This is a genomic window from Stenotrophomonas sp. STK17_22 (assembly GCF_051983905.1).
Taxonomy (GTDB): Bacteria; Pseudomonadota; Gammaproteobacteria; order Xanthomonadales; family Xanthomonadaceae; genus Stenotrophomonas; species Stenotrophomonas maltophilia_A.
In genome coordinates this window covers 4,673,165-4,727,652 of the sequence record NZ_CP197010.1, presented here as the reverse complement: position 1 = coordinate 4,727,652, position 54,488 = coordinate 4,673,165, and the positions used below count along the sequence as shown (strand labels likewise).

The following is a 54,488-nucleotide window of genomic DNA, read 5'->3' as shown; positions in this document are numbered from 1 at the left end:
CTGGTCGAGCCAGGCACGTTCCCAGTCTTCATCCTCGACCGCGCGGAAGCTGCCGCTGCTCCAGTCCAGCTCCGGATCGAAGGATTCCAGTGCGGCCAGCAGCAACAGCGCGTTGCTGTCGGCGGGGAACAGTGCGCTCAGCACCAGCGTGTCCCACAGCGGGGTCTCGCCCACGCCCGGTTCGAGAATGGCCTGTTCGTTGCTGGTATCGGCCTCGGCATCGAGCAGGGTCACGGCCAGTGCACCAACGTCCTCCAGCGCATTTTCATAGCGGGGCTGGGTGGCTTCGGTGCAGCGCAGGGTCAGTTCCAGGAACGGCATGGTGGTGGGGGCAATCGCGGGAAAGGGGGCCATGCTAGACCATCGGGGCGTCTCCGTATTGCCTGAGATGCCGCTCCGAGATGAACGAAGCCCGTTCAGACAGGCCCGTCGGGCCTTGCTAAACTTCGTGCTTTCCTATGCGCCGCATCGCCTACCGCCGCCGATGGCCTTCGCTCCGACCCTGAAAACCTGGTTGCTCGTACTGCCGGCTGTGGCCGTGCTGGGCGTGGCCGGTTATCGGGCCAGCGGCCATGCTGCGACGTCTTCGGTAGCGTCGGCGGATCTGGCAGGTGCGGTCGCGGCCGCTGACAGTGCGGCGCCGCTGCCGGTGATGCCGGAGGCGCTCGCGCGCCGCCTGGCACCCTTCGAGCGTGGCAACGCATTGCCGTCCGGGCTGCCCCTGGATCTCCGCGCCGATATCGAAGACGCCACCGACCTGTATGCCTATGCTCAGCGGTTGCGTGCCCAGGCGGACGAAGGCAACCACGAGGCGCGCTGGATGCTCAGCCGTGTCTATGACTACTGCGCGCAGTACGCGGTCGATCCGGGTGGCTACCGCTTGGACAACAACGTGCTGGCCGGGCTGGGCCTGACCGCCGCACCGGCGATGGTGCAGGCGCGCGAACGCGTCGCGCAGCGTTGTGGTGGTTTCGTGCCGGGCGACAAGCTGGGCACGGCCTTGGTGCTGTCCGAACGTCGCAAGGCGGCCGCACAAGGCAATCTGGCTGCTGAGGCTGCGTTGTTCGCCGAGGGCGAACCGCTGCAGGACAGCCCCGAGTACCGCCGTGACCTGGTTGAACGGGTGCGCACCTCGCGCGACCCGGAGGCCTTCATGGCGATCGCACCGGGCATGGGCGTGCGCGCCTCGGGTGACCGCGCGCTCAACGGCCTGGTGGCGGGCGAGCAGCTCAGTGAACTCGCATGGCGGCTTGCGGCCTGCGAACTCGGTCTACCGTGTGGGGCAGACAGTGTGCTGGTCAACAGTTTTTGTGCGAACGGAGGGATCTGTTCGCAGGATGGTACGCAGGATTTCCGGGATTTCGTGTATGACGCTGCGGTATCGCGGCAGGGCGCTGGGAAGATGAAGGAATGGATCAAGCGATTGGTTGGAAAGAGGAACGAGCAATGAACTACCGCCGATTCCTGCACGGGGCCAAGTTCTGGTTCTGGGTGGCCCTGTTCGTGGCCTACTCGGCCGGCGCGGTTGGCCTGTTGATGATCGATACCTATGAAGATCGCTACCGGCATCTGTCGAAGGTGGAACTGACCACGGTGAAGGCGCAGGAAGACGTGCGCCGTGCCGGTGCCAGCCAGGTGGCCGCGGTCTATCGCGCGCAGAGCGGCATGCCGTTCGCGTCGCTGCCGGCGGGCAGCACCTTCCAGGTGGTGTGGCCGGATGGTTCGACCGAGACCATGGTGATCGTCGACCCGACGTCGCCCAATGGCGTGCGTCCGCTGGCGAACTCGCAGATTCCGGCCGAAGCTGCCGACAAGCGCTGATGCGCCTGCTGTAGCGCCAAGCCCACGCTCGGCTGAGCTTTCCGGCAAGCCGAGCATGGGCTCGGCGCTGCAGCAACAGAAAAGGGCGGGGATATCCCCGCCCTTTTCATGTCCAGCACGTGGCGCCGATCAGGTCAGCGCGATCGGCTTGTTCTTGCGTTCGGCCAGGCGCTTTTCCAGGTAGTGGATGTTCTGGCCACCGGCCTGGAAGCCCTTGTCGCGCATGATCCGCTGCTGCAGGGCGACGTTGGTCTTGATGCCATCGACCACCATTTCGCTCAGTGCCACGCGCATGCGGGCAATGGCGGTTTCGCGGTCCGGGCCGTGCACGATCAGCTTGCCGATCATCGAGTCGTAGTTCGACGGCACGCGGTAGCCACTGTAGATGTGGGTGTCCACGCGCACGCCGGGGCCGCCCGGCGGATGGAAGCCGGTGATGGTGCCCGGGCTCGGCACGAAGGTCTCCGCATCTTCGGCGTTGATGCGGCACTCGATGGCATGGCCGGTCAGCACCACGTCGCTCTGCTTGATCGACAGCTTCTGGCCGGCGGCGATCTTCAGCTGCTCGGCCACCAGGTCGATGCCGGTGACCATTTCGGTGACCGGATGTTCCACCTGGATGCGGGTGTTCATTTCGATGAAGTAGAAGCGGCCGTCCTCGTACAGGAACTCGAACGTGCCGGCACCACGGTAGCCGATGCGTACGCAGGCTTCGGTGCAGACCTTGCCGATCTGCTCGCGCTGCTCGGCAGTGATGCCCGGTGCCGGCGCTTCTTCCACCACCTTCTGGTGGCGGCGCTGCATCGAGCAGTCACGCTCGCCCAGGTGGATGGCGTTGCCCTGGCCGTCGGCCAGTACCTGGATTTCCACGTGGCGCGGGTTCTCCAGGAACTTCTCCATGTAGACCTCGCCATTGCCGAACGCGGCCTTGGCCTCGCTCTTGGTGGTTTCGATCGAGGTCTTCAGCGAGGCTTCGGCGTGCACCACGCGCATGCCGCGGCCACCGCCACCACCGGCCGCCTTGATGATGACCGGGTAGCCGATCTCACGGGCGATCTTGGTGTTGGCGACGATGTCTTCGCCCAGCGGGCCGCCCGAGCCGGGCACGCACGGCACGCCGGCGGACTTCATCGCGCGGATGGCTTCGACCTTGTCACCCATCATGCGGATGGTGTCGGCCTTGGGGCCGATGAAGATGAAACCGGACTCTTCCACGCGCTCGGCGAAGTCGGCGTTCTCCGACAGGAAGCCGTAGCCCGGGTGGATGGCCTGGGCGTCGGTGACTTCCGCCGCGGCGATCAGTGCCGGGATGTTGAGGTAGCTCTGCGGCGACGGCGCCGGACCGATGCAGACCGACTCGTCGGCCATGGCCACGTGCTTGAGGTTGCGGTCGACCGTGGAATGCACGGCCACCGTGCGGATGCCGAGGGTGTGGCACGCGCGCAGGATGCGCAGCGCGATTTCCCCTCGGTTGGCGATGACGACTTTGTCGAGCATGGCGTGCCCCTCAGCCGATCACGAACAGCGGCTGGTCGAATTCGACCGGCTGGCCGTTCTCGCCGAGGATGGCGACGATGGTGCCGGACTTGTCGGCTTCGATCGGGTTGAACATCTTCATCGCTTCGATGATGGCCAGGGTCTCGCCTTCCTTGACCTGCTGGCCAACGCTGACGAACGCAGGCTTGTCCGGGGCGGACGACGCGTAGAAGGTGCCGACCATCGGCGAGCGCAGCACGTGGCCTTCCGGCAGCGCCGGGCCCGGCTTGGCGGTGCCACCGGTGGAGGCTTCGGTCGGCGACTGCATCGGCATCGCCTGCGGCGCCGGAGCGGCCGGAGCGGCGTACACCGGGGCGGCGACCGGGGCGGCATAGCCGGCCACCGGGGCGCGCGACAGGCGCACCGACTCTTCGCCTTCCTTGATTTCGATTTCAGCCAGGTTCGACTCTTCCAGCAGGTCGATCAGCTTCTTGATTTTGCGGAGATCCATGGTGGCCTCTTTGCTCTTGATGTCAGTGTGGTGGGAAGCGCATCGCGCTCGGGTCAAAGCAGTTCGTAGAACTCGCGCAGCTGCCGCGTACGGTCGCGCGTCTGGGTGATCAGGCACTGCATCTTCGCAGGGTTGCGCGAGGTGCCGTCTGCATTGAAGGCGTAGACTGCCTCGCAGTCTGCATCGCGCAGGGTTATCCAGATGCGCTGGGCCTTCACCAGCTGCTGTTCGGCCGCTGCGCAGCGGCTGCAGCTGCCATCGGCGGCCTGCGCCTTCAGTTCGCCGCGCGCCTGGACGTAAACGGCGTTCAATGCGCTGTCGGCGTCATCCAGGCGATCGGAATCGCACATGTCGCGCTCGTAGCCGCCGGTCGCCTGCGCGCAGTCAATGCCAGCGGCCGCGCGCTCGGCGGCGATGCTGGCGCCGCACACGCCGGCCCACAGCACGATGCAGGCAAGCACTCTTGGGAGCATCTTCACGCGCGGGCCGCCTGCACGCGCAGCAGCGCCGCGTCCATCGCGTAGCGGTAGCTGTCGGCGCCGAAACCGCAGACCACGCCCACGGCCTTGTCACTGAAGTAGCTGTGCTGGCGGAACGGTTCGCGGGTATGCGGGTTGGACAGGTGGATCTCGATGAACGGCACCGCCACCGCCGCCAGCGCATCGCGCAGGGCGACCGAGGTGTGGGTGAAGGCGGCGGGGTTGATCAGGATGAAAGCGGTTCCGTCGTCGCGTGCGGCCTGCACGCGGTCCACCAGCACGTGCTCGGCATTGGACTGCAGGCTCTCCACCGCGTGCCCGGCAGCCGAGGCCTGGGCGGCCAGCGCCTGGTCGATGTCGGCCAGCGTGGTGTGGCCGTAGACCTCCGGCTCGCGGGTGCCGAGCAGGTTGAGGTTGGGGCCGTGCAGGACCAGCAGCTTCGCCATGGGATCCGGAAGACGGGAAAGGGCGGCAGTCTGGCGGAACCGGCGGATGCTGTCCAGTTCGGCGAAGTTTGCAGCGTTTCAATCGATTGTTTGAAATTCCCCGGAGGGCTTGCGGCCGTATGGCGGGCGCTGGATCAAGGCGCGCTGAACGCCGTGCAGCTGGGGATGCGTGCACGTAGGCCGACGATGGCGGCAGGCCGGGCGATGACCGATGCCGCAACGGGCTGTGATGCGGTAGATCCACGCCATGCGTGGATGAAGGAAGTTCGGTGCGCAGCAGGCTACGCACCCACCGAGGGGCAGCCCAAGGTGCGCTGCACGCCACCCACCGCCCCCGCCACGCACCCGCTCACGTCTCCAGCGGCACCGTCGGCACCACGTTCGGGAACACCTCCTCCAAGGGCTCCCGTTCCCCCGGCTTCGGTGCCGGCCAGTTGTAGGCGTTCACCGGCTGCGCGCGGTTCACCCACAACGCGTAATACAGATGGTCGGCGCGGCCATCACCGGTATTGGGGTGGATCAGGATGGTCAGGCCCAGGCTGTTGAGCTGCAGCCATGGCACCAGCACCGGCAGCAGGTCGTTGGTGAAGCCGAAATAGAACGACGGGGTGACGTGCGGTCCGCGTGGTTCCAGGTTCCAGTTGCCCAGCTCCACCGGGAAGCGCTCGGCCGCCCAGCGCCGCAGCAGCGCAGCTTTCTCGAAGCTGTCCTCGTCGAAGTAGATATGCGCGTGATAGCTCTTGATGTCGGTGTAGGCACGTGGGGTCGCGGGCAGGGTGGCCTCCCCGGGACGCACGCTGGCTGGACGCGGGGTCGGTTCGCTGGCGGTGACCTGGCCCCAGGGGCTGCTGCCCTTCACCGGCGGCGGGACGATGGCACGGAAGCCGGGGCGCCCGGGTTCGGTGGTGTTCACCGTGCTTTCGCCGCGCGGGGCTGCGGCGGCGGTCGACGCACTGGCCAGGCCGCCGGCGGCCAGACCGGCCGATGCGATCAGGCGGCGGCGTGTGGGCGAAAGCAGGTCGGCCCAGTGGGCGTCATCGTCGCCGGCGTCGATCAAGGTCAGCGGGTCCGGGTGCATGAAGGGCTCCGTGGCGGCATCGTGTGGGCAGGCAAGCACGCTCGGGCACCTGCATCCACAGCGTCCAATAAGCAGGTGGCATCACCTCATGCAGGTTTGCGCCGTCGTCGTTGAGCCCGGCTGCAGGGCGGGCTAGGGTGCAGGTCTGCCGCCCCGGAGCCCGCCATGACCTCGCCCGATGCCGATACCCAACGCAAGCGCGCGGCCTTCCGCCAGCTGCATGCAGCAGGGTGCTTCGTACTGCCCAATCCATGGGACGTGGGCAGTGCGCGCTACCTGCAGCGGCAGGGCTTCCAGGCACTGGCCACGACCAGTGCCGGCTGTGCCTGGAGCGAAGGGCGGCCGGACGGAGCGGTTTCGCTACAGGCCACGCTGGACCATCTGCGCCTGATGGCGGCAGCGACGCCGCTGCCGTTGAACGCCGATTTCGGCGATGGTTTCGGTGATACGCCGCAGAAGGTGCAGGAGGCGGTGGCCGCGGCGATCGACACCGGCATCGCGGCATTGTCGATCGAGGATGCCAGCGGCGTCGCCGATGCACCGCTGCGTCCGATCGATCAGGCGGTGGAGCGTCTGCGCGCTGCCCGTGCAGCCATCGACCGCGCGGGCGGCGACGTGCTGCTGGTTGGCCGTGCCGAGAACTTCTTCGTCGGCGTGCCGGATCTGCCGGACACCCTGCAGCGCCTGCGCGCCTATGCCGAGGCCGGCGCCGATGTGCTGTATGCACCGGGCATCAGCACGCGCGAGCAGATCAGCGCGGTGGTTGCCGCCGCAGGGTCGAAGCCGGTGAACCTGCTGGTCGGTGGGCCGACACCGCTGCGCCTGCAGGACATCGCTGCTCTCGGCGTACGCCGGATCAGCCTGGGCGGCGCACTGGCCCGTGCTGCATGGGGCGGACTGATGCAGGCGACACAGCCGATCGTGCAGGACGGACGCTTCGACGGCCTGCAGCAGGCGGCTTCCGGGGCCGCGTTGAACGCGCTGTTCCGTTGAGCGAAATCCCGGTGCAGTCCCAGACCAGCAGGGATAGTAGATCCACGCCATGCGTGGATGGATGCGCCTGCGATTACAGCGCTTCCATCCCACCCTTGGGCAGCGTCACCCCAGACTCCAACGCTGGCAGCAGTTGCCGCAGCAGCGCGGGATTGTCCAGCAACGCAGCACCGTCAATGAAACTCCATTGGGCTGTGCCGACGCGGCGCACGGCGAGCATGAACGAGGTGCTGCGCATCGGCGCCTCGCGCACGCGCAGCAGCGACTGGCGTGGCACGAAGCAGACTTCCTCATCACCGGCTGCATAGGTGTGGCCCGGCACGCCGGCCTCGTCGCTGATGATGGTGACCCCGGTCCTGCGCAGCTCTCTCAGGGTGTCGCGAGTCATACGCGCATAGGCCTCATCGCCCCCGGCCAGGCGCTTCAGGCTGGGATGGGTTCGGGCGATGATCAACTCGGCATCGCCGCGGGCGAATGCGCCCATCATCGCCTGCACGTCCTGGCGCAATGCGGCCGAGTCTTCCGGACTGAGCTCACCGGCCAGCGCTGGCGCAACGGCCATTGCCATCGGCAGGGCCAGCAGAAGGGCGAGCAGGTATCGGTGCATCGTCGGGTATCTCAGCGGGAACCGCCGCACTATACGGCGGATGCGGAAACAGCGTCCCACGCATGGCGCTGGTGTCCCGGGCGCCATTATCTACTATTGGTAGGTAGTGAATTCCGGACATCCCCCATGCACACCCTCATCGTTACCGCCCATCCTGAATCCGCCGCGTTGACCCATGCCATCGCCAGGCGCATCGGCGAAGCCATCACCGCAACGGATACCGCCAATACCGTGACCCATGCCGATCTGATGGCCGAAGGCTTCGATCCGCGCTTCAACACGCACGACCAGGCGCCGTTCCGTGGCACCGGCGCACCTCCAGCCGACGTCGCCGCCGAGCAGGCGCGGCTGGATGCTGCCGACACGCTGGTACTGGTCTACCCGCTGTACTGGTGGTCGTTCCCCGCACTGCTGAAGGGCTGGATCGATCGCGTGTTCACCCAGGGCTGGGCCTACCAGGACGGTGCCGACGGCAAGGTGCAGAAGAAGCTGCAGCGGCTGCGCGTGCACCTGGTCGGCATCGGTGGGGCCGGCGCGGACATGATCGAACGGCGCGGCTACGGCGCGGCGATGAAGACCCAGATCGACATGGGCATCTTCGACTACTGCGGCGCGCGCGTGCTGACGTCAGACCTGCTGCTGGATGCCGATACCGGTGCGGCCGAAACGCATCTGCAGACCGCACTGGCGATCGGCCGTAAAATCGGAACTCCGATGCGCTGACCGCCGTGCCCTGCCGATGCCTGCCAATGCCGCTCCCACGCGCCGCCGATTGACCCGTGAGCAACGCGGCCGCCAGTTGCTGGATGTGGCCTGGGCGCTGGTCGGCGACGAAGGCACCGACGCGCTGACGCTGGGGCGGTTGGCCGAGGCTGCGGGCGTGACCAAGCCGGTGGCCTACGATCACTTCGTGACCCGCAATGGGCTGCTGGCCGCGCTCTACGATGACTACGACGGCCGCCAGACGCAGGTCTTCAACGAGCGCATCGGCCGCGCCCGGGCGCAGTTGGCCGATCGTGCGGCGGCCATCGCCTCCGGCTACATCGACTGCATCCTCAGCCAAGGCAGTGAAGTGCAGGGCATCCTTGCCGCGCTGGTCGGTGCACCTGAACTGCGCGAGGTGCGGCGGCGCTACCAGCAGGATTTCATCGACAACTGCGACACCTGGCTGGGCCCGTTTGCTGCCGACGGCACGGTGCCACTGGCCGGGTGCTGGGCGATTCTCGGTGCGGCCGAAGCCCTGTCCGAAGCCGTAGCAGCAGGCGCGCTGGACAAGGCCGCAGCCGAAGCCGAGCTGCAGCGGCTGATCGTGGCAACGGTCAAGCGACGCTGAGCCCTTCAGGCGTCGGCGGTGCTGTCGGCCAGCGCCGCAAACCCGGCGGCCAGCCGTTCGCGCACAAGGGCATCGCGTGCGTCGCGGCTTTCAGAACCCAGCACCACGGTGATCAGGCGTACCGGCTGATCCCGCCCGGGCACTGCCCGGCATGCGGTGGCGGCCAGGCAGAAGCCTGCGGCCTGGGTGTAGCCGGTCTTCAAGCCATCCACGCCGTCATCGCCGAGCAGGGCGTTCTGGTTGCTGCGGCTGAGGCTGCCATGCGCGAACGTGCGCTGCGCGGTGATTGCCAGTATCTGCGGATGGTCATTCAGCAGGCAGGCGGCGAGTACTGCCATGTCGCGCGCGCTGGACGCATGGTGCGGGGTGGTGATGCCGGACACGCTGGCGAACCAGCTGCTGCGCAGGCCAAGCTGGCGCGCGTGCCGGTTCATGCGGTCCAGGAACGCAGGCTGTGATCCGTCCAGATGGCGCGCGATGGCCAGCGCCGCGTCATTGCCGGAGACGATCATCAGTCCTTCCAGCAGGCGCGCGAGGGTGACTGTTTCACCGGGCACCAGGCCCATGCGCGTTTCATCATCGGCCACCGCGTGCACATCCCCGGCGGCGATGGTGACCGCTTCGTCCCACGCGCCTCCGTTCTCTTCGACGCATTCGTATGCCGCATAGGCGGTCATCAGCTTGGTCAGCGAGGCCGGTTGCCTGGCGATGTCCGCGTTGTGCTGGTGAATCACCGCGAACGTTGCCGCATCGAGGGTGATGAAGGACAGCGGTGCACGCGCAGGAGCAGGAGACGGCATGGAAGCGACGATGGCAGTGGGGGCCCAGGAGGATAGTGTGCGGCGGCTGCACGAATCTGAAATATTGCAACGATATAACGTATCGTCATTGTGGGCCGCCGATGGCCCGACGGGACACCCGATGACTGCACGCATTCCACGCCGCTGGCTTCATTCTTCGTTGCTGCTCGCGCTGGCCGCACTTGGCGGCTGCCAGCCCAATCTGCGCGCCGAGGCTGTTGCTTCCGGCCCAGCGCGCCCGCACAACGTGATCGTGATGATCAACGACGGCGCCGGTTGGGGCACCTGGGACGCCGCCGCCTACTGGCAATACGGCGGCCGCGAAGGGGCCCCGTATGCGGATTTCCCGCAGCGCCTGGCGGTAACCACCTTCCCGTTGAATGCCAGCAGCCAGCCGACCCGCGACAACGCACAGACCCTGGGTTACGACGCGGGCAAGGCCTGGGATGACACACCGGTTCCTGCGCAGGACCTGCCGTTTGCGGGCTACCAGTACCTGGCTGCGGTGGCTACCGACAGTGCGGCGGCGGGTACCGCGTTGTCCTCGGGCATCAAGACCTACAACAACGCCATCAACTTCAACAACGATGGCAATCCGGTCGAGTTCAATACGCTGCGCGCCAAGCGGCTGGGCATGGCCACCGGCGTGGTGACTTCGGTACCGTTCGCGCATGCCACGCCGGCCGCGTTCGCGGCGCAGAACGAATCGCGCAACAACTATCACGCCATCGCCCATCAGATGCTGGCGCAGGGGCATATGGATCTGGTGATGGGCACCGGAGGCCCTGGCTACAGCGTTGATGGTCGCGCCTGTGACGAGAGTGCCGGCGCGGCCAAGGCCGAGGGCTGCGCGAACCCGTGGGAATGGGTGGCGCAGCAGGATTGGCAGCAGCTGGAAGCGGGCAGCACCATCGGCGGCAATCCGTCGGGGCCGTGGCGCCTGATCCGCAGCAAGGAAGCGTTCGCCGCGCTGGCGCAGGGACGGTTGCCGGCCGACCGGCCGCTGATCGGTGTACCGCGCGTGGCCAACACGCTGCAGCAGGCGCGGCAGCTGCAGGTGCTGGGCAAGGATGCGGCCACGCCTTCCGGTGTGAGGAAGATCGACAGCGTGCCGGATCTTGCGACCATGACCCGTGGTGCGCTGCAATTCCTGCAGCAGCGTTCGTCCAACGGCCTGTTCCTGATGGTGGAAGGTGGCGCCACCGACTGGGCCGCCCATACCAGTGCCTGCGGCACTGAATGGCACTACGGCCAGTGCAGCGACCAGCCGCAGTACGGCCGGCTGATCGAGGAAACCGTGGAGTTCAACGACGCGGTGACAGCAGTGATCGAGTGGATCGAACGCAACGGTGGCTGGGAGCGCAACCTGCTGATCGTCACCACCGACCACGACAACAGCATGCCGATGGGCCCGGATGCACAGAACGTCGCCTTCGAGCCGGTGCGCAACAACGGCCGTGGGCGCATGCCCGGGATCAGCTTCCGTCCCACCGGCAACCATTCCAACGCGCTGGTGCCGTTGTGGGCCAAGGGCGCGGGCGCGGAGCTGCTGGGCCAGCGCGTGCGGGGCGTTGATGCCGGCTACCGTCAGCACGTGCACTGGAACGACGGCAGTTACATCGACAACACCGACGTGGCTGCCGCGGTGCAGGAGGCACTGCAGCGTTAGGGGTGCGCGGGGCGCTGGCTGGCAGCTGCAGGTTTCCCGGTCGACGAGGTTGCCGGCCAGCGGCCGGCACTACCGGGGATGGTGCTGGGCGGCGGCGACGGGCTGGCCAGCTGGCGTGCCAGCTCGGCGCTGGCCACGTGGCCGTGCAGGAACAACAAGCCGCTGAAGATGTTCATGAGCGTGCCTCCACTTGAGTGGATTGCACGATACGGGCAGCATGGACGGGCAAAAAGCGACATTTCCGCAAGCATGCCTTGAGAGGAATTCAAGCCTGATGTCCCGCCCTCCGCTCCATGCCCTGCAGGGCTTCGTGGCTGCTGCCCGGCTCGGCAACCTGTCGCGTGCCGCCGCGTCGATGAATGTGACCGTCAGTGCGCTCAGCCATCAGATGCGGCAGCTGGAAGAACGGCTCGGGCAGCCGCTGCTGATCCGCCAGCCGCGTGGTGTCACCCTCACCCTTGAGGGGCAGCGCCTGCTCGACCAGGTCGGACCGCATTTGGATGCGATCAACGAAGCCTTCCAGCCCTATGCCGCACGTGCCGAGCACGTATTGACGATCAGCGCGGTGCCGTCGATGGCGTCGGCCTGGCTGGTGCCGCGCCTGGGTCACTTCGTGGCCGAGCATCCACAGATCGAGATCAACCTGCAGTCGAGTGAACGCCTGATCGATTTCGAGCGGCAGCGCCAGTTCGACGCCGCGCTGCGTCTGGGCAGCGGGCAATGGCCGGGCCTGGTGGTGGAACCGCTGTTCGACGAGTGGCTGGTGCCGATGGCGAGCCCGGCACTGATCGAACGCATGGGCGGCATTGACCGTGTGCCGCTGACCCGGTGGCCGCTGCTCGGCGATCCGGACGGCGCGTGGGGCGCCTGGTTCGCGTTGAGCGGGCAGAGCCCGCCGTCGCGTTTCGTGGCGGTGCTGGATGATTCGGAGGCGCACCATCGCGCCGCTCTGGATGGCGTGGGCGTAGCGCTCGGGCGGGTGACGCGGGCGCGGCTGCTGCTGGATTCAGGCCAGCTGGTCGCACTGTCCAGCCAGCGCCTGAAGACCGACTGGCCGCATTGGCTGGTGTACCCGCAGCGCTCGGCCAGCCATCGCGGTTTCCTTGCGTTCCGCGACTGGCTGCACGCGCAGGCCGCCGAGCACGTGCGGCACATGGCAGACGCACATCTGTAGCGTCGAGCCATGCTCGACCATTGCATCTGGATCTGCAGCATCGAGCCATGCTTGTATGTTCCTCCCGGCTCCTACGAGGTATGTAGGAGCCAGGGTGGAGGGACCGTCAAGCATGCATCTGCGGATACTAGCCGACAGACGAGTCGAGCGATCCCCATCCCGCACACGAACGTCGATAAAGGATCGTACGGCCCCCAAAGGGGATCGTCGATGTAGGCAAGCTAACGTCGGTGCGGTACCACCCCAGCCCCTTAAAGATAGCTGGGAGCCGTACAAATGTCTGATTCTCTCGATATTGGCGTGGACGTGGACTCCAAGGAGTTCGTACCGGCAGTGGCCGACCGCAAGGCCGGCGACAGGATCGCCAACACCCGGGCCGGCATAGCCCAGTGGCTCAACACCTTGCCCCAGCGATGCCGGATTGGCATGGAGGCGACGGGGCGATACTACGAGTTGTTGGCTCGGATGGCTGGCCAGGCAGGCCACGTTGTCTATGTGATCAATCCACGTCTGATCAAGCACTACGGCCGGGCGACGGGCTCGCGTGGCAAGACGGACGCCATGGACGCCGAAGCGATCGCCCGGTACGTGAAGAAGGAGAACGATCGCCTGCGTGAATACGTACCGCGTACCGATGAGCAGCAGCAGATGCACGATTTGCTGCGCAAGCGGCAGACGCTGGTAAAGACACGCGCGCGCCTGGAGCAATCCTTCGGGGTAAGCAAAAGTGCCCCCGGGGAGCTGTCAGATCTGTTCTGCGCTCTGGCTGGGACGCTGTCCGAGCTGGAAAGCGAACTGCAGCGCTTGGGTCGCGATGGAGAGCATGGCACGCTCTACAAGCGCCTGTTGACCATCCCTGGTATCGGCCCCGCCGTCGCCGCTCACCTGATCTACTACATGACGCGCTGGCCGTTGGCCAACGCCAACGCGTGGATCGCCTGCACGGGCCTGGATCCCCGGCCCAACGAGTCTGGCGGCAGAACGGGACGGCGTCGGCTGTCCAAACAGGGCGCGCCAGTGCTGCGCCAGATGCTCTACATGGCCGCCATGGGGCTCAAGCGGTGTCGCCAGGGGCAACCGCTCTACGACGAGCTGTCAAAACGCGGTCACCCCAGCACCGCCGTCTTCAACATCCTGGCCAGAAAGCTGGCCAGGATCGCCTGGGGTGTCTTCAAAAGCGGCCGGGACTTCGATCCGGCCATGCTGAAGGTGGGTCAAGCCTGCTTCCAGCAGGCTTGACCACGAACATAGGATCTCGACTGCTGGTGCTCGACTCTACAGTCATCGCACCAGCGTGACCGCCTGCCCGGCACGCGCGAACGCTGCCTCAAGCAACGGGCCGGCCTTGATCGCCTCCACTTCCTCGAACAACGCCCGCAATGCATCGGCCGGGCGTGAGGCCGGCGCCGCCACTGCCTGCTGGATCGCGGTGAAACGGCCGGCCAGCACACGGTGGCCGGGATGCACCTGCGCCCATGCTTCCAGCGGCTGGCGTACACCGGCGGCGGCATCCAGGCGCTGCTGATCGAACAACGTGATGGCCGCCGCCGAGGTCTCTGCCCGCTCGATCGTGGCATGGCGCAGTTCGCGACTGAGGAACAGGTCATAGGCCGCGCCACGCCCCACCGCGATGCGCAGCCCCTCGCGATCCAGGTCGGCTACCTGCTGCGCAGGGCTGTCCGCGCGAACCAGATAGGTACCTTCGATCTCCAGGTACGGAGCACTGAAGGCAATGCGGTCGGCGCGTGCCGGATCGATGGCCAGGAAGGCCAGATCCCAGCCGTCTTCGCCTGCTGCCTCGACCACCGAGGCTGCGGCATCGTGGCAGGTGAAGCGAGCCTGCACCCCCATCCGTTGCGCCAATGCGGTAGCCAGTTCCAGCGAGGGGCCGCGCGGTGAGCGCGCATCGCCCTGTGCCAGCACCGGGTTGCCCAGGTTGATCGCCACGCGCAGGAAACCGTGCGGTGCCAGCGTACTTCGGTGGTCGGCCAGGGACATGCGGGACTCCACGGGGCAGGGGAGACCCAGCATGCCAATAACGGTGTCCGCGTGGCGTGGAATCAGCCGCGCGCGGCGAAGGTGCCGTGGAAGCCCAGTGGTACCGCATAGGGCAGCCAGGCCTGTGCCAGCGGACCGTCGTCCAGGTGGCGGGCATCGAGCACCGCCAGGCCGCTGCGCTTGTTCACCGGGTCAAGCAGGGTGCCGATCAGCCAGCCATCATCGGCGTTGCGGCTGCCCGGGCGCGGTACGAACACATGCTCTTCGGCCATGATGTCCGGGCCATAGTTCCACAGCTGGCGGCGCCCGTGCTCGATCTCGAACGCGGCCACGGCGTTGAAGTACGGCGCATTGGCCGTGCCGTCGATGGTCGGCGCATACAGCCGTGCGCCACGTGTGTTCGCCGAGCGCGGGTCGAACAACGGGAACTCCACTGCGCTGATGCCCAACATCTGCCAGCGGGCCTGGCCACGACGCAGGTCCAGATGCAGCTCGACCAGGCTGGCGCCACTGTTGGCAGCGTGTGCGCCATCACCGGCCATCGCTTCCTTCATCGGCGAGCGCGCCTCATTGATGTCGTCGTGGCGCACTGCGCGCAGCACGATGCCGCCATCGCGGGTGAACGCGTCGCCGAAGTGGTAGATCGCCGCGAACGGGGCTTCGAACCACTGCGCCTTGTCCGGCGCATCCTTGGCGACCACCGCGATGCGTACGGGACGCTGCGGTGCGAACTGCATGCGCTCGAAGAAGCTGCCGCCTGCGCCTGTGAAATCGAACGGCATCATCACGAACACCAGGTGCTGGTCGGTCATCGCGAAGGCATGCAGGTAGCCATGCTCGGGTGTTTCGATCACATTGGCGCTGCGCAGCTGGCCGTTCGCACCGATGTGCCAGACCAGCAGGCCATGGCCCCCCATCAGGCTGATCGAGCCGAAGTTCCAGAGGCTGCCGTCGCGGTCGCGCAGCGGGTGCGCCGAGAACGGCAGTGCAGCGAGGTCCGGACGCCAGGTCACCGGACCCAGTGTCTGCAGCGAATCGGGATCTACTTCGAACGCCGAACCGGACTCGCACAGCGCGAACAGGCGGCCATTGATCATGGTTACCGAAGTGTTCGCCACGTTGGCATCGTCGTTGTTTCGAACTGCCAGCGCACCGGGAACGCTGGTGCCGGCAGCCGGATACTGGAAGCGGCCGGCCTTCTGTTCACGGGTGAATTTCGGCGTGGCGACCATGCGCCCGTGATGGGTCAGGCTGCCATCACCATTGAAGCGCCAGCCATGCACCATGCCGTCGCCGTCGAACCAGTGGTCATAGCGGAAGCCATCGCGCTCGGTCCACGCCGGGCCGTTGCGGTACAGCGTACCGGCCAGGCCTGACGGCAGCTTTCCCTGCAACTGCACGGTGGTCGGGCCGAGGCTTTCGCTGCCGACGCTGCGCCAGCCAAGCAGCCACGGGTGTTCCTGCATGCCCTGCGCGAACCGCGCCGGGTCGCCGGCGAAGGCGGGAGCGCTGCGCAGCGCGGTGGCGCCCAGGGCCAGACAGGCACTGCTGCTGAGCAGGGTACGAAGGAAGCGGCGACGGTCCATGGTGGCCTCGGGTATGGATGCGGAATCAGCGCAGGGTGATGTCGATGGCGGTGCCGGCGGCCGGCACGTCGACGCGCGCCTCGTCGAAGGTCGGCTTGCGCATCACCTGCGGGTTGTTGCTGAAGCCGTAGCCTTCCACCGGCATCCCGACCAGGTTGGTGTCGAGCTTGCCGTTGTCGTTCTCGTCGTGGGTGAGCAGCACGGCATAGCTGCCGGCCGGCACGCCCTTGAACGTGAAGTGGGCACTGTCGCCGCTGGGCGCCGCCTGCTGGGCCTGCACGGGCTTGGCCTTGCCGTCCCAGGCGGCGGCGTTGTCGACCAGCGCAACGCGCAGGGTGCCGGTCTGCGCGCGGACGTCGTGCACGGTCACGGCCAGGTCGGCGGCGTGGGCACTGCCGACCAGGGCCAGGGCAGTCAAGGCAGTGCTGAGCAGGGCGGTGCGGATCATGGCAGTGGCTCCGGAGGTGTGTGTGGCGGTGTGGAGCCAGTCTGCGTGGGGCGCTGCACCGGGTTCAGGGCCAGTGGTCATCGATTCGACGTGCCAGAAGTCACTTTCTGCGCCGGACCCATTGCCGCCGGCGTGCGCGGCCGTCAGCATCTGGCCATGCCCAGCCTGTTCCGCCATCTGTTGCGTCCGCTCAGCCTTGCCGGCCTGATCACCGTGCTGGTGGTCGGCCTGTCGTTCGCAGTGCAGCGCAGTGGCGCCGGGCTGAGCCTGCTGTTGCTTGCTGTGTTCCTGCTGCTGTTCGTGGTGCACGGCTGGGCGTCGATGCCATCCCGCGTGCGCGCCGCCGCTGCGGTGTTGCAGGCGCTGCTGGCAGTTGTGCTGGTTGCGCTGCAGCCGCGTACCGGTACCGCCCCGGTGCTGCTGGTGGTGCTGGTTGCACAGCTGGCCGAACACTGGCCGCCGCGCTTCGTGCTGGGCGTTGCGCTGCTGGCCAACCTGGCGGTGTACGCCGTGCTGCGCCACAGCGGCTTCAGCCAGCCGCTGCTGGTGGTGCTGCTGTATGGCGGTTTCCAGGCCTTCGCCGCGCTGACCGCGCACTATGCGCGCAGCACGGCGCTGGCCCGCGATGACCTGGCCCGGGTCAACGCCGACCTGCTGGCCACCCGCGCGCTGCTGGCCGACAGCGCACGCGATGCCGAGCGCCTGCGCCTGGCGCGCGAGCTGCACGATGTGGCCGGGCACAAGCTCACCGCGATGCGGCTCAACCTGCGCGCCCTGGCCGCAGACCCTGCGCTGGCCGGCCGCGAAGGGCTGGTGCTGGCCGAACAGTTGTCCGGCGAGTTGCTGGCCGACATCCGCCAGGTGGTGCAGTCGATGCGCGATGATCGCGGCCTCGATCTGGCCACCGCGCTGCATGCGCTGGCCGCACCCTTCCCACGACCGAAGCTGCGGCTGCAGATCGGCGACGGGGTGCGCGTGGCTGACCTATTGATGGCCGAGACCGTGCTGCGGCTGGTACAGGAAGCCCTGACCAACGCCGCCCGCCACGGCAATGCGGACACCGTGTGGCTGACGATCAGTGAAGAGGATTCCCAGTTGCGTATCGATATCCGCGATGACGGCCAGCGCGCCGAACGCATCCGCGAGGGCAATGGCATCGCCGGCATGCGCGAGCGTCTGGCGGCCGTACAGGGGCGGCTGGAGTTGGCCCGAACGGCGCAGGGCGGCATGCATCTGACCGCGCGGTTGCCGGCATGAGTGCCGCCATGATCAGGGTGGCGCTGGCCGATGACCAGGCGCTGGTCCGCGCCGGCCTGCGCGCCCTGTTACAGGGGCTGGGCGTGGACGTGGTGCTGGAGGCCGAGGATGGCCAGGCCCTGCTGGATGCGCTGGATACGCAGCGCGTGGACGTGGTGCTCAGTGACATCCGCATGCCCGGGCTGGATGGGATCGAGGCACTGCGCCAGCTGCGCACGCGCGGCGATGCCACGCCGTGGCTGCTGCTGACCACCTTCGATGAAAGTGATCTGCTGCTGCGCGCCAGCGAGGCCGGCGCACAGGGCTTCCTGCTCAAGGATGCCGCGCCGGCCGACCTGCGCGAGGCCATCGAACGCGTTGCCGCTGGCGAGACCCTGCTGCTGCCGGTCAGTACCGATCCGGTGCGCGCGCGTTACCGCTTCCACGATGAAGCGCCGCCCACCGATACCTTCGGCGAACGTGAAGTGGCAATCCTGCGCCTGCTGGCCGGGGGCTACAGCAACAAGGAGATCGCGCGCAGCCTGTTCCTGGCCGAGGGCACGGTGAAGAACTACGTGTCCGCCATCCTGGACAAGCTCGGCACCCGCGACCGTACCCGCGCGGTCCTGAAGGCGATTACCCTGCGCATCATCTGAGTGGAGGTGGCAAGGAGTGTCAGTGAACCCGATCCTGCATGTGGAAATCCCGGCGACTGACCTGGACCGGGCCATCACGTTCTACCAGCGATGGCTGCAGGTTGCGGTGGACAAACCTGTCGTGCTGCACGACTGCCGGATGGCCTATCTGCCGTTCTCCGATGAGGCCGCCGGTGCCAGCATTGCGCTGGTGCACGGCGCGGACTATCTGCCTTCCGAGCAGGGCGCGCGCATCTACATCGGCGTCGATGATCTGGATGCCAGCCTTGAGCGTGCGCTGCAGGCCGGAGCCGAGCTGCGCTTCGGCCCGGCCGATGCCGGCGATTGGCGCGTGGCCGAGATCCGCGACAGCGAAGGCAACCGTATCGCACTGCAGGCGCGCACAGCGCCGTAACGTCAACGCTGCGGTGCGCGCATCTGTAGAGTCGAGCTTGCTCGACTGATTTTGGCGTCGCCGTAGATGCATCAGTCGAGCAAGCTCGACTCTACAGCGTCGGGGCACGCGAGCGCTGCAGCCAGTCGTTGATCGCGGGATCCAGCCGCGGGTCGTCCGGCAGCTGGATGCCGAAGCGCTGCTCCAGCACGTCGCGCACATCACCCACATCATGCAGCGGGCGCTTGTCCGGTGCCTGTCCGGGGCGGTACTCGGTGTAGTTGCCGCTGCCGATGGTGCGGCGCCAGTCCGGCCCGGTCAGCGATGCGCGCAGCTGGCCGGGGAAACTGGAATCGGGATGGGTGCACACGTACCAGTTGCCCACCACGTTGTCGATCGGCGCCGGCGCCTGCAGATCGAAGCGGTACATCACCCGCCAGCCGTCGCTGGATTCGGCCGACAGCATGAAATCACCGCCGTCTTCCAACCGCTGCAACAGATAGCGTTCGTGCGGGGTGGCCTGCGGCTGCGGGTCATGCAGGCGCAGCGGTACGGTCGGGGTCAGGCTGCCAAAACCGGCATCCACCAGCCAGTCATCGCCGTCCACGTGCACGCGCAGCAGCAGATGGGTACGCGCGGTCAGTTCGCCGTCCTGGGCGGCCAGCAGTACGCGCGCGCTCAATGGCTGGGCATCGAAGCCCAAGGCCTGCAGCAGCGCCAGCAACCCACCATTGAGCTCGAAGCAGTAGCCACCGCGGCGCTCGTCAAGCAGCTTGCGCTGCACGCTGTCCAGGTCGATCGGCACCGCATCGCGCAGCAGGCAGCTGAGGGTTTCGAAGGGCAGCAGTGCGTTGTGGCGCTGCTGCAGCAGGGTCAGGCCGGCCAGGGTCCGTGGTGGCGGCGCATCCAGCTGCAGGCGCTGCAGGTAGCGGGGGACATCGAGCGTCGTCATGGGGGCACCGGGCGGGGAAGGGAGGTCCACTGTGCTCCCCCAACCGGGGTTGAGGTCAAGCACGGCGGCCGTGTCATGTCCCCGTCGCCTGCACCCGGTACAAAGACCGCGTCCGCCAGCGACGGGGGGACGCAGACGAAACAGGGCCTAAAGCTGCTCTGAATCCGGCCGATACAGGTGCGTCCTTCCGCCTGGAGTCTGTCATGTCGGCCGTTGTTCCCCACCTCCGGTCCCTGCGCACGCGTCTTGCCACGTTGCGCTCGGCGTCCCCCGGCCTGCTGCTGTGGCTGCAACCACACCGGCTCAGCGTGGCCAACAAGCTCAAGGCGACCCTGTGGGTCTGTGGCCTGGGGCTGGTGGCGATCGCCGCCGTCTACGCCTGGACTGGCCATGCCAACGCCCTGGCCGCGCGCAGCCAGGCCAGCTACCAGCGCGGCAGCGACCTGGCTGCCAGCCTGTCCACGCGGGTGGCCGAAGCGCGCCGCCTGCAGACCCAGTATGCACGCAGTTTCGATGATGCTGACCGCAGCCAGTTGCTGGCAACACAGAAGGCCCTGCAGGCTGACCTGCAGGCGCTTCGCGCGATGCCGATGGACGCCGGCCGGCGCAAGGCGCTGCAGGTGCTGACCGAATCGGCCGACGCGTTCTCGCAGGGTGTCGCCGCCCTGTTTGAACGGGTCGACGAGATGGGCCGCGGTGAGGCCGGCCTCGCCGCGCAGCTGCAGCAGGCCGCCGATACCCTGCAGGCGCAGGTGGATGCGCTGCAGCGGCCCTCGTTGGCGCTGTCCCTGCAGAAGATGCGCCGACAGGAGGCGCTGCTGCTGCTCGATGGCGATTCCACCCATGCCGACCGTGCGAGCGAAGAGAAACTGCCGTTCGATCTCGCGCTGGTGGGCCTGCCGACCGATGCGCAGGATGCCCTTCGCAACAGCATGGAGGCCTATCAGGTCGCGTTGCTGGGCTATACCGCCGCCCGCGTTGGCCTGGATGTGGAGGCGCAATCGCTGCTGGATACCGCTGCTGGCGTGGCGCCTGCGCTGGCCGCCTTCCAGCAGGCCCAGGTGGCGGCGCTGGCCAAGGCACAGGCGCGCCAGCAGGCCGGCGCACGCACCATGAGCGTGCTGTTTGCAGTGACCCTGCTGCTGGTCGCCGGCGTGCTGATCACCAGCCTGGTGCTGGTGCTGCGTGCGGTGCGCCAGCCGATCCAGGACACCCTGCGCTTCGCCAGCGACATCGCCGACGATCGCCTCGACACTACCCTGCGCGTCTACAACGCCAACGACGAGATCGGCCAGCTGGCACAGCGCCTGGTCGACATGCAGCAGCGCCTGCGCGCGCGCATCGGGACCGAGCGTGCCGTCGCGCGCGGCAACACCCGCGTGCGCCAGGCGCTGGACAGCGCGCAGACCGGGCTGATGGTGGTCGATGCCGAAGGCCTGGTGGCGTACGCCAATCCGGCGCTGCTGGAGCAGTTTGAACTCCAGGTTGAAGATCTGGTGGGGAGCGATGCGGTGCGCCTGCATCCGGCACTGGTAAGCCTGGCCGGCGTGCGACAACGCGAAGAACGCGAGATCGGCCATTGCGGTGTGCGCTATCAGCTGATCGCCAATCCCATTGTCGACGAGGGGCATTTCCTCGGCGTGGCGGTGGAATGGCGCAGTCGCGCGCTGGAAACCCTGCTGGAAACCGAAGTGGCAGCCCTGGTCGACGCGGCCGCGCACGGTGACCTGCACGGTCGCATCGCGCTGGAGGGGAAGCAGGGCTTTGTGCGTACGCTGTCGACCAGCATCAATCGCCTGTTGACCACCTTCGAGACCAACCTTGGCGATCTGCAGGCGCTTCTGGCCGCGCTGGCCCGCGGTGACCTCAGCGTGCGCATGGAAGGTGAACTGCAGGGCGTGTTTGCGCGCATGCGCGATGATGCCAACGCCACCGTCGCGCAACTGGGCCGCATCGTCACCCGCATCCAGCAGGCCACGTCCAGCCTCGACACCGGTGTCGGCGAGATCGTTGCCGGTCACCATGATCTGTCGCAGCGCACCGAGCAGCAGGCGGCCAACCTGGAAGAGACGGCAGCGTCGATGCACGAGCTGACCGACACTGTGGGCCGCAATGCCGATGCCGCGGGTCGTGCGGATGCGCTGGTCAAGGGCGCGGCGGCAGTGGCCCAGCGTGGCGGCGAGGCGGTCGGCCAGGTGGTGGCAACCATGCATGGCATCAGCGAAGCCTCACGGCGGATCGGTGACATCACCCAGCTGATTGATGGCATCGCCTTCCAGACCAACATTCTCGCGCTCAACGCAGCAGTGGAAGCGGCGCGCGCTGGAGAGCAGGGCCGCAGCTTCGCCGTCGTGGCTGCCGAAGTGCGCCTGCTGGCTCAGCGCAGCGCGGAGGCGGCCAAGCAGATCAAGGGATTGATCGAGGATTCGGTGGCGCGTGTGGGCCAGGGCAACCAGCAGGCCGAACAGGCCGGCACCACGATGGGCGAGATTGTCGGCAGCGTGCAGCAGCTGGCGGATCTGCTGGCCGGGATCCGCAGCGCGTCGCAGGACCAGCATGCCGGCATCGCCCAGGTGAACCAGACCATCGTGCAGATGGAGGCCAGTACACAGCGCAACGCCAGTCTGGTGGAAGAGGCGGGGGCCTCGACCGCGCAGATGCAGGCGCAGGTGCATGCCCTGGCAGAAGCCGTGGGCGCGTTCCGTCTGCAGTCGATGCCACAGGCGCGCGCTGCGGCCTGATCCCGCTCCAGTAGTGCCGGCCGCTGGCCGGCACCGTCGATGATCCTGCCGGCCAGCGGCCGGCACTACCCTTGTGGCTCAGTACACGTCGCGCCGGTAGCGCCCGGTCTCCAGCAGCGTTTCCACAACCTCATCGCCCAGCGCAGCGCGCAGCACCTGGTCCACGCCTTCGGCCATGCCCTGCAGCGAGCCGCAGACATGAATCACCGCGCCACGCTGCATCCATTCGCGCAGCGCATCGGTGGCGGCATGCAGGCAATCCTGCACGTAACCACCTTCGCCATCGCGCGAGAACGCCAGGTCCACCCGCGCGAGATGGCCATCGGCCTGCCACGCTTCGATCTCGTCGGCGAACAGGAAGTCGTGCGCGCGCTGGCGCTCACCGAACAGCAGCCAGTGCCCGTGCTCGCCTGCATGGGCAGCTTCGCGCAACAAGCTGCGCAGACCCGCGATGCCGGTGCCATTGCCGACCAGCACCATCGGCACACCGCCAATGCGATGGAAACCGGGGTTGCGATGCACACGGGCCACGATGCTGGCACCGACCGGGGCATGCAGCGCCAGCCAGCCCGAGCCCAGCCCGGCTCGACCCGACAGGTCATGCACCAGGCGCACCACCAGTTCCACCACTTCATCACTCGTGGAGGAGGCGATGGAGTATTCGCGTCCGGGCAGCGTTGGCAATCCGGACAGCCACAGGCAGGCATCCTGCACTGCCAGCGCGGCGTCGGCCTCGGGCAGCTCGCGTTCACTGGCCAGCGCCAGCAGGGTGCGTGGGTGGCCGTCCACCAGCAGCGGCTGCAGCGGATCCAACCCCTGTGCCTTCAACACGGCGCTGGCGTGCCGTGCGTTGTGCCGGGGCGCGATATGCAGGATGTCGCCCGCCTGCCACTGCACGTCGGCCGGTGGCGCAAGACGGATGCGCCAGATGGCACCACCGATGCTGCCCGGATTGAGCCGGTCGCGGCCGAGCAGCCGCCACTCATGCATCTGCGTGGCCGCCGGCAGTACGCTGTCATCGGTGACGATGCCGGTCAGCGCGCCCAGCTGCAGCTGCCATTGGCGCAAGGCCGCTACCGAGGCGGCATCGACTTCGACGCGGTCGAACAACGGGCGCGCGCCGTTGCCGAGCAGCCAGCCATCAACCTGGCGACCGAAGCCGCAGTAGTGCGGGTACTGTCGGTCACCCAGCGCCAGCAATCCAAACTGCAGGCCTGACAGGTCGAGTGTCTGTGCCATCAGCCGTCGTGCAGCGCCTCGCGCCGCATCCGGTGGCTCGCCGTCGCCGAAGGTGCTCAGTACCCACAGCACCTGCGCGGTGCGTGCCAGCTGCGCGGCATCGACGCGAGCCAGTGGCAGCACCTGCACCGCATGACCGGACGCCTGCAGCTGCGCGGCGGCGCGCCATGCCAGTTGTTCTCCCAGTCCACTCTGGCTGGCATGCACCACCAGCCACGGCGTACCACCGCCATCGGCAGGCGTTGCTGGCAGCGACTGGCGCAGGTCACGCGCGGCGCGCTGGCTGCGGCGGCGGTCCAGGTAGAGCATCCAGCCGGTGATGAAGAACAGGCTCATGCCCAGGCTGCTGAGCATCACCACGACACGCCCGGGCGCGCCGAAGTAGCTGCCCGAGTGCAGCGCGAACACGCTGGTGGCCAGCTGCGCGCCGGCGCCCTGGCGCGCATAGGGGCGGGCATCGAGCGTGGCCCCCGTGCCTGGGTCCAGCTGCAGCAGATCATGCGCGCGGTCATGCTGGCCGCCGCGCTGCGACGGATCACCGGCCATCACCCGCACGTTCAGTGCCTGCCCCGGCTTCTCCGGCAGGCGCAGGTCGATGTAGCCGGTGCGCACGCCGGGCAGTGCGTACAGCGTGGCTTCGATGCGTTCCAGGTTCAGGGCGGCGTCGGTGGCGACCTTGTGCTTGGCGGCCGGTGCGACGCCCAGCAGGGTGTTGGCGGCACTGCGATACCAGTCGAACGACCACCACAGGCCGGTCAGCGCACTCATCAGGTAGATCAGCAGCACCCAGGTGCCGACCACCGAGTGCAGGCTCCACAGGAAGCCACGGCCGCTGCGTTTCCATTCCACCGCCAGCCAGCTGCGCCAGTGCCACCAGCGCCGCGGCCAGCGCAGGTAGAGCCCGGACAGGGTGAAGAACAGCAGCGCGATGGCACAACTGCCGGTGATCCATTTGCCGCGCTCGCCGGCGGCGAGGTGGCGATGCAGATCCTCGACGAAATCGAAGAACGCCTGCCCGCGCAGGGCGCTGAAGCGCTCGCCGGTGTACGGATCGAAGTAGACCCAGTGTTCCTTGCCGCCAGCGAAGCGCGCCACCGAGGGCCGTTGACCGGTGGCATCCACGCGCAGGCGTTGCAGGGGGCGATCACTGCCGGCCTGCAGCAGCGGCACCAGTTCGCTGAGTTCAAGCGGAAGCTGGCCGTCGGCATGGTGCTCGGCGATCTCGGCGAAGCCGGGATTGGCCGCCCGCAGCAGTTCATCCTCGAAGGACAGCGCGGCGCCGCTGAGGCCCATCACGGCCAGCACGGCACCGGCGGTGATGCCCAGCAGCCAGTGCAGTTGGAACAGGACGTTCTTGAACATCGAAGGAGGAGGGCCTGGAAGGCTGCCGCCCGCATCCTGCGCAACAGCAAATGAGAATTAGTCGCGGAATTCTCCGTGGCGCCCCGGCTGCGGTCAAGCAGGGGATATCGGCCGGGCGGCGCCCGGCACCCGCGGTAGTGCCGGCCGCTGGCCGGCAACCTCAGAAGCAACAGCCGAAGCAACAGCGGGTTTCCTGTGAGGAGGCGGGGTGGGTCCGGTTGCGGGGGACGGCGTGAATACGTCCATGTAGCCTCGGTCGCGCCATCCATGGCGCTCACGCCCCCTCAACCGGACCCACCCCGCCTTCGACAGTTTCCTGCGATCTGTCGGAAATACTTTTGGGGTCAGATCCGTTTTCCGCAGGAAAACGGATCTGACCCCGGAATTTCATTCGATATCTGACAGATGTGTCGACCAAGGTCGACACCTACCAACAGCCGCGAAGATCTGTCAGAGGTGGGGCGGTGTCGGAGTGCGGGGTGTCAGCCGCATGGATGCGGCTGCCAAGCTTACAGGGATGTACTTGCAGCGTCCCCGCACTCCGATACCGTCCCGCCATCCCACGGAATGCCCGCTTTGGCTTTGGCTGTTGCCGTTGCCGTTGCATTGAGCAGGGTGCAGGGCTGCAAGCCCTGCAAAAAACACCCTCACTTCACCCAGCTGTCGATCTCGCCGTGGGCGAACGGTCCCAGCTTCGCCTTCACCAGCCGGCCCTGTGCATCGAACAGCACGCTGTAGGGCAGCAGGCCCTGCGTATTGCCCAGCTGCACGCTGGCATCGCGCGGCCCCGGGGTCTCGATCACGATCGGGTAGTCCACCGGTACCTGCTGCAGGAAGCGGCGCACGTCTTCCGGCGTATCCAGCGCCAGGCCAAGAACCTGCACACCGTTATCGCCCTGGGTGTGGGCAAAGCGCGCCAGTTCAGGCATTTCTTCAACGCAGGGCGCGCACCAGCTGGCCCAGACATTGATCAACAGCGGGCGGCCGGTAGCGTGCTGGCGCAGGTCCAGCGGTCGGCCTTCAAGATCGGGCAGCGACAGCGCGGGCAGGCTGTCGCCGACCTGCAGGGCGGGTGCCACCGCCGCCACCGCAGGCGCCGCTGGCATGGCCTCAGGCGCAGCCGGCGCGGGAGCCAATCGATGCCCGGCCCACAGGCCGAGGCCGGCGGCCAGCACCGCTGTCCACAGCAGCGCTGGCCGTTGCCATTTCATCGTGCGGTGCGCAGCAGCGCTTCCTCGACCACCGCCTGGGTCAGCAGGGTCGGCAGCACGGTCGGCGGTGCGCCGGGGCCGTACACCACGTACAGCGGCACGCCCACGGCCTTGTGCTCTTCCAGGAACGTGGTGATCTGCGGATCGACGTTGGTGTAGTCACCGCGCATGTACACCGCGTTGGTGCGCTTGAGCAGTTCCTTGAACTCTGGGCGCGACAGCACGGCGCGCTCGTTGGCCTTGCAGCTCACGCACCAGTCGGCGGTCATGTTCACGAACACCACGCGGTTGTCGGCGCGCAGGCGATCCAGCAGCTGCGGCGAGTATTCGACCACGTTGTCAGTGGCCGCCTGTGCGGCACGCGCCGGCGCTGCCAGCTGGGTCACGCCCCAGGCCGGAACCAGTGCACCGATCGCCAGCAGCACGCCGAGCAGGGTGACGGCGCGCGAGCCGGTCCAGCGGTTGCGTTCAAACAGCCACAGACCGAAGGCCAGCAGCAGCAGGCCACCCAGCACCAGCGCCATGCCGTCCACGCCGCGCTGCTTGCCCAGCACCCACAGCAGCCACAGCACGGTGGCATACATCGGGAAGGCCAGCACGTGCTTGAGCGTTTCCATCCACGGGCCCGGCTTGGGCAGGCGGCGCGCCAGCGCCGGCACGAAGCCGATCAGCAGGAACGGCAGGGCCAGGCCCAGGCCGAGGAACAGGAACACGGTCATCGCCTTCAGCGGCGGGGCAATGAACGCGTAGGCAATCGCGCCGCCCATGAACGGGCCGACGCAGGCACTGCCGACCACGCAGGCCAGCGCACCGGTGAAGAAATCACCGGCCGGGCCACTGCGGCTGGCCAGCGACTGGCCGAGGTTGCCGATGCCGCCGCCCAGTGTGAACACGCCGGACAGGCTCAGGCCCACCGCGAACATGATGTAGGCCAGCGCCGCCACCACGCCCGGGTGCTGCAGCTGGAAGCCGATGCCGACGGCGTTGCCGATCGCGCGCAGGCCAACCATCAACGCACCGATCACCGCGAACGCGACCAAGACGCCCAGCGTGTACCAGAGGGCATGGCTGCGCGCGCGCTGCGGGCTTTCGCCACTCTGCGCCAGGCTCAGGACCTTCAGCGACAGGATCGGCAGCACGCAGGGCATCAGGTTCAGTACCAGGCCACCGGCCAGCGCCAGCAGCAGGACCCATACGAACGAACGGTCCGGATTCGGCGTGGTCACCGGCGGTCGCGTGCGCAGCGCGTTGTCACCCTGTGCATCGGCGGCGAACTCACTGCTGGCGGTGCCGTCACCTGCAGCAGGGGTCGTTGCATCCGTATTGGGCACGGTTGGCAGCAGGCGCAGCGGTGCGCCGTTGGCGGCTTCGCGTGGTGCGCCGTTGGCAGCGGGCAGCGGGCTGATCACCTCATTGCGCGGTGGCGCCTGGTCGGCACTGCTGCTGACCTTGCCGGCCGGAATGGACAGCTTCACCCGGCGGGTCATCGGCGGGTAGCAGATGCCATCGGTCTGGCAACCCTGGAAGGTCACCACCAGAGTGCTGTCGACCGCATCGGCGATGGAGCGGCGCAGCGGCAGCGGCACTTCCACCTGGTTGAAGTACACCGAGACATCGCCGAAGTGTTCGTCGCGATGCGACTGTGCGGCAGGCCAGCGCAGCTTGTCGGCCAGCACCCCGGTGCTGCCGTCCAGCTTCACCGAAGTGCGGTCGCGATACAGGTAGTAGCCCGGTGCCGGGCTGAAGCGCAGCAGCAGGGTATTGCCGTCGCTGGCGATGGCGTCGAAGCCGAACGCCTGCTCCGACGGCAGCGGCAGCGCCTGGCTGTTGCTGGCCGCCCCCGGCAGGCGCAGGCCACCGCTGTTGCCGGCACCGGCCAGCGGGTTGTTGAACGGGCTTGCGGCACCGGCACGCGCGGCAGGCCCCGCGGCCGCCGCACCGGCGCCCGGCAGGGTGACCTGCACCACGCGCTTCTGCGGCGGGTAGCAGACACCGGCATCGGCGCAGCCCTGGTAACGCACTTCCAGGCTGATGGTGCCGGCGGCGTCGGTCGGCGTGCCGGGCAGGGTGGCCTGCAGGCGTTCGCGATAGGTTTCGACTTCGCCGAAGAAATCGTCGTGGTGCTTGTCGCCCTTGGGCATCTGCAGCGCGCCGGCATTGAAGGCCGGGTCGGCCTTGACGCTGGTGCGGTGGCGATACAGGTAATAGCCCGGTGCGATCTTGAACTGCAGTTGCACCTGGCCCCGTTCGGGGGCGCTGGCGGTCAGCGCGAACGCCTGGTCCACCGGCAGCAGGTCCTTCTCATCCAGCGCGAAGGCCGGCAGCGAGAGCCACAACAGGGCGCACAAGGCGGCGCCACGCGCAAACAGAGTCTTCAATCAGTGTCCTCCCGGGTCTGTGCCCGGATCCAGTCCAGATACGCCGGCAGGCCGGCCCGGGTTTCGACCGCAATGCACTCCGGGAGTTCATACGGATGCAGTTCGACGATCCGGGCAATCGCGTCATCGACGCGACTCGCGGTGGTTTTCACCAGCAGCTGCAGCTCGGCGTCGGTGGTCACCTCGCCCTGCCAGCGGTAGGTCGACTGCGCGCCATCGAGGCGGGTCACGCACGCGGCCAGGCGCTCGCCGACCAGCGCGTGCGCGATGCGCTCGGCACTGGCCCGGTCCGGGCAGGTGGTCAACAGCAGCAGGACGGGATCGACGGTCGACATGACCGTCGAGTATAGGGCCGCCGCCGGGTCAGGGCCCGGCGGCGGCAGCGGACCGCTGCGTTGCGCGGTCAGTTGGCCAGCTGGCAGGAGGCCGGCTTGGCCGAGGTGAACAGGCCCGGGGTCGCCCACTCGGGGTGGTCGATGAACGGGTTGCGGTTGCCTTGGAAGCTGTAGATCACGTCGTTGCGGGCACGCTCGGCATCATCCGGCGGATCGGACAGGTGCCAGTCGATCAGCGTCGAGAGCAGGCCCATGTAGGCCGGCGAACTGCTGGTCTTGACGATCCTGCTGCGGTCGTCGGTCAGCTCCAGGTCCGGCTCGGACTGGCCGGTGGCCGCATCCTTGCCGCCCTCGTAGCGGATCGCCATGTACATCACCGCACGCGCCATGTCGCCCTTGCGCTTGCCCCACACCTCGAAGGTGCCGGTGTTGCCGTCCGGCGTGCGCACCCAGTTGGAGTTGCCCGGGTAGCCGCCGCTGCCGCCGCCCTGGCCGTTGTTGGCCTCGGTGGCACGTTCGCCGCAGTTGGCGTCGCATTTGCCGAACGGCTTGTTGCCGCGATCGGCGTTCCACTGCGCGTCGGTCAGGTACAGCATGTGGGTGTCGGTGTACGGCGCGTACGGCAGGCCCTTGTCGCCGGTGGTGCTGGCAAAGCCCAGCGAGTTCGGCCAGGTGTGCTCGCGGTTGTACTTCAGGCCGCCGCCGCTGCCGGCGCGGTCGGTCACCTTGGCGTAGCTGCGGTTGCGATACGCATCCAGGATCCTGCCGCTGTTGTTTGGATCCTCGTCGGCGATTTCCAGGATGGTCCAGGTGCTGGTGCCCGAGCCGCTGTACGGGTAGGCGGTGTGGCCCTTGATGGTGGCGTGCAGCGAGCAGCGCAGCTGGCTGGGGCTGCTGGTATTGACCTTGGAGTAGTAACCGGCCGGCACGCCCGGGTTGCCCGGGTCCGGATTGCCGCCGGTGCTGGCCACGGTGAAGGCGATGCGGCTGTCGGCGGCGGGGTGCGCCCCCTGCAGGTCGGTGATGCGCGCGGCGCGGATGTCGAAGCGGCAGGCTTCACCGGCCACCAGCGCGGTGTTGGTGGACAGCTTCACGCTGCGGCCGCTGGCCGGGTAGGTCAGCGGCACGCTGCCGGAGGTGCCGCAGCTCAGGGCGAAGGCGCCGCTGGCCAGGTTCACCGTCTCGCTGAACACCACTTCCAGGTCGGCGGCGGCCGGGAAGGTGCTGCTGCCCTGCGCCGGGGTGGTGGTGGAGACCGACGGCGGCGTGTTCGGGCCCGGGGTGCCACCCCCGCTGAAGGTCTGGCCGTTGTTGCAGCTGCCAAACGTCTGCCTGGCCGATTCGGCCCAGGTGAAGTGGGCGTACTGGCTGCCGCTGCCGGTAAGCTGAAGCGAGGTGCCCGGGGCCGTGCTGTTGGTCTCGGCCACCGGAATGTTCTGGCTGGTCATGCCGGCGGCAGGGCCACCGGAGGCGGTGATGGCGCCCTCGTAGCTGAGGAACTGGACCACCTTGCCGCTGGCATCGACCAGGGCGATGCCGTCGTTCGGGCCGTTCTGCAGGCCGTTGGTCGGGTAGCTGACCACGGCCAGGGTGGCGCTGCCGCAACCCGCGGCGGTGCCGGCCGGGACCGGATTGTTGGCGTAGACCGTGGCGGCCGAAGGATTGCTGCCGTTGTAGAGATAGAGGCGGTAGCCGGACAGGTCCTCGCCCGCGGTAGCGACCACTTCGATGGCTTCGCCGACGTCACCGGCGGCGGTGCTGTCGTCGTAGTGCAGTTCGTTGATGAAGACCTCGGCCTGGGCCGGCGCGGCGGCCAGCGCCAGCAGGCAGGCGGCGGCAAGCGGGGACAGCAATCGCATCGACTACTCCTTGTGATTGGGAATGCGCGGCCGAGCCTAAGGCCGATCCAGTGACACTTTGTCGTAAATGAACGTCAGATATCTGACAGTGCGACGCGAGTCACCAAAAGTCGAGGATTCCAGAGACAGGGTTGCCGCGTTGCACCGGCATCCAGGCCTTCACATGGGCGCAGATCGAGTGGGCCCGGGGCAGTGAAATTTTTTCCGCGAGCGGCCTTGAAAGGTCCGGGGCCAGCTCCATCTCTGTCCTGCTCCCGATTCATCGGGCTTTTTCGCGAGCAATGCTGGCAGTCACCTGGGGTGAGTGCTAACATCGCCAGACTTTTTCAGACCAATCAATAACTTAAGAGGTCTCTCATGAGCATCAAGCCGCTGCACGACCGCGTTGTGGTCAAGCCGATCGAAGCCGACGAAATCTCCGCCGGTGGCATCGTCATTCCGGATTCGGCCAAGGAAAAGTCCACCAAGGGTGAAGTCGTGGCCGTCGGCCCGGGCAAGCCGCTGGACAACGGCAGCGTGCGCGCGCCGTCGCTGAAGGTCGGCGACAAGGTCATCTACGGCCAGTACGCCGGCAGCTCGTACAAGAGCGAAGGCGTCGAGTACAAGGTCCTGCGCGAAGACGACGTGCTCGCCGTCATCGGCTGAGCCTCGGCGCGACCTGTTTCAACCTGATTCCCAAATCCCAGCCGCCGGGCATGGTCCGGCGCTACCAATGAGGTAATTGCAATGGCTGCCAAGGATATTCGTTTCGGTGAAGACGCCCGTTCGCGCATGGTGCGCGGCGTCAACGTTCTCGCCAATGCCGTCAAGGCCACCCTGGGCCCGAAGGGCCGCAACGTCGTGCTGGAAAAGAGCTTCGGTGCTCCGACCATCACCAAGGACGGCGTTTCCGTCGCCAAGGAAATCGAACTGGCTGACAAGTTCGAGAACATGGGCGCGCAGATGGTGAAGGAAGTTGCTTCGCGCACCAACGACGACGCGGGCGACGGCACCACCACCGCCACCGTGCTGGCCCAGGCCCTGATCCGCGAAGGCGCCAAGGCTGTTGCCGCCGGCATGAACCCGATGGACCTGAAGCGTGGTATCGACAAGGCCGTCGTGGCCGCCGTTGCCGAGCTGAAGACCATCTCCAAGCCGACCGCCGACGACAAGGCGATTGCCCAGGTCGGTACCATCTCGGCCAACTCGGACGAGTCGATCGGCCAGATCATCGCTGACGCGATGAAGGAAGTCGGCAAGGAAGGCGTGATCACCGTTGAAGAAGGCTCGGGCCTGGACAACGAGCTGGACGTGGTCAAGGGCATGCAGTTCGACCGCGGCTACCTGTCCCCGTACTTCATCAACAACCAGCAGTCGCAGACCGCTGACCTGGATGACCCGTTCATCCTGCTGCACGACAAGAAGATCTCCAATGTCCGTGACCTGCTGCCGGTGCTGGAAGGCGTCGCCAAGGCCGGCAAGCCGCTGCTGATCGTTGCCGAAGAAGTTGAAGGCGAAGCGCTGGCCACCCTGGTGGTCAACACCATCCGTGGCATCGTCAAGGTCGTGGCCGTCAAGGCGCCGGGCTTCGGCGACCGTCGCAAGGCGATGCTGGAAGACATGGCCGTGCTGACCGGCGGCACCGTGATCTCCGAAGAAGTGGGCCTGTCGCTGGAAAAGGCCACCATCAAGGACCTGGGCCGCGCCAAGAAGGTGCAGGTCTCCAAGGAAAACACCACCATCATCGATGGCGTGGGTGACAAGGCTGCCGTCGACGCACGCGTCGGCCAGATCAAGACCCAGATCCAGGACACCTCCTCGGATTACGACCGCGAGAAGCTGCAGGAACGCGTGGCCAAGCTGGCCGGTGGCGTTGCCGTGATCAAGGTCGGCGCTTCGACCGAAATCGAAATGAAGGAAAAGAAGGATCGCGTCGACGACGCCCTGCACGCCACCCGTGCAGCCGTTGAAGAAGGCGTGGTCCCGGGCGGCGGCGTTGCCCTGGTCCGTGCGGTCACCGCGCTGGCCGGCCTGAAGGGCGCCAACGAAGACCAGAACCACGGCATCCAGATCGCCCTGCGCGCGATGGAAGCCCCGCTGCGCGAAATCGTGGCCAACGCCGGCGACGAGCCGTCGGTCATCATCAACAAGGTCAAGGAAGGCACCGGCAGCTTCGGCTACAACGCCGCCACCGGCGAGTTCGGCGACATGCTGCAGTTCGGCATCCTGGACCCGACCAAGGTGACCCGTTCGGCGCTGCAGAACGCGGCCTCGATCGCTGGCCTGATGATCACCACCGAAGCCATGGTTGCCGAAGCTCCGAAGAAGGACGAGCCGGCCATGGGCGGCGCCGGTGGCATGGGCGGCATGGGTGGCATGGGCGGCATGGACTTCTAAGTCCCCCGCGTTCACCCCGCAATGAAAAACCCCGCCGCAAGGCGGGGTTTTTTTGTGGCCGGTTGGAATCGAAATAGTAGATCCACGCCATGCATGGATGCCGCTGCCAGGTGCAAATCTACCCGCGGCCCTCGCGCCGCTGCAGCCACAGGTGGGCCACCAGCAGGGCCAGCGCGCCGCCAGCGATCATGCCCTGTACCCACGGCAGACCCGTGATCGGCGCAAGCAGCAGGCCCGCCACCATGCCGATCAGACTGGCGCCGACGGCCACCCGCTGACGTCGCTGCCGATGTGCGGCCTGGCGATGGCGTGCAGCGATGCGCAGACGCCGTGCATCCGGCCGCATTACGGCCTCGGCAATGGCATCGATCTCTGGGCGATTCATCCTGCGTCCTGCTTGGGGAGTGTGCCTGCATCCTGGGTCATCATCAGTGCCGCGCGCAACCAGGCCATGAATGCGGGTACTGCCGCGTTGGATTCGCCGTCCGAATGGGTCACCGCGTAGTAGGCGAAGGCCTGGGGCCAGGGCTGGTCGATCACCACCTGCAGCCGGCCACTGGCCAGCTCTTCGGCGGCATGGATGTCGCGCACCAGGGCGACGCCTTGCCCGGCCACCGCCGCGCGGATCAACAACAGGTCGTCATCGAAGGCAGGGCCGCGCTCCAGTCGTTCATCGACGGGCAGATCCAGTGCCTGGAACCACAGCCGCCAGTCGCTGCGGTCGGCGTCCTGCAACAGGGGCAGCTGCAGGCAATCCTGCACCGAGCTCACCGTCGGTGCGCCGGCCAACAATGCCGGACTGGCCACCGGCAGCAGCACCGGTGCCATCAGGTGCTCAGCATGCAGCCCCGGGTAACGCCCGAGACCGTGGCGGATGGCGATGTCCACCCCCTTGCGGCGCAGGTCGACCAGCGCCGCGCTCGAGTCCAGCTGCACGTCCACCTGCGGATGCAACGCACTGAACGCACCCAATCGCGGTGCCAACCACTGTGCGGCGAAGCTCGGTGCCGCACTGATGCGCAGCGTGCGTCGCGTTTCCCAGCGCTCCAGGGTCTGCAGGCTGTGCGAGATCTGCTCGAAGGCCTGCAGCAGTTCCGGGTATACGCGAGCGCCTGCGACGCTGAGCACCACGCCATGCCGGGTGCGGTCGAACAGGTTCACACCCAGCCGTTCCTGCAGCTGCCGCAATTGCTGGCTGATCGCACCAGGTGTCACCCCCATCGCTTCGGCGGCAGCGGTCAGGCTGCCATGGCGGCCGGTTTCAACGAAGGCCCGCAGGCCCAGCAGCGGCAGCACCGCACCCATGTCCATTCTCCTGTAGCCGCGTCGGCACGCGCCGCGCTGCGACAGCATATCGAGCGTGCCGCAGGCTGTCGCGCGCCTGCCGCTCACGTTGAGCTGCGCTCAACTTCCCATGCAGGAGACATCGTTTCCTTCCCGCGCCAGCGCTTCCTAGACTGGTTGCACGGCTGCTGCAGCGCCCGTTCCCGCATCGCCCGGCCACCTTCAACGGCCGGTGCATGCCGTCGCTCCCTGCGTCCAGGATTCCCATGAACGAACCTTCGCTGCACCTGTACTCCGACAGTTCTCCCAATGGCTTCAAGGCCACCATCGCACTGGAAGAACTGGGTCTTCCCTATCGCCTTCACCACGTCCACATCGCCGATGGTGAACATCGCCATCCCGACTTCCTGCGGCTCAACCCGCATGGTCGCATTCCCGTGCTGGAAGATCGCGCGCGCGGCATCGTTGTCTTCGAGTCGGCGGCGATCCTGATGTATTTGGCCGAACAGGGCAATGCGTTGCTGCCTTCCGAACCGGTTGCGCGCTGGGAGACGCTGACCTGGCTGATGTTCCATGCCGCCAGCGTCGGCCCGATCCTCGGCCAGCGCGTGCACTTCGAGCATTTCGCACAACAGCCCGATTCCGCGGCAATCGAACGCTACCGCCGCCTGAGCGACGAGCTGTTCGGCGTACTCGACCAGCGCCTGCAGGGACGCGAGTGGTTGGCTGGCGATCACTACTCGATTGCCGACATCGCCCACTTCGGCTGGCTGCACATCGCCCGCATCATCGACATCGATTTTTCGCGGCATCGCCATCTGGATGCGTGGTACGCACGGGTTGCCGCACGCCCTGCGGTACAGCGCGGCGTGCAGCTGCCCGAGCCGGCCACCGGACCGTAAGGAGGCGATGCTGATGAATGATTCCCTTGCGATGCCGGGCGCATCGGCGCCCGCCTTTGCCACGCACCCGGGCTACCAGCGCATGTTCCGCGCCGACGCGCTGACCCTGGGCATCTACCTGCCGCTGCGTTTCTACCAGGGCGACATGGCCGTGCTGCAGGGCCAGGCGCGGCTGGTGGAGGAGATCGACCGCTACGGCTTCGCTGCGGTGTGGGTGCGTGACGTACCGCTGTTCGATCCGTTGTTCGGCGATGCGGGGCAGCTGTTCGATCCATTCACCTACCTTGCGTGGCTGGCAGCGCGCACACAGCGCGTGGCCCTGGCCACCGGCAGCGTGGTGCTGCCACTGCGCCATCCGATCGATCTGGCCAAGGCCGCGGCGTCGATCGATCAGCTGTCCGGTGGGCGGCTGGTGATGGGTGTGGCGTCCGGTGATCGACCGCTGGAGTTCCCTGCCTATGGACTGGAGCACGCGGCGCGCGGAGAGCGTTTCGCCACCGCAATGAACGAGATGCGCCGTTGGCTGCAACCGGGCACGGATGGGCGGATGACACATGCCGGTGCCGGGCAGGGCGTGCAGTTGCTGCCGCCCACGGTCAGTGGCCGCGTTCCGCTGATCGTCACCGGTGGCGCACGCCAGCCACTGGAATGGATCGGCCAGCATGCCGATGGCTGGCTGACCTACCCAGAGGCCACCCATGACAACGCTGGTCCGCAGCGGCTGGCCGCGAAGATCGGCGCTTGGCGCGCGCTGATTCCGGACGGCGGTTTCCGTCCGCACATGACCAACGAATGGATCGACCTGGTGGACGATCCGGATCATCCACGCATGCCGTTGCGGGGTGGCTTCACCCTGCGCACCGGCCGCAAGGGTCTGATCGATCTGCTGCAGGCCTGGCAGCGGGCCGGCGTCAACCATGCCGCACTGGGGATCCAGTTCGCCGAGCGGCCTGCCGGCGAGGTGCTGCAGGAGCTGGCCGAGGAGGTACTGCCGTTGTTCCCGTCGCATCCCGGGCCGGCGGCGAAGGTGATGGACTGGTAGCCACGCCGAAGGGGATGGCATATGATTAGGCGCCTAATCATATCGGTATGGATGATGATCGAAGCCAAGCACCATGCCCTGATGGATGAGGCGCAGCGACGCGGCCACGCCAACGTCGCGCAGCTGCGCCTGTGCTTCCAGCTGCTGTCGTTGTCGTCGTCCATCGACCACGATTGCGCCACCCGGCTGGCGCCACACGGGCTCAGTGAGGGTCGCTTCATCGTGCTGTTCCTGCTGCATGGGGCCGGTGGCACGCTACCGCCCCACGAGCTGGCCGAACGCGCAGGCGTCACCCGCGCCACCATCAGCGGCCTGCTCGATGGCCTGCAGCGCGAAGAACTGCTGCAGCGTCGCAGCGATGCTGAGGATGGCCGTCGCCTGCAGATCGTATTGACCGCACGGGGAAAACGCTTGACCGAGACACTGTTTGACCAGCACACACAGTGGATCAGTGGTCTGTTCAATGGTCTGGATACCGATGAACAGCAGCAGCTGTCGCGGTTGCTGCACAAGGTCTGGCAGCACACCGATGCTGGACGAGAGTCTGCAGCATGAGTCCGGCGATTGCGGCGCAACGCCTGCATGAACTCAACACCGGCCGCGTTGCCACCACCCATCTGGCCGAATGCCTGGCGGTGGATTTCGCCGCACTGCTGCAGGTTGTGGCGCCCGCGCTTGCACCGGAAGCGCTGCAACGCATGCAGGATGCCTCAGGCAAGGGCATCACGCTGCGCATGGCCCTGGCCGCGCAACTGCTGCGTGAGGCGGGGCAGGGTGCGCCCGCACTCTGGCAGCATCACCGCTCCGATACCGTGCGCGGCTGGGCCTGCTACCTGATCGGCAGCGATGCCCGCGCAACGTTGGCAGAGAAGCTGCAGCAGATGCGCACGCTGGCCGATGACCCACACTTCGGCGTACGCGAATGGGCGTGGTTGGCGTTACGCACGGACATCGTTGCCGCGCCGATGCAGGCGCTTGAGTACCTGCAACCATGGGCACAGGAAACATCGCCGTACCTGCGCCGCTTCGCCTGCGAAGCGCTGCGCCCACGCGGTGTCTGGGCCACGCATATCGCACTGTTCAAGCAGCATCCGGACCTTGTGTTACCCATGTTGGAAGCACTGGCTGACGACCCGGAACGCTATGTGCAGGATTCGGTCGGCAACTGGCTCAATGACGCCGGCAAGACTCAGCCGCAGTGGCTGCGCGCGCTGTGCACGCGTTGGCAGCACGAGCGCCACAGCGACGCCAACGCCTACATCCGCAAACGCGCATTGCGCTCGTTCCGGTAGTGCCGGCCGCTGGCCGGCAACCCCGCAACCTCGTAAACCTCAAGGAAGAACCACCATGTCGCACACCTTCATCGAGCTCTACACCGCCACACCTGCCTGGACCGCACTCCCACCCGAGCAGCGGAATGCCTTCTTCGCCCGTATTGGCGCCGGCATGCAGCAGTTCGATCCAGCCCGCATCACGCCGCTGGCGATGGGCCGCATTGCCACGGACGTACCGCACGGCAGCGATGAGCAGTTCTATGCGGTCTGGCGCTGTGCAAGCCGCGAGGAGGTCGATGCGCTGGTGGCCGGCATCGCCGCGACCGGCTGGCATGCGTACTTCACCACCACCCATGCGGTAGGCGCGATGGACAGCATGGCCCAGCACCTGGCCGACCTGGCCGCCCTGTAGCGGGGCGGCAGACGCCGGCAGATCCCGGGCCTCGGCATGGGAGGCACATGCGCCTGTCACCCAGACACGGTAAACAGTGCATTGCCATGTCCATCCGCAGGGAAGTCGATCATGCAGAGCACGCTCCAGGTCACGCTGTTCGGCCCTCTTGGCGACAGCCCGGCGTTGCAGTTGCCGGGCCTGGAGGGGCCGTCGGTGGCCATTCCGGAATCGGTCCTGCGGCGGTTGGTTTCCGACCTCTACACCGCGCGTTCCCTGCTCAACCCCGAGCAGCTGGACGAAGCCAGGCAGGAGCTGGACCGCGTGCTGGAGCGCTGGGCCGACATCCATGAGGGCCTGCTGCTGGATGTGGAAGTGCATGGTAAATGAGCAACTTCGCGTGGCTGCCGCCGCGTAGGCATGGCTGGTGCGCACCTCGCTGAACCGCGCCCCCAGTTGCGGATGAAACATTTTGCACTGCGCAAAAGCTGTGCTATCAATAGATCCCATGAACGCAGCCCCCACCAGCTTTTACTGGTATTACTTTCCGAAGCCACTGGCGGAGGAAGGACTGCGCTCACCCTGAAGAAAGCTTCAGACGCATTCCCGAAAGCCGCCAGCGAACCTGGCGGCTTTTTTCATGCCGCCACGCTGGGGACCCCCAACGTTCCGGAGATCTCCCGCAATGCCCCCGCACACCGACGACCTGCGTATCCGCACCATCGAACCGCTGACACCGCCTGCCCAGCTGCTGGCGATGCTGCCCTGTGACGATGAAGCCTCCGACACCGTCAGCGCCTCGCGCGCGGCCCTGCACCAGATCCTGCATGGCCGTGACGACCGCCTGGCGGTGGTGGTTGGCCCGTGCTCGATCCACGACCCGAAGGCCGCCATCGAGTACGCCCAGCGCCTGAAGCCGCTGCGCGACGCACTGGCCGGCGAACTGGAAATCGTCATGCGCGTGTACTTCGAGAAGCCGCGCACCACGGTGGGCTGGAAGGGCCTGATCAACGATCCGGACCTGGACGGCAGCTTCAAGATCGACAAGGGCCTGCGCATCGCCCGCGGCCTGCTGCGCGACATCAACAAGCTGGGCCTGCCGGCCGGTGTCGAGTTCCTCGACGTGATCTCGCCGCAGTACATCGCCGACCTGGTGGCATGGGGTGCGATCGGCGCACGCACTACCGAAAGCCAGGTGCATCGCGAGCTGGCCTCGGGGCTGTCGTGCCCGGTCGGCTTCAAGAACGGCACCGATGGCAACGTGAAGATTGCGGCCGATGCCGTGGGTGCGGCATCCAACCCGCATCACTTCCTCTCGGTCACCAAGCAGGGTGGCACCGCCATCGTGTCGACCACCGGCAACCCGGACTGCCATGTGATCCTGCGCGGCGGCAAGCAGCCGAACTACGACGCCGGCAGTGTCGCCGAGGCCTGCCAGGTGCTGGCCAAGGCCAAGCTGCCGACGCGCCTGATGATCGACGCAAGCCATGCCAACAGCCTGAAGAACCCGGAGAACCAGCCGAAGGTGATCGACGACATCGCCGTTCAGCTGGAAGACGGCGAACAGCGCATCGTTGGCGTGATGATCGAGAGCCATCTGGTCGGTGGCCGCCAGGAACTGGTGGAAGGCCAGCCGCTGGTCTATGGGCAGAGCATCACCGATGGCTGCATCGACTGGGACACCACCGTGACGGTGCTGGAGCGACTGGCTGCGGCCGTGCGCGCCCGTCGCGACGTGAAGGTGTCCGAAGCAGCTTGATGGAAGCCGCCTGAGTGCGGCACGTGTGTGGATGGCGGCCAGCGCCTGCGGGGGTGCGGCCGCGATCAGGGCCGGTCGGAGTTGGAGACCGGCCCATCTGCACCGGCGATGCGCCTGGCGCTGCGCATGAGCGACAGCGCCAGGTACATCGCCGGGGTGGCAGTAGATCCACGCCATGCGTGGACGATTCGCCGTCCCCGGCAATGACGGCTACGACCCGCCGGAGGCCACATTTGTCGCGGGCCCGTCGGGTCGCACCCGGCACGCCAAGTGGTCCAGTCCGCACAGTGCGATGATCCGCCTTGGACACGTAGAGTCGAGCTTGCTCGACTGCGGAAAAACGTGCACCAACGGCAGTCGAGCAAGCTCGACTCTACTCAAGGTCCGCAGTAGATCCACGCCATGCATGGATGTGGGCCACAATGCGATCACTTCTCCCTGCGGCTGCCGCCATGAAAGAACTGATCATCCCTGAAGCTGCCCAACGCGACGAATCTTCGGTCGAGATGATTCGCGTGTGGATCGCTGAGCGCGGGCTGCATGCATCATTGAAAGTGGGGCTGTACGAGGATCGCCCCGACATCCGCGAAGAACGTGCCTGGGGGCGAATTCTTGCCGACGTTGCCCAGCACGTTGCCGACGCGCTGGTGACCAGTGAGGGCATGGACCGTGACGTGGTGGTCGAGGCCATCAAGGCAGCCTTCAACGAGGAGCTGCAGGCGCCATCCAGCGGCCGGTCCGGCGGGTTCGTCGTGCGGCGTTGACGGTAGATCCACGCCACGCGTGGATGAATTCCCCGCCCCACGTTCACCGCTTCGCCCGAATCCTCGCCAAGGCCAGATACATCGCCGGGGTCGTGTACAGCGTCAACCACTGGCTGACCAGCAAGCCGCCGACAATCGCAATGCCCAGCGGTTGCCGCAGCTCCCAGCCTTCGCCGTTGGCCAGCATCAGCGGCAGCGTGCCCAGCAGCGCTGCCAGCGAGGTCATCAGGATCGGCCGCAGGCGCAACCGTGCGGCTTCCATCACTGAATCCTGCGCGCTCAGCCCGCGCCGCTCGCCGGCCAGCGCGAAATCCACCAGCAGGATGGTGTTCTTCATCACCACGCCCACCAGCAGGAACAGGCCGAGCAGGGCGATCAGGTTCAGTTCGTTGCCGAACAGCCACAGCGCCAGCAGCGCACCGACACCGGCCGAGGGCAGGGTGGACAGGATCACCAGCGGCTGCAGGAAGCTCTCGTAGAGGATGCCCAGCACCAGGTAGACCGCCAGCGTGGCGCCCAGCACCAGCCATAGCTGGCGCGCGCGCAGCTGATCCAGCCCGCCGGCTTCACCGGACAGTTTTCCCTGGACCGAACGTGGCAGCATCAGTTTCGACATCGCACCATCGATCGCCTGTGTGGCCTGTTCCAATCCTACGCCCGGTGCCAGTGCGAACTCGATCCAGATCGAGGCGAACTGCTCGCTGTGGTATACCCGGTCCGGTGCCATGCCATAGCGCCAGCTGGCGATGCTCGACAGCGGAATGCGCTGGCCGTTTCCATCGATCACCTGCAGGCGTGACAGCGTGCCCGGGTCCTGGGTGTGCTTCGGGTCCAGCTCCATCACCACGCGGTACTGGTTGAGGCTGTCGTACAGCGTGGCGACCTGGCGCTGGCTGAAGGAGTTGTTGAGCATGTTGGCGACGGTGCGCAGGTCCACGCCGTGGCGCGCGGCTGCTTCGCGGTCGATATCCAGCACCACCTGGCGCATGCCCGCTTCACCCTGTGCTTCCACGTCAACCAGTTCGGGCAGGCCACGCAGGGCGGCAGCCACCTTCGGTGCCCATTCGCGCAGGGGCGCTGTATCGGCTGAAAGCAGCTGGAACTCGTACTTGCCGCTGCTGCCGGCGCCCTCCAGGCGGATGTCCTGGTCCACCCACAGATAGAGATTGCCGCCGGGCAGCTTGGGCAGCCGCGCGCGCAGGCGGTCGATCACCTGCTGGCTGGACACCTTGCGCTCGGCCAGCGGCTTCATCTTGATCATGATGAAGGCGTTGTTGACCCCGTTGCTGCCACCGATGTAGCCGATGATGTCCTCGATGGCCGGATCGGACAGCAACAGCTTCCTGTACGCATCGATCTTCGGTTGCATGGCCTGGAAGGACAGGCCGTCATCGCCGCGCGCGAAGCCACGCAGCTGCGCGGTGTCCTGCTTGGGCACGATGCCCTTGGGCACCTGCTGGAACAGCCACGTGTTGAGCGCGATGACTGCAACGAACGCCAGCAACGGCCAGCGCAGCCGGCGCAGGCTGACCTGCAGCGTACGCAGGTAAGCGCCGCGCACGCGCTCGAACAGTGCGTTGCTGGCGTGCTGCCAACGCGAGGGTTGCTGCGCGGCATCCACGAACAATCGTCCACACAGCATCGGAACCAGGCTCAGCGCGACCAGCACGGAGACCGTCATGGCCGCCACCAGGGTCAGTGAGAATTCGCGGAACAGGCGTTCGACGAAGTCATCCAGGAACAGGATGGAGACGAACACCACGGCCAGTGCAACGTTCATCGACAGCAGCGTGGCACCGACTTCCGATGCGCCACGCACCGCCGCCTGCCAGCGGTCAGCGCCCAGCTCGCGATGGCGGGCGATGTTCTCCAGCACCACGATGGCATCGTCCACCACCAGCACCGCCGCGACAATCAACGCCATCAGCGAGAGCGTGTTGAGCGAGAAGCCCATCAGCGCGATCAGCGCCAGCGTACCGAACAGCACCACCGGAATCGCCACGCTGGGCACCAACGCTGCACGCCAGTGGCCGAGGAAGCCGAGCACCACCAGCACCACCAGCACGATCGCCAGCACCAGCGTGAGCTCTGCTTCGTGCAGGGTGGCGCGGATTACCGGCGAGCGGTCCATCACCAGCCGCATGTCCACGCTGGAGGGCAACAGCGCATGCAGTTGCGGTAGCTGCGCCTGGATGGCATCAACGGTGGCGATGATGTTGGCGCCGGGTTGGCGGCTGACGATCAGCAGCACGGCGGGGCGTTCGTTGTGGAAGCCGCTGGCGTAACGGTCTTCCACGCCATCGGCAACGGCGGCGACATCGCCCAGCCGCAGCGTGCGGTCGTCGCTGACCTTCAATGCCAGTTCGCGGTACTGCGCGGCCTGGCGCAGCTGCAGCGGCGCTTCCAGCTGCCACTGCTGGCGGTCATCGCCCACGGCACCCAGCGGGCGCATGGCGTTGGCGCGGCCGATGGCCTGGGCCACGTCCTCCAGTGCCAGGCCTGCATGGTTCAGCGCATTCGGGTCCAGCGATACACGCACGGCGGGCAAGGCGCTGCCGCCCACCTGCACTTCGCCCACGCCCGGCACCTGCGACAGCTTCTGCGCCAGCACGGTGGAGGCCAGGTCATACAGCTGGCCTGGCGAACGCGTGTCCGAGGTCAGTGCCAGCGCCAGGATCGGTGCCTGTGAGGGATTGACCTTGCGGTACTGCGGCATGCCGGGCATGCCACTGGGCAACTGCCCGCGTGCAAGATTGATGGCGGCCTGCACTTCACGCGCTGCCTCATCGATGTCGCGGCCGAGTACGAACTTCAGTTCGATCTGGGTCTGGCCCTGGGTGCTGGCCGAGTCGATGCGTGAGATGCCGGGCAGGCTGCCCAATGCGCGCTCCAGCGGCGTGGCGACGGTGGCTGCCATCGACTCGGGCGAGGCGCCGGGCAGGCTGGCGCTGACTTCGATGGCCGGGTAGTCGACCTGCGGCAGTGGCGCCACCGGCAACAGGCGCAATGCCAGCAGGCCGGCCAGCACTAGCGCCACCGCCAGCAGGATCGTCGCTACCGGGCGCTGCACGCAGGCCTGCGCCAGGCGCGCGATGGGGTTCACGCGCGCGCCTCGTCAACCGCCACCGGGGACGCTGCACGGCCACGCTGCAGGCGGTCGAAGGCCAGGTAGATCACCGGCGTGGTGAACAGGGTCAGCACCTGGCTGACCAGCAGTCCGCCCACCATCACCCAGCCCAGTGGCTGCCGCAGTTCGGCGCCGGAACCGCTGGCCAGCATCAGCGGCACCGCGCCGAACAGTGCAGCCAGCGTGGTCATCAGGATCGGCCGGAAGCGCAGCAGCGCGGCCTGATGAATCGCCTCGCGCGGTGACATGCCGCGTGTGCGCTGCGCGTCCAGCGCGAAGTCGATCATCATGATCGCGTTCTTCTTCACCAGGCCGATCAGCAGCACGATGCCGATCACCGCGATCAGGTCCAGGCTGCGTCCGCTTACCCACAGTGCCGCCAACGCACCGACGGTGGCCGAGGGCAGGGTGGAAAGGATGGTGATGGGGTGGATGAAGCTCTCGTAGAGCACGCCCAGCACGATGTACATCACCACCACCGCGGCCAGGATCAGCCACAGTGTGGACGACAGCGAGCTGCTGAAGGCCGCTGCGGCACCCTGCAGGCGAAGTTCGATGCTCTGCGGCAGGTTCACCTGTGCGCGCGCGGCGTGCACAGCCTCCACCGCTTCGCCCAGTGATGCGCCCGGGGCAAGGTTGAACGACAGCGTGGCCGCCGGGAACTGGCCGACATGGTTGCGCAGCAGGGCGGTCGGGCCCAGATCCACGCGTGCCACCGCACCCAGCGGCACGGTCTGCCCACTGCTGCTGCGCACACGCAGGCCCGTGATCGCCTCCGGCCCGGGCTGTCGTGAAGGATCGGCCTCCAGCACCACCCGGTACTGGCTGGCCTGGGTGAAGATGGTCGAAATCTGGCGCTGCCCATAGGCGTCGTACAGCGCATCGGCTACTGCTTCCACGCTTACGCCCAGGCGCGCCGCCGCATCGCGGTCGATTGCCACGCGCGCCTGCCGGCCCTGCATCTGCAGATCGCTGGCGACATCGCGCAGTGCAGGTTGCTGGCGTAGCGCCTGCAGCAGCTTCGGGGTCCAGCGTTCCAGTGTTTCAAGATCCGGCGTGGTCAGGGTGAACTGGTACTGGGTGCGGCTGATGCGGTCTTCGATGCCCAGCTCCTGTACCGGCTGCAGGTACAGGGTGATGCCGGGGATCTTCGACACGCGCTGTTGCAGGCGCGCCATCACCACGGCGGCGCCATCGCGGTCGCCGTGCGGTTTCAGCTCGATCAGCAGGCGGCCGGTATTGAGCGTGGGATTATTGCCGTCCACGCCGATGTAGGACGAGACGCTGGCCACCGCCTCGTCGGCTTCGATGGCCGCCGCCAGCGCCTGCTGGCGCTCGCGCATGGCCTGGAATGAGATCGCCTGCGGCGCTTCGCTGATGCCCTGCACCAGGCCGGCATCCTGCACCGGGAAGAAACCCTTGGGCACGGCGAAGTACAGCGCCACGGTCAGTGCGAGGGTGGCAACGGTGGCCAGCAACATCAGCGGCTGGCGCTGCAGCACCCAGCGCAGCTGGCGGTCGTAGAGGCCGATGACGCGGTCGAAGACATCGGGCGCATGTGCAGTCTTCGCGTGCGGCTTCAGGAACCGCGCGCACAGCATCGGCGTCAGCGTCAGCGAGACCACCAGCGAAATGCCGATGGCTACAGCCAGTGTCACTGCGAACTCATGGAACAGTGCACCCACCAGGTCGGCCATGAACAGCAGCGGGATCAGCACCGCGATCAGCGAAACAGTCAGCGACACCAGGGTGAAGCCGATCTCGGCTGCGCCTTTCAGTGCTGCATCGCGGGGGCTTTCGCCTTCCTCCAGATGGCGGGCGATGTTCTCCAGCATCACGATGGCGTCGTCCACCACGAAGCCGGTGGCGATGGTCAGCGCCATCAGCGTGAGGTTGTTGAGCGAATAGCCGGCCAGCAGCATGACCGCGAAGGTGCCAATGAGCGACAGCGGCACCGCGACGCTGGGAATGAGCGTGGCCGGCAGATTGCGCAGGAACACCCAGGTGACGAGCACCACCAGGCCGATGGCCAGTACCAGTTCCTTCTGCACGCCGCGCACCGACGCGCGGATCGATTCGGTACGGTCGCTCAGTACATTCATCTGCACGCCGGCGGGCAGCGTGGCCTGCAGCTGCGGCAGCAGCGTACGCACCTGCTCGACCACGGCGATCACGTTGGCGCCGGGCTGGCGCTGGATGTTCACCAGTACTGCCGGCGTGGTACCGATCCACGCAGCCAACTGGCGGTTCTCGGCGCCATCGGTAATGGTGGCTACATCGCCCAGCCGCAGCGGCGCGCCGTCGCGCCAGGCCAGTACCAGGGCACGGTACTCATCCACGCTGCGCATCTGATCGTTGGCATCGAGCATCACCGCGCGGATCGGGCCATCGAAACTGCCCTTGGGCAGGTTGACGTTGGCGGCGGCGATGGCGGTGCGGATGTGGTCCATGCCCAGGTTGTTGGCGGCCAGCGCCGCTGGATTGACCTGGATGCGCACCGCCGGGCGCTGGCCACCGGCCAGGCTGACCAGGCCGACGCCGGGCAACTGCGCCAGGCGCTGGGCGATGCGCGTATCCACCAGATCGTGCACCTGCGGCAGCGACAGGCCTTGCGAGGTCACCGCCAGTGTCAGGATGGGGGTGTCGGCCGGGTTGACCTTGCGGTACACCGGCGGCACCGGCAGGTCCCCGGGCAGGAAGCTGCCCGCCGCGTTGATGGCGGCCTGCACGTCCTGCTCGGCCACACCCAGCGACACCTCCAGCCCGAACTGCAGGGTAATGACCGAGGCGCCACCGGAACTGGTCGACGACAGTTGTTTCAGGCCGGGAATCTGGCCGAGCTGGCGCTCCAGCGGTGCGGTGATGGTGCGTGTGGTCAGTTCGGGGCTGGCCCCCGGATACAGCGTGGTGATCTGGATGATCGGGTAATCGACCTGCGGCAGCGCCGCCACCGGCAGCAGGCGATAGGCCAGCACGCCGGACAGCAGCAGCGCCACCATCAGGAGAGTCGTTGCGACCGGGCGCAGGATGAACGGGCGCGAGAGGTTCATGCGCCGGCCTTGGTCGCGGCCTCCTCGGTGATGATCTCCACCGCCGTGCCGTCTTCCAGCCCGTCGATGCCTTCGATCACCACCTTGTCCCCTGCGGCCAGCCCGGAGCGCACGGCCACGCGTCCATCATCGGCTGGACCGAGCACCACGGTGCGGCGTTGTGCCTTGCTGTCCTTGTCGACGATATGCACGTAGTTGCCCTGGCTGCCGAACTGCACGGCGGCATCGGGAATCAGCAGCGCGGGCTGCTCGCCCAGCTGCAGGCGGACGTTGACGAACTGGTTGGGGAACAGCGCCAGATCGTGGTTGTCGAAGTGCGCACGCAGTTTCAACGTGCCGGTGGTGGTATCGATGCGGTTGTCGACGCTGGACAGCGAGCCGCGGGCCAGCTGCCGGCGTTCTTCGCGGTCCCAGGTTTCCACCGCCAGTGCCGGTTGCGCCTGCACGGCATCGAGCAGCGCAGGCAGCTCGGGTTCGGGCACGGGCACGGTGAACAGCACGCTGATCGGCGCGGTCTGCGCCAGCGTCACCAGGCCTTCGGCATCGCTGGCGCGCACCAGGTTGCCCACGTCCAACCGGCGCAGCCCGACGCGGCCACTGACCGGCGCGGTGATGCGGGTGTACTGCAGCTGCAGGCGCGCTTCATCAACAGACGCCTGATCGCTGAGGCGGCGGCCCTGCAGCTGGCGCACCTTGCTCTGCTGGTCGCTCAGTTCCTGCCCGGACACGTAGTTCTGCTTCTGCAGTTCGCGGTAGCGCTGCAGCTGGCGCTCGGCGTTTTCCAGCTCGGCCAGATTCTGCTGCTGGGTACCCTGCGCCTGTGCCAGCTTCACTTCATACGGGCGCGGGTCGATCTGCGCCAGCAGATCGCCGGCCTTCACCTGCTGGCCTTCCTGGAAATGCAGCCGTAGCAGTTCGCCATCCACGCGGCTGCGTACCACCACGCTGTGCAGCGGGGTGACCGTACCGACCGCCTTCAGGCGCAGCACCAGCGGCTCGGCGCTGGCGCGTGCCACGCGTACCGGCACCGTCTTGCCCGGCGCATCGTCGCTGCTGCCGGCGCCATTCCGGGGCCACAGCCACCACGCCAGAACGGCGACGAGGGCGATGGCCAGCACCGCCCACAACAGGCGGGCACGACGGAAGCGGGAATTTTCGGCGACAGACATGGGGCATCCTGCGCCCTGCGCGCGCAGGGACATGCGGGCCCGTCGGCGCGTTCACGGCACCACGGGCAGCGGGGAGGGAGTTGTCTGGCGGGGCCGCGGGCGCGGCGTGGCTGGATGCCGTCGCGGCAGCGACGGGGTGACAATGGTAGCCAATCACCCCGGCCAATGCCGCATGACCATGGTCATGCAACGCATTCGGTAGTGCCGGCCGCTGGCCGGCAACCTGCCGGAATCTGCGGGCGCGTGCCGGGTTGCCGGCCAGCGGCCGGCACTACCGTCAAACAATCAATGCACTTCGTCGTGGTACACGAACTTCGGCATTTCCCAGCGGTAGTGGATCGCCAGCAGGCGCAGCGCGAAGCCGCCGCCGAGGCAGCACAGGATCGCGGTGGCGTCGGCCACGCCCCAGTGCAGCAGCAACAGGTAGGCCGCGCCGGTCAGCAGCGCGATGATCGCGTACAGCTCCTTCTGGAAGATCAGCGGCACCTCGTTGCAGAGAATGTCGCGCAGCACGCCGCCGAACGCGCCGGTCAGCATGCCGGCGATCAGCACGATCGGCATGGCATGGCCGGCCTCGCGCGCGATCGAACAGCCGATCAGGGTGAAGGCGATCAGGCCCAGGCCATCGAGCACCAGGAAGGTGCGGCGGAAGTGGTGCATCCAGCGCGCCACCCAGGTGGCGATCAGCGCCGCGCACACGGTGAAGCCCAGGTACTCGGGATGCTTCACCCAGCCCAGCGGGTAGTGGCCGAGCAGGATGTCGCGCAGCGAACCGCCCCCGAGGGCGGTGACGCAGGCGATCATGACCACCCCGAACAGGTCCATGCGGCGACGGCCGGCGGACAGCGCGCCGGTCATGGCTTCGGCGGAAATGGCGATCAGGTAGATGATGGACAGCAGCATGGGACAGGCTCCGGGCGCGGTGGGGCCGGCCATGCGCGACTACCGCCACTGCCTGCGCAATGACGGGATGACGATGACCGGTGCCGCTCCCGCTGTCCTTTTGCCTGAGAGTTCAGCGGCGTTGGCCGCGTGCCCCTTCGGCGGATCGTCCCGGGCGTGCCCGGTGACCTCTCTCCAGCTCGGCGAGTCGAATGCATGGTTGGTGGGATTCCAGCCCACCGGCCTGAGCGATCATGGGAGCCTGCGCCTTCGGCGGGCGCCAGCGCGGCGCCTCTCTCCTGCATTCGGGCGCCAGTATATCCGCTGCAGTGCAGCACGGCATAATCCGGGCATGGCCCCGTCCCTCCGCCCGTGGTTCCTGTACCTGCTCGAATGCCGCGATGGCAGCTACTACGCCGGCATCAGCACCGATGTGGAGGCGCGTTTCGCCGCCCACCAGGCCGGCAAGGGCGCGCGCTACACCCGGGCACGGCCGCCACTGCGCGTGCTGGCCGTGCGCGAGTACCCGGACCGGGCCGCCGCCTCGCGGGCCGAGTGGCAGCTCAAGCAGCAGCCGCGCGAACGCAAGCTGGCCTGGCTGCAGGCGCCGGTCCTGTAGATCCACGCCATGCGTGGATGGTGTGCTGGGCCATGCCATCATCGCCACATCCATCGACACAGGAAGCGGTCCGATGAAATCCTGCTGGATGCTGATGTTGACGTTCTGTATCACCCTGTCGGCCTGCGCCCAGACTCCGCCACCGCTGCAGCACGGGCAGATCGGCAGCGCCGCCGAACTGGCCGCACAGCGCGGCCCGGACACGCCCGAGCCCATCCACCTGCGCCGCGACCAGGTGCCGCCCGATCTGGTCGACCTGATCCCGCTGGCCGAAAAATGGGGCATCGGCGATGACCTGCTGCGCGATGAGATGCAGGAACATGCCACCGACGCGGAAAAGCGCGCGATAGCTGATGCGCTGAAGCATCGGCATGCGCGCATCTCCGCCTGGCTCGACAGTTTCCCGCAGGGCCAGCCGATGACCGACGAAGCGGCCGCGTTCCTGTACATGCAGCTGAGCGTCGACGAAATGGGCCTGATGCAGTAGATCCACGCCATGCGTGGATGCGGCTTGCCCATGCCATGATCGCCCCGCGCCCAGAGCTGGAGACCCGGATGTCCACGATTGCCCTGCTGTTCGCTCTTTCCGCAGCAACGAGCCCTGCCGCCGACCCGGCCACCATCGCGGCCATCGAAGCCACCTGCCACGATTACGTCGACGGCCAGCTGGAGGCCGACCCGCAGCGCGTCGCCCGCTCCCTGCACCCGGACCTGGCCAAGCGCGCGGTGCTCGGCGATACACCCGACGAACGCCTGGGCCTGCGCCGCATGTCGAAGGAAGAGCTGGTCGCGTTGACGAAGCAGGGCGCGCTGAAGACCCCGAAGGATCAATGGGACCGCCGCTGCACGGTGCTGGACGTGACCGGCAACGCCGCCTCGGTGCGGCTGGAAACCCCGTGGTTCGTCGACTACTTCCACATGGGCCGCTTCGACCAGCGCTGGGTCATCGTCAATGCACTGTGGTACCCGAAACCGAAGGAGCCGTAGAGCGATGCGTGCTGCCGGCAAAGCATGGATCTCCGTCGTCATGCTGGCCGCGGTCATCGCACTGCTGCCTGGCCTGCTGTACCGGCTCGGGCTGGCGCTGGTGGAAGGCCGGCCGAAGCCGGCGGACCGCGCACCCAGTGGTATGGCTGCGTGCAGCAGTGAGCAGCGCACGGGATTCCAGCCGATGAATCCATGGAGCTTCACGACGCGGTTCTTCGATCCTGAAGCGTTGAAGAAGGCGACTGACGTCGAGCGCGAAGCGTTCTGGGTTGCACGCCGCCACCTGATGCGGCAGCCAAGGCACGACATGCTGCGCTGGCATCTCAGCAGTACCGCACTGACAGTCTGGATCACCCGGCATTGGAGTAGCACGCAGATTGCCGATGCCGCGAGGAAGGAGGATTTCTGCCGCACCTGGTCGAAACGGCGGGTGCCGGGCGGCCCGATGAACCGGTAGATCCACGCCATGCGTGGATGGTGTTGACGGGGTCAGAGCCCTTTCCTGCGGAAAGGGATCCGACCGCGCAGCAGCCGGCCAGCGGCCGGCACTACCGTCGGGGTCGCCGGTCTTCCTGGTCATCACCAAAAATGATGCGCGCGCTGCGCTGGTAGCTCCAGTACGCCACGGCCCAGTTCAGCAGCACCACGATGCGGTTGCGGAAGCCGATCAGGAAGAACACGTGTGCGGCCAGCCAGAACCACCAGGCGAGGACGCCCGAGAGTTGCAGCCGGCCCAGGTGCACGATCGCGGCCATGCGGCCGATGGTGGCGAGGTTGCCGAAGTCGGCGTACTTGAACGGCCCCGGTGCGGCCTTGCCATGCAGACGCGCGCGGATCACCTCGGCCACGTACTTGCCCATCTGCTTGGCGGCGGGCGCAACGCCGGGTACCGGCTTGCCATTGGCCTGGTTCAGTGCGGCCAGGTCACCGGCCACGAACAGCTCGGGGTGCCCAGGCAGGGTGAGGTCGGGTTGCACCTGCACGCGTCCAGCGCGGTCCAGTGGCACCTCCAGGGTGCGCGCCAGCGGTGAAGCGGCCACACCGGCGGCCCACACCACAGTGCGGGCCGGTACGAACTGATCGCCGAGCTTGAAGCCCTGGCTGTCGATGTCGCTCACCGGGGTGCCGGTCAGCACTTCCACGCCCAGCTTTTCCAGCTGACGGCGCGCCTTCAGCGAAAGCACTTCCGGGAACGAAGACAACACGCGTGGGCCGGCCTCGACCAGCCGCACCTTGGCGCTGGCAGGATCGATGTGGCGGAACTCGTTGCGCAGCGTATGCCGCGCGATTTCTGCCAGGGTGCCGGCCAGCTCAACACCGGTAGGTCCACCGCCGACCACGGCGAAGCTCAGCCACGCCGCCTTCTTCGCCGGGTCCGGTTCGGCCTCGGCGCGCTCGAACGCCAGCAGCAGCTTGCGGCGCAGTGCGATGGCATCGTCCAGCGTCTTCAGCCCGGGCGCATCATCGGCCCATTGGTCGTTGCCGAAGTAGGCGTGGGTGGCGCCGGTAGCCAGCAGCAGGCTGTCGTAGTCCAGCGTGCTGCCATCGGCCATGCGGATCTGCCGGGCCTGCTTGTCGATGGTCACCACTTCGCCGAGGCGGACTTCCACATTGCGCTGGTGGCCGAGGATGTGGCGCAGCGGCGCGGCGATGTCCGGCGCGGACAGGCCGGCGGTGGCCACCTGGTACAGCAGTGGCTGGAACAGATGGTGGTTGCGGCGGTCGACCAGGGTGATGCGTATGCGCTCGCGGGCCAGGGCACGGGTGGCCCAGAGACCGGCAAAACCGCCGCCGACAACAACCAGGTGGGGAACGCGCTCGCGACTCATCGACTCACTCCAGTGGGGGCATTGGGGGAAGCGCCTGGCATCTTCGCACGATGGCGCCCTGTCACGTCAGCGCCCGCATGGATCGGCGATACTCGGGTTCAGGCAACCGCCCGTGAGGAGCCCATGAGCGAACCGGAAAAGCGCATCGCCCTGTTGATCGACGCCGACAACGCGCCGGCCTCGAAGATCGACGAGGTCCTGGCCGAAGTCGCCCGCTACGGCGTGGCCAACGTGCGCCGCGCCTATGGCAACTGGAAGAGCCCGCGGTTGAAGGGTTGGGAGGCGGTGCTGCACGAGTACGCGATCCGCCCGATCCAGCAGTTCGCCTACAGCAAGGGCAAGAATGCCTCGGACATGGCGATGGTGATCGATGCCATGGACCTGCTGTACGCGCGCAATCTCGATGGCTTCGCCATCGTGTCCAGCGATGCCGATTTCACCCCGATGGTGATGCGCCTGCTGACCGATGGCGTGAAGGTGTATGGCTTCGGCGAGAAGAAAACCCCGGAGCCGTTCGTCAACGCCTGCTCGAAGTTCACCTATCTGGAAGCGCTGGGCCAGACCCATGCCAGCGTGCCGGATACCGAACAGGCGTCCAGCGAACAGGCATCGAACGAGCCTGTTGCCAACGACGATGCCCGGCCACGCAAGAGTGGTGCGGAAATGCGCAGCGACACGCGGCTGGTGAAGATGCTGCGCCGCGCGGTGTCCGCGGCCGAGGGCGAGGATGGCTGGTCGCACCTCGGCCCGGTCGGCAGCCAGATCGGCAACCAGGCGTCGTTCGACCCGCGCAACTACGGCTACGGCAAGCTCAGTGACCTGCTGGCGGCGATCGGCCTGTTCGAGCTTAAGAAGGATGGCAAGTCCTCCTACGTGCGCGCGCTGCCGAAGAAAAACCGGTAGTGCCGGCCGCTGGCCGGCAGCGCGCAGATGCCCGATTCCGCATCCGCCACCCACACACCCACTCCGATCAGGCGTATCGTTGCCGCTCGCATTGCCAGCAAGGAAAAAACCCGCATGTTGAAGATCTGGGGCCGCCGCAATTCCAGCAACGTCCGCAAGGTGCTGTGGTGCGCCGAGGAAATCGGCCTGCCGTACGAATCCATCGAGGTTGGTGGCAGCCATGGCGGCACGCAGACGCCGGAGTACCTGGCGATGAATCCCAACAGCCTGGTGCCGGTGATCGAAGACCATGGCCTGCCGCTGTGGGAATCGAATGCCATCGTGCGCTATCTGAGTGCGCGCTACGCGCTGGGCACGCTGTACGCCGAAGACCCGATGAAACGTGCCCAGGCCGAGAAGTGGATGGACTGGAGCACCTCGCGGATGGCGCCGCTGTACACCGACCTGATCTGGGGCATCATGCGCACCGCCCCAGCTGACCGCGACGAAGCGCGCATCAATGCCGCCATCGTGCGTGCCGGTGACTACCTGGCGATGGCCGATGCCACGTTGGCCAGACAGCCGTGGCTGTCGGGCGAGACGTTCGCGATGGGTGACATCCCGCTGGGCTCGCTGATCTATGCCTGGTTCGAACTGCCCATCCAGCGCCCGGAACTGCCGCACCTGGCCGACTGGTACGCCCGCCTGCGCGAACGCCCGGCCTACCAGCGCGGCGTGATGTCGCCGCTGACCTGAGGGGTAGCGCCGGGCCATGCCCGGCGAGCGTGGTATGCGGAGGACCGCCGGGCATGGCCCGGCGCTACCGTTCGTCTGCCTCAATACAGATCCGTCGGGTCCATACGGACCGACGGTAGAGTCGAGCTTGCTCGACTGTTTCTGGCGCACGGCAGTCGAGCAAGCTCGACTTTACGCAGCATTGGGCAGCGCCCTCAATACAGATCCGTCGGATCCACATCCAGCGACCAGCGCACTTTGCGTGCCTCCGGCAGCGCATACAGCTGCGGTACCAACTGCCCGAGCACGCTGTGCAATGGCGGCCGCTGCAGGGCAGACAGCAACAGCTGGGTGCGCTGGTAGCCGGCACGCCGCGGCATTGGCGCCGGCATCGGCCCGTAGGCCTCGACCACATTCTGTTCCCCCAGCAGTTGCCGCGCCGCCAGCAGGAACGCATTGGCATGCTCGACCTGCTGTGCCTCGGCGCGCATCAGTGCCAGATGCGCGAACGGCGGGAATCCGGCGGCCTGGCGCTGGTTCAACTCGGCCTGCGCGAACGGGTGGTAGCCACCGCTCACCAGGGTTTCCAGCAGCGGATGCCCGGGGTGATGGGTCTGCAGCCAGACCTCGCCGGGATCGCGTGCACGGCCGGCGC

The 54,488-nt window shown here is 67.1% G+C and carries 54 protein-coding genes and 2 riboswitches (2 of these 56 running past the window's edge); of the genes, 28 read left to right on the top strand and 26 right to left on the bottom strand.

The window, feature by feature from the left end:
* Nucleotides 1-321 carry the beginning of a 50S ribosomal protein L11 methyltransferase gene (gene prmA, locus ACSYS9_RS22020; RefSeq protein WP_071229373.1) on the bottom strand. It extends 600 nt beyond the left edge of the window, so 321 of the gene's 921 nt are visible here — the first part of the coding sequence; its start codon is at nt 319-321; its stop codon lies beyond the left edge, outside the window.
* Between the two features lie 163 nt (nt 322-484).
* On the opposite strand from prmA, the gene ACSYS9_RS22015 reads away from it, so the two are divergent.
* Nucleotides 485-1,450 carry a hypothetical protein gene (locus ACSYS9_RS22015; protein ID WP_032129558.1) on the top strand — a complete coding sequence of 322 codons (966 nt, stop codon included), beginning with the start codon at nt 485-487 and terminating at the stop codon, nt 1,448-1,450.
* Nucleotides 1,447-1,821, top strand: a complete 375-nt coding sequence (locus tag ACSYS9_RS22010) for a hypothetical protein (protein ID WP_010481078.1) — start codon at nt 1,447-1,449, stop codon at nt 1,819-1,821. The genes ACSYS9_RS22015 and ACSYS9_RS22010 overlap by 4 nt, the downstream gene beginning before the upstream one ends.
* A 129-nt stretch (nt 1,822-1,950) precedes the next feature.
* Here the strand turns inward: ACSYS9_RS22010 and accC are convergent, their stop codons facing one another.
* The 5 genes from accC to ACSYS9_RS21985 form a co-directional block, all read right to left on the bottom strand.
* On the bottom strand, nt 1,951-3,318 hold the full coding sequence (accC, locus tag ACSYS9_RS22005) for an acetyl-CoA carboxylase biotin carboxylase subunit (protein WP_032129559.1): 1,368 nt from the start codon (nt 3,316-3,318) through the stop codon (nt 1,951-1,953).
* Between the two features lie 10 nt (nt 3,319-3,328).
* Nucleotides 3,329-3,808 carry an acetyl-CoA carboxylase biotin carboxyl carrier protein gene (gene accB, locus ACSYS9_RS22000; RefSeq protein ID WP_032129560.1) on the bottom strand — a complete coding sequence of 160 codons (480 nt, stop codon included), beginning with the start codon at nt 3,806-3,808 and terminating at the stop codon, nt 3,329-3,331.
* Nucleotides 3,809-3,861: 53 nt separating this feature from the next.
* Entirely contained in the window at nt 3,862-4,287 is a 426-nt protein-coding gene (locus ACSYS9_RS21995) for a lysozyme inhibitor LprI family protein (protein ID WP_080355197.1), read from the bottom strand.
* On the bottom strand, nt 4,284-4,733 hold the full coding sequence (gene aroQ, locus ACSYS9_RS21990; RefSeq protein ID WP_049423471.1) for a type II 3-dehydroquinate dehydratase: 450 nt from the start codon (nt 4,731-4,733) through the stop codon (nt 4,284-4,286). The genes ACSYS9_RS21995 and aroQ overlap by 4 nt, the downstream gene beginning before the upstream one ends.
* Before the next feature lie 349 nt (nt 4,734-5,082).
* Complete coding sequence (locus tag ACSYS9_RS21985; RefSeq protein WP_049401742.1) at nt 5,083-5,811, bottom strand: DOPA 4,5-dioxygenase family protein; 729 nt, start codon at nt 5,809-5,811, stop codon at nt 5,083-5,085.
* Nucleotides 5,812-5,976: 165 nt separating this feature from the next.
* On the opposite strand from ACSYS9_RS21985, the gene ACSYS9_RS21980 reads away from it, so the two are divergent.
* Nucleotides 5,977-6,804, top strand: a complete 828-nt coding sequence (locus ACSYS9_RS21980) for an isocitrate lyase/PEP mutase family protein (protein ID WP_071229364.1) — start codon at nt 5,977-5,979, stop codon at nt 6,802-6,804.
* A gap of 73 nt (nt 6,805-6,877) precedes the next feature.
* On the opposite strand, the gene ACSYS9_RS21975 is transcribed toward ACSYS9_RS21980, so the two are convergent.
* The gene (locus ACSYS9_RS21975; RefSeq protein ID WP_071229365.1) at nt 6,878-7,411 is read right to left on the bottom strand and encodes a hypothetical protein; all 534 of its coding nucleotides are present in this window, start codon (nt 7,409-7,411) and stop codon (nt 6,878-6,880) included.
* 126 nt (nt 7,412-7,537) lie between these two features.
* On the opposite strand from ACSYS9_RS21975, the gene ACSYS9_RS21970 reads away from it, so the two are divergent.
* Nucleotides 7,538-8,134, top strand: a complete 597-nt coding sequence (locus tag ACSYS9_RS21970; RefSeq protein ID WP_071229366.1) for an NAD(P)H-dependent oxidoreductase — start codon at nt 7,538-7,540, stop codon at nt 8,132-8,134.
* 16 nt (nt 8,135-8,150) lie between these two features.
* Nucleotides 8,151-8,744 (top strand): TetR/AcrR family transcriptional regulator, encoded by a 594-nt coding sequence (locus ACSYS9_RS21965; protein ID WP_071229367.1) that lies wholly within the window; start codon nt 8,151-8,153, stop codon nt 8,742-8,744.
* Nucleotides 8,745-8,749: 5 nt separating this feature from the next.
* Here ACSYS9_RS21965 and ACSYS9_RS21960 read toward each other — a convergent pair whose 3' ends face one another.
* Nucleotides 8,750-9,544 (bottom strand): D-alanyl-D-alanine carboxypeptidase family protein, encoded by a 795-nt coding sequence (locus ACSYS9_RS21960; RefSeq protein ID WP_071229368.1) that lies wholly within the window; start codon nt 9,542-9,544, stop codon nt 8,750-8,752.
* Between the two features lie 121 nt (nt 9,545-9,665).
* Here ACSYS9_RS21960 and ACSYS9_RS21955 point away from each other — a divergent pair, with 121 nt between their 5' ends.
* Nucleotides 9,666-11,213 carry an alkaline phosphatase gene (locus tag ACSYS9_RS21955; protein ID WP_071229369.1) on the top strand — a complete coding sequence of 516 codons (1,548 nt, stop codon included), beginning with the start codon at nt 9,666-9,668 and terminating at the stop codon, nt 11,211-11,213.
* Here the strand turns inward: ACSYS9_RS21955 and ACSYS9_RS21950 are convergent.
* Nucleotides 11,210-11,389 (bottom strand): hypothetical protein, encoded by a 180-nt coding sequence (locus ACSYS9_RS21950; RefSeq protein WP_071229370.1) that lies wholly within the window; start codon nt 11,387-11,389, stop codon nt 11,210-11,212. The genes ACSYS9_RS21955 and ACSYS9_RS21950 overlap by 4 nt on opposite strands.
* 98 nt (nt 11,390-11,487) lie before the next feature.
* Between ACSYS9_RS21950 and ACSYS9_RS21945 the strand changes: the two genes are divergently transcribed.
* Nucleotides 11,488-12,387 (top strand): LysR substrate-binding domain-containing protein, encoded by a 900-nt coding sequence (locus ACSYS9_RS21945; protein ID WP_049463274.1) that lies wholly within the window; start codon nt 11,488-11,490, stop codon nt 12,385-12,387.
* A gap of 276 nt (nt 12,388-12,663) precedes the next feature.
* Entirely contained in the window at nt 12,664-13,626 is a 963-nt protein-coding gene (locus ACSYS9_RS21940) for an IS110 family transposase (RefSeq protein ID WP_132809226.1), read from the top strand.
* A 42-nt stretch (nt 13,627-13,668) separates the two neighbouring features.
* On the opposite strand, the gene ACSYS9_RS21935 is transcribed toward ACSYS9_RS21940, so the two are convergent.
* The 3 genes from ACSYS9_RS21935 to ACSYS9_RS21925 all read right to left on the bottom strand — a co-directional run bounded on the left by ACSYS9_RS21935 (nt 13,669) and on the right by ACSYS9_RS21925 (nt 16,419).
* Entirely contained in the window at nt 13,669-14,385 is a 717-nt protein-coding gene (locus ACSYS9_RS21935) for an ABC transporter substrate-binding protein (protein WP_071227893.1), read from the bottom strand.
* A gap of 62 nt (nt 14,386-14,447) precedes the next feature.
* Complete coding sequence (locus ACSYS9_RS21930) at nt 14,448-15,971, bottom strand: carotenoid oxygenase family protein (RefSeq protein ID WP_071227892.1); 1,524 nt, start codon at nt 15,969-15,971, stop codon at nt 14,448-14,450.
* Between the two features lie 25 nt (nt 15,972-15,996).
* Nucleotides 15,997-16,419, bottom strand: a complete 423-nt coding sequence (locus ACSYS9_RS21925; protein ID WP_071227891.1) for a DUF2141 domain-containing protein — start codon at nt 16,417-16,419, stop codon at nt 15,997-15,999.
* A gap of 156 nt (nt 16,420-16,575) precedes the next feature.
* On the opposite strand from ACSYS9_RS21925, the gene ACSYS9_RS21920 reads away from it, so the two are divergent.
* From ACSYS9_RS21920 to ACSYS9_RS21910, 3 genes are read left to right on the top strand one after another with little or no spacing between them, the layout of a single operon-like run.
* Complete coding sequence (locus ACSYS9_RS21920) at nt 16,576-17,676, top strand: sensor histidine kinase (RefSeq protein ID WP_440568573.1); 1,101 nt, start codon at nt 16,576-16,578, stop codon at nt 17,674-17,676.
* Entirely contained in the window at nt 17,673-18,311 is a 639-nt protein-coding gene (locus tag ACSYS9_RS21915; protein WP_071227889.1) for a response regulator transcription factor, read from the top strand. Before ACSYS9_RS21920 ends, ACSYS9_RS21915 begins: the two co-directional genes overlap by 4 nt.
* Before the next feature lie 22 nt (nt 18,312-18,333).
* Nucleotides 18,334-18,705 carry a VOC family protein gene (locus ACSYS9_RS21910; RefSeq protein ID WP_071227888.1) on the top strand — a complete coding sequence of 124 codons (372 nt, stop codon included), beginning with the start codon at nt 18,334-18,336 and terminating at the stop codon, nt 18,703-18,705.
* A gap of 91 nt (nt 18,706-18,796) precedes the next feature.
* On the opposite strand, the gene ACSYS9_RS21905 is transcribed toward ACSYS9_RS21910, so the two are convergent.
* Entirely contained in the window at nt 18,797-19,636 is an 840-nt protein-coding gene (locus ACSYS9_RS21905) for an arylamine N-acetyltransferase family protein (RefSeq protein WP_071227887.1), read from the bottom strand.
* A 203-nt stretch (nt 19,637-19,839) separates the two neighbouring features.
* Here ACSYS9_RS21905 and ACSYS9_RS21900 point away from each other — a divergent pair, with 203 nt between their 5' ends.
* Nucleotides 19,840-22,377, top strand: coding sequence for a methyl-accepting chemotaxis protein (locus ACSYS9_RS21900; RefSeq protein ID WP_071227886.1), 2,538 nt, complete (start codon nt 19,840-19,842; stop codon nt 22,375-22,377).
* Nucleotides 22,378-22,455: 78 nt separating this feature from the next.
* On the opposite strand, the gene ACSYS9_RS21895 is transcribed toward ACSYS9_RS21900, so the two are convergent.
* The 5 genes from ACSYS9_RS21895 to ACSYS9_RS21875 all read right to left on the bottom strand — a co-directional run bounded on the left by ACSYS9_RS21895 (nt 22,456) and on the right by ACSYS9_RS21875 (nt 30,761).
* Entirely contained in the window at nt 22,456-24,978 is a 2,523-nt protein-coding gene (locus tag ACSYS9_RS21895; RefSeq protein ID WP_071227885.1) for a PepSY domain-containing protein, read from the bottom strand.
* A gap of 647 nt (nt 24,979-25,625) precedes the next feature.
* The gene (locus ACSYS9_RS21890; protein WP_071227884.1) at nt 25,626-26,189 is read right to left on the bottom strand and encodes a TlpA family protein disulfide reductase; all 564 of its coding nucleotides are present in this window, start codon (nt 26,187-26,189) and stop codon (nt 25,626-25,628) included.
* On the bottom strand, nt 26,186-28,567 hold the full coding sequence (locus ACSYS9_RS21885) for a protein-disulfide reductase DsbD family protein (RefSeq protein WP_071227883.1): 2,382 nt from the start codon (nt 28,565-28,567) through the stop codon (nt 26,186-26,188). Before ACSYS9_RS21885 ends, ACSYS9_RS21890 begins: the two co-directional genes overlap by 4 nt.
* Nucleotides 28,564-28,902, bottom strand: a complete 339-nt coding sequence (gene cutA, locus ACSYS9_RS21880) for a divalent-cation tolerance protein CutA (protein WP_010481118.1) — start codon at nt 28,900-28,902, stop codon at nt 28,564-28,566. Before cutA ends, ACSYS9_RS21885 begins: the two co-directional genes overlap by 4 nt.
* Before the next feature lie 68 nt (nt 28,903-28,970).
* Nucleotides 28,971-30,761: an endonuclease gene (locus ACSYS9_RS21875; RefSeq protein ID WP_071227882.1), complete on the bottom strand. Its 1,791-nt coding sequence runs from the start codon at nt 30,759-30,761 to the stop codon at nt 28,971-28,973.
* A 357-nt stretch (nt 30,762-31,118) separates the two neighbouring features.
* Here ACSYS9_RS21875 and ACSYS9_RS21870 point away from each other — a divergent pair, with 357 nt between their 5' ends.
* The gene (locus ACSYS9_RS21870; RefSeq protein WP_006396661.1) at nt 31,119-31,406 is read left to right on the top strand and encodes a co-chaperone GroES; all 288 of its coding nucleotides are present in this window, start codon (nt 31,119-31,121) and stop codon (nt 31,404-31,406) included.
* Nucleotides 31,407-31,487: 81 nt separating this feature from the next.
* Nucleotides 31,488-33,137, top strand: a complete 1,650-nt coding sequence (gene groL / locus ACSYS9_RS21865) for a chaperonin GroEL (protein WP_071227881.1) — start codon at nt 31,488-31,490, stop codon at nt 33,135-33,137.
* 118 nt (nt 33,138-33,255) lie between these two features.
* Here groL and ACSYS9_RS21860 read toward each other — a convergent pair whose 3' ends face one another.
* Nucleotides 33,256-33,522 (bottom strand): hypothetical protein, encoded by a 267-nt coding sequence (locus ACSYS9_RS21860; RefSeq protein ID WP_071227880.1) that lies wholly within the window; start codon nt 33,520-33,522, stop codon nt 33,256-33,258.
* The gene (locus tag ACSYS9_RS21855) at nt 33,519-34,442 is read right to left on the bottom strand and encodes a LysR substrate-binding domain-containing protein (protein ID WP_071227879.1); all 924 of its coding nucleotides are present in this window, start codon (nt 34,440-34,442) and stop codon (nt 33,519-33,521) included. The genes ACSYS9_RS21860 and ACSYS9_RS21855 overlap by 4 nt, the downstream gene beginning before the upstream one ends.
* Before the next feature lie 245 nt (nt 34,443-34,687).
* On the opposite strand from ACSYS9_RS21855, the gene ACSYS9_RS21850 reads away from it, so the two are divergent.
* From ACSYS9_RS21850 to ACSYS9_RS21815, 8 genes are all read left to right on the top strand, one after another.
* Entirely contained in the window at nt 34,688-35,323 is a 636-nt protein-coding gene (locus ACSYS9_RS21850) for a glutathione S-transferase family protein (protein ID WP_071227878.1), read from the top strand.
* A 13-nt stretch (nt 35,324-35,336) separates the two neighbouring features.
* On the top strand, nt 35,337-36,365 hold the full coding sequence (locus tag ACSYS9_RS21845) for an LLM class oxidoreductase (protein WP_071227902.1): 1,029 nt from the start codon (nt 35,337-35,339) through the stop codon (nt 36,363-36,365).
* Nucleotides 36,366-36,419: 54 nt separating this feature from the next.
* Complete coding sequence (locus tag ACSYS9_RS21840) at nt 36,420-36,920, top strand: MarR family winged helix-turn-helix transcriptional regulator (protein WP_071227901.1); 501 nt, start codon at nt 36,420-36,422, stop codon at nt 36,918-36,920.
* Nucleotides 36,917-37,657, top strand: a complete 741-nt coding sequence (locus tag ACSYS9_RS21835) for a DNA alkylation repair protein (RefSeq protein WP_071227877.1) — start codon at nt 36,917-36,919, stop codon at nt 37,655-37,657. The genes ACSYS9_RS21840 and ACSYS9_RS21835 overlap by 4 nt, the downstream gene beginning before the upstream one ends.
* 55 nt (nt 37,658-37,712) lie before the next feature.
* Nucleotides 37,713-38,051 carry a DUF6616 family protein gene (locus ACSYS9_RS21830; RefSeq protein ID WP_049400985.1) on the top strand — a complete coding sequence of 113 codons (339 nt, stop codon included), beginning with the start codon at nt 37,713-37,715 and terminating at the stop codon, nt 38,049-38,051.
* A gap of 111 nt (nt 38,052-38,162) precedes the next feature.
* Nucleotides 38,163-38,420, top strand: a complete 258-nt coding sequence (locus tag ACSYS9_RS21825) for a hypothetical protein (protein ID WP_071227876.1) — start codon at nt 38,163-38,165, stop codon at nt 38,418-38,420.
* A gap of 295 nt (nt 38,421-38,715) precedes the next feature.
* On the top strand, nt 38,716-39,789 hold the full coding sequence (locus ACSYS9_RS21820) for a 3-deoxy-7-phosphoheptulonate synthase (RefSeq protein ID WP_071227875.1): 1,074 nt from the start codon (nt 38,716-38,718) through the stop codon (nt 39,787-39,789).
* A 452-nt stretch (nt 39,790-40,241) separates the two neighbouring features.
* Nucleotides 40,242-40,553 carry a DUF5076 domain-containing protein gene (locus tag ACSYS9_RS21815; RefSeq protein ID WP_081352274.1) on the top strand — a complete coding sequence of 104 codons (312 nt, stop codon included), beginning with the start codon at nt 40,242-40,244 and terminating at the stop codon, nt 40,551-40,553.
* A gap of 43 nt (nt 40,554-40,596) precedes the next feature.
* On the opposite strand, the gene ACSYS9_RS21810 is transcribed toward ACSYS9_RS21815, so the two are convergent.
* The 4 genes from ACSYS9_RS21810 to ACSYS9_RS21795 form a co-directional block, all read right to left on the bottom strand.
* The gene (locus ACSYS9_RS21810; protein WP_081352273.1) at nt 40,597-43,656 is read right to left on the bottom strand and encodes an efflux RND transporter permease subunit; all 3,060 of its coding nucleotides are present in this window, start codon (nt 43,654-43,656) and stop codon (nt 40,597-40,599) included.
* A complete protein-coding gene (locus ACSYS9_RS21805; protein ID WP_071227873.1) occupies nt 43,653-46,730 on the bottom strand; it encodes a multidrug efflux RND transporter permease subunit in 3,078 nt (1,025 codons plus the stop codon). Before ACSYS9_RS21805 ends, ACSYS9_RS21810 begins: the two co-directional genes overlap by 4 nt.
* On the bottom strand, nt 46,727-47,899 hold the full coding sequence (locus ACSYS9_RS21800) for an MdtA/MuxA family multidrug efflux RND transporter periplasmic adaptor subunit (protein WP_071227872.1): 1,173 nt from the start codon (nt 47,897-47,899) through the stop codon (nt 46,727-46,729). The genes ACSYS9_RS21805 and ACSYS9_RS21800 overlap by 4 nt, the downstream gene beginning before the upstream one ends.
* Before the next feature lie 285 nt (nt 47,900-48,184).
* Nucleotides 48,185-48,802 carry a trimeric intracellular cation channel family protein gene (locus tag ACSYS9_RS21795; RefSeq protein ID WP_005411215.1) on the bottom strand — a complete coding sequence of 206 codons (618 nt, stop codon included), beginning with the start codon at nt 48,800-48,802 and terminating at the stop codon, nt 48,185-48,187.
* A gap of 84 nt (nt 48,803-48,886) precedes the next feature.
* A riboswitch (glycine riboswitch) is annotated at nt 48,887-48,990 on the bottom strand.
* 13 nt (nt 48,991-49,003) lie between these two features.
* Nucleotides 49,004-49,093: riboswitch (glycine riboswitch) on the bottom strand.
* A 40-nt stretch (nt 49,094-49,133) separates the two neighbouring features.
* Between ACSYS9_RS21795 and ACSYS9_RS21790 the strand changes: the two genes are divergently transcribed.
* From ACSYS9_RS21790 to ACSYS9_RS21775, 4 genes are all read left to right on the top strand, one after another.
* Entirely contained in the window at nt 49,134-49,400 is a 267-nt protein-coding gene (locus tag ACSYS9_RS21790) for a GIY-YIG nuclease family protein (RefSeq protein ID WP_049452937.1), read from the top strand.
* A 94-nt stretch (nt 49,401-49,494) separates the two neighbouring features.
* Nucleotides 49,495-49,887 (top strand): hypothetical protein, encoded by a 393-nt coding sequence (locus ACSYS9_RS21785; protein WP_240792093.1) that lies wholly within the window; start codon nt 49,495-49,497, stop codon nt 49,885-49,887.
* Nucleotides 49,888-49,955: 68 nt separating this feature from the next.
* Nucleotides 49,956-50,387, top strand: a complete 432-nt coding sequence (locus ACSYS9_RS21780; protein WP_071227870.1) for a nuclear transport factor 2 family protein — start codon at nt 49,956-49,958, stop codon at nt 50,385-50,387.
* A gap of 4 nt (nt 50,388-50,391) precedes the next feature.
* On the top strand, nt 50,392-50,844 hold the full coding sequence (locus ACSYS9_RS21775) for a hypothetical protein (protein WP_071227869.1): 453 nt from the start codon (nt 50,392-50,394) through the stop codon (nt 50,842-50,844).
* Nucleotides 50,845-50,935: 91 nt separating this feature from the next.
* Here the strand turns inward: ACSYS9_RS21775 and ACSYS9_RS21770 are convergent, their stop codons facing one another.
* A complete protein-coding gene (locus ACSYS9_RS21770) occupies nt 50,936-52,216 on the bottom strand; it encodes an NAD(P)/FAD-dependent oxidoreductase (protein WP_071227868.1) in 1,281 nt (426 codons plus the stop codon).
* A 123-nt stretch (nt 52,217-52,339) separates the two neighbouring features.
* On the opposite strand from ACSYS9_RS21770, the gene ACSYS9_RS21765 reads away from it, so the two are divergent.
* Nucleotides 52,340-53,119 (top strand): NYN domain-containing protein, encoded by a 780-nt coding sequence (locus ACSYS9_RS21765; RefSeq protein ID WP_005411210.1) that lies wholly within the window; start codon nt 52,340-52,342, stop codon nt 53,117-53,119.
* Nucleotides 53,120-53,233: 114 nt separating this feature from the next.
* Nucleotides 53,234-53,854 (top strand): glutathione S-transferase family protein, encoded by a 621-nt coding sequence (locus ACSYS9_RS21760; RefSeq protein WP_071227867.1) that lies wholly within the window; start codon nt 53,234-53,236, stop codon nt 53,852-53,854.
* A 194-nt stretch (nt 53,855-54,048) separates the two neighbouring features.
* On the opposite strand, the gene ACSYS9_RS21755 is transcribed toward ACSYS9_RS21760, so the two are convergent.
* On the bottom strand, nt 54,049-54,488 hold the final stretch of the coding sequence (locus ACSYS9_RS21755; RefSeq protein WP_071227866.1) for a primosomal protein N'. Its footprint extends 1,738 nt past the window's final position; only the last 440 of its 2,178 coding nucleotides appear in the window; its start codon lies off the right edge, out of view — the gene reads right to left on this strand; its stop codon occupies nt 54,049-54,051.

Excerpts from the sequence above, each read along its gene's own strand:
- ACSYS9_RS21785 (WP_240792093.1), top strand. The coding sequence starts at position 49,495 with ATGTTGACGTTCTGTATCACCCTGTCGGCCTGCGCCCAGACTCCGCCA.
- ACSYS9_RS21895 (WP_071227885.1), bottom strand. The coding sequence starts at position 24,978 with ATGTTCAAGAACGTCCTGTTCCAACTGCACTGGCTGCTGGGCATCACC.
- ACSYS9_RS21820 (WP_071227875.1), top strand. The coding sequence starts at position 38,716 with ATGCCCCCGCACACCGACGACCTGCGTATCCGCACCATCGAACCGCTG.
- ACSYS9_RS21915 (WP_071227889.1), top strand. The coding sequence starts at position 17,673 with ATGAGTGCCGCCATGATCAGGGTGGCGCTGGCCGATGACCAGGCGCTG.
- ACSYS9_RS21775 (WP_071227869.1), top strand. The coding sequence starts at position 50,392 with ATGCGTGCTGCCGGCAAAGCATGGATCTCCGTCGTCATGCTGGCCGCG.
- ACSYS9_RS21970 (WP_071229366.1), top strand. The coding sequence starts at position 7,538 with ATGCACACCCTCATCGTTACCGCCCATCCTGAATCCGCCGCGTTGACC.
- ACSYS9_RS21765 (WP_005411210.1), top strand. The coding sequence starts at position 52,340 with ATGAGCGAACCGGAAAAGCGCATCGCCCTGTTGATCGACGCCGACAAC.
- ACSYS9_RS21780 (WP_071227870.1), top strand. The coding sequence starts at position 49,956 with ATGTCCACGATTGCCCTGCTGTTCGCTCTTTCCGCAGCAACGAGCCCT.
- ACSYS9_RS21955 (WP_071229369.1), top strand. The coding sequence starts at position 9,666 with ATGACTGCACGCATTCCACGCCGCTGGCTTCATTCTTCGTTGCTGCTC.
- ACSYS9_RS21930 (WP_071227892.1), bottom strand. The coding sequence starts at position 15,971 with ATGGACCGTCGCCGCTTCCTTCGTACCCTGCTCAGCAGCAGTGCCTGT.
- ACSYS9_RS21950 (WP_071229370.1), bottom strand. The coding sequence starts at position 11,389 with ATGAACATCTTCAGCGGCTTGTTGTTCCTGCACGGCCACGTGGCCAGC.
- ACSYS9_RS21965 (WP_071229367.1), top strand. The coding sequence starts at position 8,151 with ATGCCTGCCAATGCCGCTCCCACGCGCCGCCGATTGACCCGTGAGCAA.
- ACSYS9_RS21760 (WP_071227867.1), top strand. The coding sequence starts at position 53,234 with ATGTTGAAGATCTGGGGCCGCCGCAATTCCAGCAACGTCCGCAAGGTG.
- ACSYS9_RS21800 (WP_071227872.1), bottom strand. The coding sequence starts at position 47,899 with ATGTCTGTCGCCGAAAATTCCCGCTTCCGTCGTGCCCGCCTGTTGTGG.
- ACSYS9_RS21845 (WP_071227902.1), top strand. The coding sequence starts at position 35,337 with ATGAATGATTCCCTTGCGATGCCGGGCGCATCGGCGCCCGCCTTTGCC.
- ACSYS9_RS21935 (WP_071227893.1), bottom strand. The coding sequence starts at position 14,385 with ATGTCCCTGGCCGACCACCGAAGTACGCTGGCACCGCACGGTTTCCTG.
- aroQ (WP_049423471.1), bottom strand. The coding sequence starts at position 4,733 with ATGGCGAAGCTGCTGGTCCTGCACGGCCCCAACCTCAACCTGCTCGGC.
- ACSYS9_RS21860 (WP_071227880.1), bottom strand. The coding sequence starts at position 33,522 with ATGAATCGCCCAGAGATCGATGCCATTGCCGAGGCCGTAATGCGGCCG.
- ACSYS9_RS21940 (WP_132809226.1), top strand. The coding sequence starts at position 12,664 with ATGTCTGATTCTCTCGATATTGGCGTGGACGTGGACTCCAAGGAGTTC.
- ACSYS9_RS21830 (WP_049400985.1), top strand. The coding sequence starts at position 37,713 with ATGTCGCACACCTTCATCGAGCTCTACACCGCCACACCTGCCTGGACC.
- cutA (WP_010481118.1), bottom strand. The coding sequence starts at position 28,902 with ATGTCGACCGTCGATCCCGTCCTGCTGCTGTTGACCACCTGCCCGGAC.
- ACSYS9_RS22010 (WP_010481078.1), top strand. The coding sequence starts at position 1,447 with ATGAACTACCGCCGATTCCTGCACGGGGCCAAGTTCTGGTTCTGGGTG.
- accC (WP_032129559.1), bottom strand. The coding sequence starts at position 3,318 with ATGCTCGACAAAGTCGTCATCGCCAACCGAGGGGAAATCGCGCTGCGC.
- ACSYS9_RS21850 (WP_071227878.1), top strand. The coding sequence starts at position 34,688 with ATGAACGAACCTTCGCTGCACCTGTACTCCGACAGTTCTCCCAATGGC.
- ACSYS9_RS21870 (WP_006396661.1), top strand. The coding sequence starts at position 31,119 with ATGAGCATCAAGCCGCTGCACGACCGCGTTGTGGTCAAGCCGATCGAA.
- ACSYS9_RS21770 (WP_071227868.1), bottom strand. The coding sequence starts at position 52,216 with ATGAGTCGCGAGCGCGTTCCCCACCTGGTTGTTGTCGGCGGCGGTTTT.
- ACSYS9_RS21825 (WP_071227876.1), top strand. The coding sequence starts at position 38,163 with ATGCAGAGCACGCTCCAGGTCACGCTGTTCGGCCCTCTTGGCGACAGC.
- ACSYS9_RS22015 (WP_032129558.1), top strand. The coding sequence starts at position 485 with ATGGCCTTCGCTCCGACCCTGAAAACCTGGTTGCTCGTACTGCCGGCT.
- ACSYS9_RS21790 (WP_049452937.1), top strand. The coding sequence starts at position 49,134 with ATGGCCCCGTCCCTCCGCCCGTGGTTCCTGTACCTGCTCGAATGCCGC.
- ACSYS9_RS21985 (WP_049401742.1), bottom strand. The coding sequence starts at position 5,811 with ATGCACCCGGACCCGCTGACCTTGATCGACGCCGGCGACGATGACGCC.
- ACSYS9_RS21975 (WP_071229365.1), bottom strand. The coding sequence starts at position 7,411 with ATGCACCGATACCTGCTCGCCCTTCTGCTGGCCCTGCCGATGGCAATG.
- ACSYS9_RS21875 (WP_071227882.1), bottom strand. The coding sequence starts at position 30,761 with ATGCGATTGCTGTCCCCGCTTGCCGCCGCCTGCCTGCTGGCGCTGGCC.
- ACSYS9_RS21795 (WP_005411215.1), bottom strand. The coding sequence starts at position 48,802 with ATGCTGCTGTCCATCATCTACCTGATCGCCATTTCCGCCGAAGCCATG.
- ACSYS9_RS21900 (WP_071227886.1), top strand. The coding sequence starts at position 19,840 with ATGTCGGCCGTTGTTCCCCACCTCCGGTCCCTGCGCACGCGTCTTGCC.
- ACSYS9_RS21890 (WP_071227884.1), bottom strand. The coding sequence starts at position 26,189 with ATGAAATGGCAACGGCCAGCGCTGCTGTGGACAGCGGTGCTGGCCGCC.
- ACSYS9_RS21945 (WP_049463274.1), top strand. The coding sequence starts at position 11,488 with ATGTCCCGCCCTCCGCTCCATGCCCTGCAGGGCTTCGTGGCTGCTGCC.
- ACSYS9_RS21920 (WP_440568573.1), top strand. The coding sequence starts at position 16,576 with ATGCCCAGCCTGTTCCGCCATCTGTTGCGTCCGCTCAGCCTTGCCGGC.
- ACSYS9_RS21905 (WP_071227887.1), bottom strand. The coding sequence starts at position 19,636 with ATGACGACGCTCGATGTCCCCCGCTACCTGCAGCGCCTGCAGCTGGAT.
- accB (WP_032129560.1), bottom strand. The coding sequence starts at position 3,808 with ATGGATCTCCGCAAAATCAAGAAGCTGATCGACCTGCTGGAAGAGTCG.
- ACSYS9_RS21960 (WP_071229368.1), bottom strand. The coding sequence starts at position 9,544 with ATGCCGTCTCCTGCTCCTGCGCGTGCACCGCTGTCCTTCATCACCCTC.
- ACSYS9_RS21840 (WP_071227901.1), top strand. The coding sequence starts at position 36,420 with ATGATCGAAGCCAAGCACCATGCCCTGATGGATGAGGCGCAGCGACGC.
- ACSYS9_RS21815 (WP_081352274.1), top strand. The coding sequence starts at position 40,242 with ATGAAAGAACTGATCATCCCTGAAGCTGCCCAACGCGACGAATCTTCG.
- ACSYS9_RS21925 (WP_071227891.1), bottom strand. The coding sequence starts at position 16,419 with ATGATCCGCACCGCCCTGCTCAGCACTGCCTTGACTGCCCTGGCCCTG.
- ACSYS9_RS21980 (WP_071229364.1), top strand. The coding sequence starts at position 5,977 with ATGACCTCGCCCGATGCCGATACCCAACGCAAGCGCGCGGCCTTCCGC.
- ACSYS9_RS21855 (WP_071227879.1), bottom strand. The coding sequence starts at position 34,442 with ATGGGTGCGGTGCTGCCGCTGCTGGGCCTGCGGGCCTTCGTTGAAACC.
- groL (WP_071227881.1), top strand. The coding sequence starts at position 31,488 with ATGGCTGCCAAGGATATTCGTTTCGGTGAAGACGCCCGTTCGCGCATG.
- ACSYS9_RS21805 (WP_071227873.1), bottom strand. The coding sequence starts at position 46,730 with ATGAACCTCTCGCGCCCGTTCATCCTGCGCCCGGTCGCAACGACTCTC.
- ACSYS9_RS21835 (WP_071227877.1), top strand. The coding sequence starts at position 36,917 with ATGAGTCCGGCGATTGCGGCGCAACGCCTGCATGAACTCAACACCGGC.